The organism is Massilia frigida (assembly GCF_011682175.1).
GTDB classification, from domain to species: domain Bacteria; phylum Pseudomonadota; class Gammaproteobacteria; order Burkholderiales; family Burkholderiaceae_D; genus Telluria_A; species Telluria_A frigida.
Window position 1 is genome coordinate 1 of record NZ_WHJG01000049.1, and the last position, 47,941, is coordinate 47,941.

Annotated in this window: 37 protein-coding genes; 13 read left to right on the plus strand and 24 right to left on the minus strand. The window is 65.6% G+C overall.

Annotated features, from left to right (window positions below; genetic code table 11):
• Window positions 1-529: 529 nt before the first annotated feature.
• The 3 genes from F2P44_RS29610 (at window position 530) to nadC (ending at window position 4,247) form a co-directional block, all read left to right on the plus strand.
• Window positions 530-2,128 carry an ABC-F family ATPase gene (locus tag F2P44_RS29610; RefSeq protein WP_054264505.1) on the plus strand — a complete coding sequence of 533 codons (1,599 nt, stop codon included), beginning with the start codon at window positions 530-532 and terminating at the stop codon, window positions 2,126-2,128.
• Between the two features lie 122 nt (window positions 2,129-2,250).
• Window positions 2,251-3,384: a quinolinate synthase NadA gene (gene nadA, locus F2P44_RS29615; RefSeq protein ID WP_167092856.1), complete on the plus strand. Its 1,134-nt coding sequence runs from the start codon at window positions 2,251-2,253 to the stop codon at window positions 3,382-3,384.
• Window positions 3,381-4,247 carry a carboxylating nicotinate-nucleotide diphosphorylase gene (gene nadC, locus F2P44_RS29620; RefSeq protein ID WP_167092858.1) on the plus strand — a complete coding sequence of 289 codons (867 nt, stop codon included), beginning with the start codon at window positions 3,381-3,383 and terminating at the stop codon, window positions 4,245-4,247. The genes nadA and nadC overlap by 4 nt, the downstream gene beginning before the upstream one ends.
• On the opposite strand, the gene F2P44_RS29625 is transcribed toward nadC, so the two are convergent.
• From F2P44_RS29625 to nadB, 5 genes are all read right to left on the minus strand, one after another.
• Window positions 4,237-4,761 (minus strand): lipocalin family protein, encoded by a 525-nt coding sequence (locus tag F2P44_RS29625; protein WP_223165124.1) that lies wholly within the window; start codon window positions 4,759-4,761, stop codon window positions 4,237-4,239. The genes nadC and F2P44_RS29625 overlap by 11 nt on opposite strands.
• Window positions 4,762-4,843: 82 nt before the next feature.
• Window positions 4,844-5,668, minus strand: coding sequence for an NAD-dependent protein deacetylase (locus F2P44_RS29630; protein WP_167092860.1), 825 nt, complete (start codon window positions 5,666-5,668; stop codon window positions 4,844-4,846).
• The gene (locus tag F2P44_RS29635; RefSeq protein WP_167092862.1) at window positions 5,658-6,059 is read right to left on the minus strand and encodes a PPC domain-containing DNA-binding protein; all 402 of its coding nucleotides are present in this window, start codon (window positions 6,057-6,059) and stop codon (window positions 5,658-5,660) included. Before F2P44_RS29635 ends, F2P44_RS29630 begins: the two co-directional genes overlap by 11 nt.
• Window positions 6,060-6,069: 10 nt before the next feature.
• Window positions 6,070-6,975, minus strand: coding sequence for a DMT family transporter (locus tag F2P44_RS29640; RefSeq protein ID WP_167092864.1), 906 nt, complete (start codon window positions 6,973-6,975; stop codon window positions 6,070-6,072).
• Between the two features lie 37 nt (window positions 6,976-7,012).
• Window positions 7,013-8,629 (minus strand): L-aspartate oxidase, encoded by a 1,617-nt coding sequence (gene nadB, locus F2P44_RS29645; protein WP_167078652.1) that lies wholly within the window; start codon window positions 8,627-8,629, stop codon window positions 7,013-7,015.
• Between the two features lie 169 nt (window positions 8,630-8,798).
• Between nadB and F2P44_RS29650 the strand changes: the two genes are divergently transcribed.
• The gene (locus F2P44_RS29650; protein ID WP_167092866.1) at window positions 8,799-10,190 is read left to right on the plus strand and encodes a TIGR03013 family XrtA/PEP-CTERM system glycosyltransferase; all 1,392 of its coding nucleotides are present in this window, start codon (window positions 8,799-8,801) and stop codon (window positions 10,188-10,190) included.
• A gap of 28 nt (window positions 10,191-10,218) precedes the next feature.
• Window positions 10,219-11,574, plus strand: a complete 1,356-nt coding sequence (gene prsR / locus F2P44_RS29655) for a PEP-CTERM-box response regulator transcription factor (protein WP_167092868.1) — start codon at window positions 10,219-10,221, stop codon at window positions 11,572-11,574.
• Here prsR and F2P44_RS29660 read toward each other — a convergent pair.
• On the minus strand, window positions 11,566-12,366 hold the full coding sequence (locus tag F2P44_RS29660) for a hydrolase 1, exosortase A system-associated (RefSeq protein ID WP_167092871.1): 801 nt from the start codon (window positions 12,364-12,366) through the stop codon (window positions 11,566-11,568). The two genes, prsR and F2P44_RS29660, sit on opposite strands and share 9 nt — an antisense overlap.
• Window positions 12,366-13,214 (minus strand): hydrolase 2, exosortase A system-associated, encoded by an 849-nt coding sequence (locus tag F2P44_RS29665; RefSeq protein ID WP_167092874.1) that lies wholly within the window; start codon window positions 13,212-13,214, stop codon window positions 12,366-12,368. Before F2P44_RS29665 ends, F2P44_RS29660 begins: the two co-directional genes overlap by 1 nt.
• 257 nt (window positions 13,215-13,471) lie before the next feature.
• Between F2P44_RS29665 and F2P44_RS29670 the strand changes: the two genes are divergently transcribed.
• The gene (locus F2P44_RS29670) at window positions 13,472-15,040 is read left to right on the plus strand and encodes an acyl-CoA ligase (AMP-forming), exosortase A system-associated (RefSeq protein ID WP_167092877.1); all 1,569 of its coding nucleotides are present in this window, start codon (window positions 13,472-13,474) and stop codon (window positions 15,038-15,040) included.
• A 2-nt stretch (window positions 15,041-15,042) separates the two neighbouring features.
• On the opposite strand, the gene F2P44_RS29675 is transcribed toward F2P44_RS29670, so the two are convergent.
• Window positions 15,043-15,936, minus strand: coding sequence for a polysaccharide deacetylase family protein (locus tag F2P44_RS29675; protein ID WP_167092880.1), 894 nt, complete (start codon window positions 15,934-15,936; stop codon window positions 15,043-15,045).
• Window positions 15,937-16,118: 182 nt separating this feature from the next.
• On the opposite strand from F2P44_RS29675, the gene F2P44_RS29680 reads away from it, so the two are divergent.
• On the plus strand, window positions 16,119-17,174 hold the full coding sequence (locus tag F2P44_RS29680; protein ID WP_167092883.1) for a glycosyltransferase family 4 protein: 1,056 nt from the start codon (window positions 16,119-16,121) through the stop codon (window positions 17,172-17,174).
• 9 nt (window positions 17,175-17,183) lie between these two features.
• Here the strand turns inward: F2P44_RS29680 and F2P44_RS29685 are convergent, their stop codons facing one another.
• The 4 genes from F2P44_RS29685 to F2P44_RS29700 form a co-directional block, all read right to left on the minus strand.
• A complete protein-coding gene (locus F2P44_RS29685) occupies window positions 17,184-18,368 on the minus strand; it encodes a TIGR03088 family PEP-CTERM/XrtA system glycosyltransferase (protein WP_167092886.1) in 1,185 nt (394 codons plus the stop codon).
• 104 nt (window positions 18,369-18,472) lie between these two features.
• Window positions 18,473-19,249, minus strand: a complete 777-nt coding sequence (locus F2P44_RS29690) for an XrtA-associated tyrosine autokinase (RefSeq protein ID WP_370662759.1) — start codon at window positions 19,247-19,249, stop codon at window positions 18,473-18,475.
• Window positions 19,250-19,264: 15 nt separating this feature from the next.
• Window positions 19,265-20,794, minus strand: coding sequence for an XrtA system polysaccharide chain length determinant (locus F2P44_RS29695; protein ID WP_167092889.1), 1,530 nt, complete (start codon window positions 20,792-20,794; stop codon window positions 19,265-19,267).
• 360 nt (window positions 20,795-21,154) lie between these two features.
• Window positions 21,155-22,096 (minus strand): EDSAP-1 family PEP-CTERM protein, encoded by a 942-nt coding sequence (locus tag F2P44_RS29700; protein WP_167092892.1) that lies wholly within the window; start codon window positions 22,094-22,096, stop codon window positions 21,155-21,157.
• Between the two features lie 306 nt (window positions 22,097-22,402).
• On the opposite strand from F2P44_RS29700, the gene F2P44_RS29705 reads away from it, so the two are divergent.
• Entirely contained in the window at window positions 22,403-23,170 is a 768-nt protein-coding gene (locus tag F2P44_RS29705; protein WP_167092894.1) for an N-acyl amino acid synthase FeeM domain-containing protein, read from the plus strand.
• Window positions 23,157-24,848, plus strand: coding sequence for an FAD-binding oxidoreductase (locus F2P44_RS29710; RefSeq protein WP_167092897.1), 1,692 nt, complete (start codon window positions 23,157-23,159; stop codon window positions 24,846-24,848). The genes F2P44_RS29705 and F2P44_RS29710 overlap by 14 nt, the downstream gene beginning before the upstream one ends.
• A gap of 379 nt (window positions 24,849-25,227) precedes the next feature.
• Here the strand turns inward: F2P44_RS29710 and prsT are convergent, their stop codons facing one another.
• Window positions 25,228-28,011 (minus strand): XrtA/PEP-CTERM system TPR-repeat protein PrsT, encoded by a 2,784-nt coding sequence (prsT, locus tag F2P44_RS29715; RefSeq protein WP_167092900.1) that lies wholly within the window; start codon window positions 28,009-28,011, stop codon window positions 25,228-25,230.
• Window positions 28,012-28,377: 366 nt separating this feature from the next.
• On the opposite strand from prsT, the gene F2P44_RS29720 reads away from it, so the two are divergent.
• Complete coding sequence (locus F2P44_RS29720; RefSeq protein ID WP_167092902.1) at window positions 28,378-29,436, plus strand: SDR family oxidoreductase; 1,059 nt, start codon at window positions 28,378-28,380, stop codon at window positions 29,434-29,436.
• Window positions 29,437-29,973: 537 nt separating this feature from the next.
• Here F2P44_RS29720 and F2P44_RS29725 read toward each other — a convergent pair.
• Genes F2P44_RS29725 through F2P44_RS29735 form a run of 3 tightly spaced genes read right to left on the minus strand, consistent with a single transcriptional unit; the run spans window position 29,974 to window position 34,504 of the window.
• Window positions 29,974-31,353 (minus strand): SpoVR family protein, encoded by a 1,380-nt coding sequence (locus tag F2P44_RS29725; RefSeq protein ID WP_167092905.1) that lies wholly within the window; start codon window positions 31,351-31,353, stop codon window positions 29,974-29,976.
• A complete protein-coding gene (locus F2P44_RS29730) occupies window positions 31,350-32,519 on the minus strand; it encodes a DUF444 family protein (RefSeq protein ID WP_167092908.1) in 1,170 nt (389 codons plus the stop codon). Before F2P44_RS29730 ends, F2P44_RS29725 begins: the two co-directional genes overlap by 4 nt.
• A gap of 20 nt (window positions 32,520-32,539) precedes the next feature.
• Window positions 32,540-34,504: a serine protein kinase gene (locus F2P44_RS29735; RefSeq protein ID WP_370662760.1), complete on the minus strand. Its 1,965-nt coding sequence runs from the start codon at window positions 34,502-34,504 to the stop codon at window positions 32,540-32,542.
• Window positions 34,505-34,740: 236 nt separating this feature from the next.
• On the opposite strand from F2P44_RS29735, the gene F2P44_RS29740 reads away from it, so the two are divergent.
• The gene (locus F2P44_RS29740; RefSeq protein WP_167092911.1) at window positions 34,741-35,244 is read left to right on the plus strand and encodes a pyridoxamine 5'-phosphate oxidase family protein; all 504 of its coding nucleotides are present in this window, start codon (window positions 34,741-34,743) and stop codon (window positions 35,242-35,244) included.
• A gap of 14 nt (window positions 35,245-35,258) precedes the next feature.
• The gene (locus F2P44_RS29745) at window positions 35,259-36,494 is read left to right on the plus strand and encodes a DUF445 domain-containing protein (RefSeq protein ID WP_370662761.1); all 1,236 of its coding nucleotides are present in this window, start codon (window positions 35,259-35,261) and stop codon (window positions 36,492-36,494) included.
• A gap of 18 nt (window positions 36,495-36,512) precedes the next feature.
• Here F2P44_RS29745 and F2P44_RS29750 read toward each other — a convergent pair whose 3' ends face one another.
• From F2P44_RS29750 to F2P44_RS29770, 5 genes are all read right to left on the minus strand, one after another.
• Window positions 36,513-36,821 (minus strand): hypothetical protein, encoded by a 309-nt coding sequence (locus F2P44_RS29750; RefSeq protein ID WP_167092913.1) that lies wholly within the window; start codon window positions 36,819-36,821, stop codon window positions 36,513-36,515.
• 3 nt (window positions 36,822-36,824) lie between these two features.
• Complete coding sequence (locus tag F2P44_RS29755) at window positions 36,825-39,227, minus strand: hypothetical protein (RefSeq protein WP_167092916.1); 2,403 nt, start codon at window positions 39,225-39,227, stop codon at window positions 36,825-36,827.
• A gap of 145 nt (window positions 39,228-39,372) precedes the next feature.
• Window positions 39,373-40,794 (minus strand): DUF3999 family protein, encoded by a 1,422-nt coding sequence (locus tag F2P44_RS29760; protein ID WP_167092919.1) that lies wholly within the window; start codon window positions 40,792-40,794, stop codon window positions 39,373-39,375.
• A 17-nt stretch (window positions 40,795-40,811) separates the two neighbouring features.
• The gene (locus F2P44_RS29765; protein WP_167092922.1) at window positions 40,812-44,120 is read right to left on the minus strand and encodes a DUF2339 domain-containing protein; all 3,309 of its coding nucleotides are present in this window, start codon (window positions 44,118-44,120) and stop codon (window positions 40,812-40,814) included.
• 82 nt (window positions 44,121-44,202) lie between these two features.
• On the minus strand, window positions 44,203-44,703 hold the full coding sequence (locus tag F2P44_RS29770; protein ID WP_229423828.1) for an arsinothricin resistance N-acetyltransferase ArsN1 family B: 501 nt from the start codon (window positions 44,701-44,703) through the stop codon (window positions 44,203-44,205).
• 139 nt (window positions 44,704-44,842) lie between these two features.
• Between F2P44_RS29770 and F2P44_RS29775 the strand changes: the two genes are divergently transcribed.
• Window positions 44,843-45,616 (plus strand): glutaminyl-peptide cyclotransferase, encoded by a 774-nt coding sequence (locus tag F2P44_RS29775; protein WP_167092928.1) that lies wholly within the window; start codon window positions 44,843-44,845, stop codon window positions 45,614-45,616.
• A gap of 3 nt (window positions 45,617-45,619) precedes the next feature.
• Here the strand turns inward: F2P44_RS29775 and F2P44_RS29780 are convergent, their stop codons facing one another.
• The 3 genes from F2P44_RS29780 to F2P44_RS29790 all read right to left on the minus strand — a co-directional run bounded on the left by F2P44_RS29780 (window position 45,620) and on the right by F2P44_RS29790 (window position 47,833).
• Window positions 45,620-47,014, minus strand: coding sequence for an MbnB/TglH/ChrH family RiPP precursor modification enzyme (locus tag F2P44_RS29780; RefSeq protein ID WP_167092931.1), 1,395 nt, complete (start codon window positions 47,012-47,014; stop codon window positions 45,620-45,622).
• A gap of 31 nt (window positions 47,015-47,045) precedes the next feature.
• A complete protein-coding gene (locus F2P44_RS29785) occupies window positions 47,046-47,306 on the minus strand; it encodes a hypothetical protein (protein ID WP_167092934.1) in 261 nt (86 codons plus the stop codon).
• A gap of 233 nt (window positions 47,307-47,539) precedes the next feature.
• On the minus strand, window positions 47,540-47,833 hold the full coding sequence (locus F2P44_RS29790) for an ATP-grasp domain-containing protein (protein WP_267877638.1): 294 nt from the start codon (window positions 47,831-47,833) through the stop codon (window positions 47,540-47,542).
• Between the last annotated feature and the right edge of the window lie 108 nt (window positions 47,834-47,941).

Below are 47,941 nucleotides of genomic sequence, written 5' to 3' on the forward strand. Positions count from 1 at the left end.
AACTTCTGCACCATCCGCTCCTGCCTCGACACCCTACGCAAACAAGGGCACAGCATGCTGGAAGTGCTGCGCCGTGCATTTGCTGGCGATCCGATCAGGCCAACTGCGTAGCGGCTGAATAGTTACGCAGATCGTTAGGTTTACCTCGCCGAGTACGCATTTCCATCGAATGAAGATGGGATAAGTGGGAGCTGTTCTCGGACAAAAAAATCGTCGGAACTCCTGTTATGCACACGAGGTCGCGCGACGCTACAAATGCGAGGAAGGGAAGCATCGCTTGGACTGTGCGGATGTGCCGCCCAGGCACAAATGGAGGTGTGCGGGCTTGAGCGTCGGGACACGCAGTGCGAAGCAAACCCGGCCACGATCCCACGACCAACGGCCGGCTCAGGCCACGGCCGGGCAGCCCCCGCAGATTGCGCGCCAAGTCATTGTTTTCGATGCGATGTACTGCGGCGGGCGGTGCATATTGTATAATGGCCGATTAGCGCTCAGCGCCTGTTTCCATTCGCAAAAGACCCAATCCAGCATGCTATCCACAGCTAACATCACGATGCAGTTCGGCGCCAAGCCGCTGTTTGAGAACATCTCCGTCAAATTCGGTGACGGCAACCGTTACGGCCTGATCGGCGCGAACGGTTGCGGCAAGTCGACCTTCATGAAGATCCTCGGTGGCGACCTCGAGCCATCGGGCGGCACCGTCATGCTCGACACCAACGAGCGCCTGGGCAAGCTGCGCCAGGACCAGTTCGCGTTCGAAGACATGCGCGTGCTGGACGTGGTCATGATGGGCCACACTGAATTGTGGAACGCCATCTCCGAGCGCGACGCCATCTACGCCAATCCGGAAGCGACCGACGACGACTACATGCACGCGGCCGAACTCGAAAGCAAGGTTGCCGAATACGACGGTTACTCGGCCGAAGCGCGCGCCGGCGAACTGCTGCTCGGCGCCGGCGTCTCGATCGACCAGCATCAGGGCCCGATGAGCGCCGTGGCGCCGGGCTGGAAGCTGCGCGTGCTGCTGGCACAGGCCCTGTTCTCGAATCCGGACATCCTGCTGCTCGACGAGCCGACCAACAATCTGGACATCAACACGATTCGCTGGCTCGAAGACGTGCTCAACGACCGCAATTCGACCATGGTCATCATTTCGCACGATCGCCACTTCCTGAACCAGGTGTGCACGCACGTGGCCGACATGGATTACGGCACGCTCAAGGTCTATCCGGGCAACTACGACGAATACATGTTCGCCTCGACCCAGGCGCGCAACCAGCAACTGGCCAACAATGCCAAGGCGAAAGAAAAAGTCGCCGAGCTGCAAGACTTCGTGCGCCGCTTCGCCGCCAACAAGTCCAAGGCACGCCAGGCCACCTCGCGCGCCAAGCAGATCGACAAGATCAAGGTCGACGACATCAAGCCATCGTCGCGCGCCTATCCCTTCGTGCGCTTCGAAGCCGAGAAAAAACTGCACCGCCTCGCGGTGGAAGTCGAAGGCATTTCCAAAAAATACGACCGTCAGCTGTTCAAGAATTTCAGCATCATGGTCGAAGCCGGCGAGCGCATCGCGATCATCGGCGCCAACGGTGCCGGCAAGACGACCTTGCTGCGCTCGATCGGTTCCGAGCTGACCGGTTTGCAGCCGGATACCGGCCGCGTCAAGTGGGCCGAGAACGCCAACGTCGGCTACATGCCGCAAGATCCGACCGAGGAATTCGCCACCGATGCGGTCCTGACCGACTGGATCGGCCAGTGGACCAAGGAAGGCGACGACGACCAGGCCGTGCGCTCCATCCTCGGCCGCCTGCTGTTCGGCGGCGATGACGTCAAGAAATCGGTACGCGTACTGTCCGGCGGTGAAAAAGGCCGCATGATGTACGGCAAGCTGATGCTCGGCCGCCACAACGTCATGCTGCTCGACGAGCCAACCAATCACATGGACATGGAATCGATCGAGTCGCTCAACATTGCGCTCGAAAAATACACCGGCACCCTGATTTTCGTCTCCCACGACCGCGAGTTCGTGTCCTCGCTGGCTAACCGCATCCTTGAAATCAAGGAAAACGAAATCGTCGACTTCCGCGGCAACTACGAGGATTACCTGACGAGCCAGGGTATCGACTAAGGCTGGCAACGGGGCGCCTGGCGTCCCGTTTGGCCATGTGGGGCAGGGCGGGCACCGAGGTGCCCGCGCGCCATTTCACGGCCGCCCCTGCAACGATTTCTCTCTTGTGAGATAGTACCGACATGAATATTCTCCCTATCAAGACCATCGAATACGAGCATCCCCAGGCCGGGCTGAGCTGCACCGCGCAAGCCTGGGCACGCACGCCGGCCGCGCCGTCCGCCGCCGAAAAAACGGCGCTCAAGGAACGCATCAAGCGCTTGCTGAAAGAGCGCAAAGCGGTGCTGGTGGCCCACTATTACGTGGATGGCGACCTCCAGGACCTGGCCGAGGAAACCGGCGGCTGCGTCTCCGATTCGCTCGAAATGGCGCGCTTCGGCCGCGATCATCCGGCAAAAACGCTGGTCGTCGCCGGCGTGCGTTTCATGGGCGAAACCGCCAAGATCCTCAGCCCCGAAAAACGCATCCTGATGCCGGACCTGGACGCGACCTGTTCGCTCGACCTGGGTTGCCCGGCCGACGAATTCTCGGCCTTTTGCGACGCCCATCCCGACCGCACGGTCGTGGTCTACGCCAACACCAGCGCCGCCGTCAAGGCCCGCGCCGACTGGATGGTGACCTCGTCCATCGGACTCGACATCGTGGCCCACCTGCATGCGCAGGGCAAGAAAATCCTGTGGGCGCCGGACAAGCACCTCGGTTCCTACATCCAGAAGCAAACCGGCGCCGACATGCTGCTGTGGCAGGGTTCCTGTCTGGTGCACGACGAATTCAAGGGCATCGAACTCGACCTGCTCAAGGCCGAGCATCCGGAAGCGAAGGTACTGGTCCATCCCGAGTCGCCCGCCAACGTGGTGGACCTGGCCGATGTGGTCGGTTCCACGACCCAGCTGATCAACGCCGCCCAAACGATGGGTGCAACGACCTTCATCGTTGCCACCGACAACGGTATCCTGCACAAGATGCGCGCTGCCGCCCCGGGCAAGCACTTCATCGAGGCACCCACCGCCGGCAACAGCGCCACCTGCAAGAGCTGCGCGCACTGCCCGTGGATGGCCATGAACGGCCTGCAAAACCTGGCCGACGTGTTAGAGAGCGGCAGCAATGAAATCCATGTCGATCCGCAAGTCGGCAAGGAAGCCGTGCGCGCCATCGACCGCATGCTTGACTTCGCCGCCGCGAAAAAAGCCAAAGCCTTGCCGACCAGCGCGTTGGCCAACGAAGCAAACCTGTTTTCCGGAGTGGGCCCAGCATGAGCAATTTACGAAATCCTTACGCCGTTTTTGATGCGGCGCTGCAAACCGCCTTTGAATCGAACCTGCTGGCCGCCTTGCTCGAAGACGTCGGCAGCGGCGACCTGACCGGCAAGCTGGTGCCCGACGACACCCGCGTGCGCGCCCGCGTGATCGTGCGCGAAGAAGCCGTGCTTTGCGGCGGCCCGTGGTTTGAAGGCGTGATGCTGGCCCTCGATGCGAGCATCGACGTCGATTGGCAATATGCCGAAGGCGACCTGATGAACGCAGGCAGCGTGGTGTGCACCATCGAGGCGCCGCCGCGCGCCTTGTTGACGGCCGAGCGCGCCGCGCTCAATTTCATGCAGTTGCTGTCCGGCGTGGCTACCGTCACGCGCAGCTACGTCGAAGTGGTCGAAGGCACCAAGGCATCCATCCTCGACACCCGCAAGACGCTGCCGGGCCTGCGCCAGGCGCAAAAATACGCGGTACGGGTTGGCGGTGGCAAGAACCAGCGCATGGCCTTGTACGACGGCATCTTGATCAAGGAAAATCACATTGCGGCAGCGGGCGGCGTGGGCAAGGCGCTGGCGGCTGCGCAAGCGCTCGATGCCGGCGTATCGATCCAGATCGAAGTCGAAACCCTGGCCCAGCTGAGCGAAGCGCTCGAGGCCGGTGCTACCTCCGTCCTGCTCGATAACTTCGAGCTGGCCACGATGTGCCACGCAGTCACGCTCAATGCGGGCCGGGCGTTGCTGGAAGCATCGGGTGGGGTGACCATGGATAGCGTGCGCGCGATCGCTGAAACGGGCGTGGACCGCATTTCCATCGGCAGCCTGACCAAGGACATCAAGGCCACCGATTTTTCGCTGCGGATTATCGACTGAGCGGAGACTGATCGACGTAGATCAGTTTCGATGTATCGAAACCAAGTGCCTGGGCCTTGGCGACCAGGCGCTTTTTTGTTGCCTCATCCATTGTCGGCGTGCGTGACAGCAGCCAGAAATAGGATGTATCGGGTCCGCTGATCAGCGAATAACTGTCATTCTCGCGTTCCAGGTCGAAGACGATGTAGGAACCGTAAAAGGGACCGAAAAACGAGACCTTCAGATAGCCGACGTCCGGCTTTTCGACAAAATAGGCCTTGCCGACTGATTCCTTCCACTCCGCCTTCCCGGCATGGTAGGCACGGTTGACAACCTTGATGCCGCCATCGTCGCGCATGCTGTAATCGGCCGTTACCCGGCTCAATCCGCGCTCGAACGAATGATCCAGGCGCGCGATTTCATACCACTTGCCGAGATATTTTGACGCATCGAATTTGGCGACCGGTTCAATGCCCGCCGGCTTGGGAACACAGCCGGCGAGCAGGAACGCCATTACCACTAATAGTGTTTTCATCATGAACTCCGCACCCAAAATGTTGAGTTTGATTGTAGCCCTGGGGGTAGAACGCGCCGTGCGCGATTGCTGCGGCAAGCCCTCATGCGAACTGCCTGAGCAGCGCGGGGAGGGCACTTTCGGCGCTGGCTTCGACCTTCAACGAGATCAATTCATCGGCGCGGGTCTTGCCCAGGTTGATCGCGGCAATCGGCTTGCCGCTGTCGGCAGCCATGCGGCAAAAGCGAAAGCCCGAATACACCACCAGCGACGAGCCGATCACCAGCAGGGCGTCGGCCTCCATCATGCGTGCCAGCGCTTCGCGTGTGCAGCCGGCCGGCACGCCATCGCCAAAGAACACCACGTCCGGTTTCAGCGTACCGCCGCAGTGCACGCAGTACGGCAGGTGGAATTCGGCCAGCGCATCCGGTTCCAGATGGGCGTCGCCATCCGGCGCGGGCGTGGCCACGGCGCCGGCCAGCGCCGGATTGGCATCGACCAGCTGGTGCTGCACGAAGGTGCGCGGAAAGCGCGCGTGGCAGTCGAGGCACACCACCTTGTGGATATTCCCGTGCAGTTCGAGTACGTCGGCGCTGCCCGCGCACTGGTGCAGGCCATCGACGTTTTGCGTCATGAGGGCGCCGAGCCGCCCGGCCGCTTGCAGTCCGGCCAGCGCGGCGTGGCCAGCGTTCGGCGCGGCCGCCGACAAGGCCGGATAGCCGACCATGCTGCGCGCCCAGTAGCGCCGCCGCACCGCTTCCAGCTTGCGAAAATCCGGCCCCTGCACCGGCGTTTTACCGCGCCGCACGCCATCGCGGTCGCGATAGTCGGGAATGCCGGACGCGGTGCTCATGCCGGCCCCGGTGAGCACCAGGACGCGCCGGTGGCGCTCGACAAAACCGGCCAGGGCGTCGCTGTCAGCAGTCATGGGAATGGACCACCAGCTCGTCGAAGCCGGATGCCGCGTCAAGCTCGCGCGCGAAGCGGTGGCCGGGCAGCAGGGCGATCAGGATTTCGGCCGTGGTGCGGATGGTGCAGCCTGCCAGCACGTGGCCGCCCAGCACGCGGCCGGCGGCATCGGCCACGGACATGTGCAGATGCGGGCCGTCCGGCGAGAGCGAGCCGGCCAGGGTCAGTATTTCGATGTCGCCCCCGACTTGCGTGGCCTGGGCGGCGCCGGCCAGGCGCAAACGCGCGCCGCGCAGGCTGCCGATGCCCTGCAAAACGAAGCCGGCCGCCGTGCCATGCGCGGCCAGCACGTCGGCCAGGGCCGCGCGCAAGTCCTGTCCCGGAACCAGCCTGAGAGGAAGTGTCTTCATGCGCCTGATTTTACCCGGCCTTGCGGCGCGACGAGAACACGATCCCGCCGACGATCAGCGCAAAGGCCACGCCGTGGTACAGATGCGGCAATTCGCCCAGGAAGGCCGACGACATCATGGCCGCGAACAGCGGGGTCAGATTGGTGAAAAACGCGCCCACGCTGGGCCCCGCGCGCTGCACGCCGGCACCCCAGCAGCGGAAGGCGATGATGGCCGGGCCGATGGCGACGTACAGCAGTGCCGCCGCGACGGTCCAGCTCCAGTGCACCGCCACGGTGCCACCGGCCCATTCGACGCCGGCGAAAGCGCCCGACCACAGCACGCCGTAGATGACCTGGGCCAGCAGGAAGGCGGCCCAGTCGGCGCGCACCGCGGGCGGATCGTTTTGGCGGGTCAGCAGCCAGCTGTAGAACGACCAGGCGATGGTGGCCAGGATCATGTACAGGTCACCGGCGACCATGCGCATCGCGGCCAGCTGGCTCCACTCGCCACGGCACAACACCACCAGCACGCCGACGATCGACATGGCTGCGCCGATGACTTGCTGGCGCCCGACCTTCACGCCGAAAAACAGCGCGCCGACCAGCAGCATCCAGACCGGCATGCCGGCCGCCACCAGCGTGACGTTGATCGGCGTGGAGCTTTGCAGGGCCAGGTATTGAAGGGAGTTATACAGGCCGATGCCGAGCAGGCCGAGAAGTGCGAAGCGGCGCCAGTTGCTGCGCAGCGCGTCGCTGGCGAACAGGCGCCGTCCCAGCGGCAGCAGGATCAGCATGGCGATCGACCAGCGCAGCAGGTTGAGCGTCATCGGCGGCACCGCGTCGCGCACCAGGCGGCCGACGATGGCGTTGCCTGCCCACAGGAGCGGGGGCAGGGTCAGCAAGCCGATGGTTGATGGAGACAGTTTTTGGTTCATGAGCTACCGTCGGTTCCCGCCTGGCGGGAACGACGCGTTAGCGGCGCGGCGGGGTCAGCACGCTTGGCAAGGCTTTCGGAAGCGTGTTCGGATAGTCGCGGCTGAAATGCAGGCCGCGGCTTTCGCGCCGCGTCAGCGCGCTGTTGACAATCAGCGAGGCCACGTCGACCAGGTTGCGCAGCTCCAGCAAATCGTGCGTGATGCGGAAGTTGCGGTAGTACTCGTCGATTTCTTCCTTGAGCAACGCGATGCGGTGCTGCGCGCGTTCGAGGCGCTTGGTGGTGCGCACGATGCCGACGTAATTCCACATGAAGCGGCGCAGTTCGTCCCAGTTGTGGGCGATGACGACTTCCTCGTCGGCGTTGGTGACGCGGCTTTCATCCCAGGCCGGCAGGTCGCGCGTTTCGCCTTTCGGCATGGCGGCGATTTCGTGCGCGCAGGCGCGTCCCACCACCAGGCATTCGAGCAGCGAATTGCTGGCCAGGCGGTTGGCGCCGTGCAGGCCGGTGCAGGCGGTTTCGCCGACCGCATACAGGCCCGGCACGTCGGTGCGTCCGGCCAGGTCGGTGACGATGCCGCCGCAGGTGAAGTGCACCGCCGGCACCACCGGAATCGGTTCCTTGGTGATGTCGATGCCCAGTTCCAGGCAGCGCGCGTAAATGGTCGGGAAGTGCTCCTTGAGGAATTCCGGACTCTGGTGGCTGATGTCCAGGTTGACGTAATCGAGGCCGCGCTTTTTCATTTCGAAGTCGATGGCGCGCGCCACCACGTCGCGTGGGGCCAGTTCGCCGCGCTCGTCGTACATCGGCATGAAGCGCGTGCCGGCGGCGGCGCCGGCTTCCGGCGGCAGCTTGAGCAAGCCGCCTTCGCCGCGGATCGCTTCGGTGATCAGGAAGGACTTGGCGTACGGGTGGTACAGGCACGTCGGGTGGAACTGGATGAATTCCATGTTCGAGACGCGGCAGCCGGCGCGCCAGGCCATCGCAATGCCGTCGCCGGTGGCGGTGTCGGGGTTGGTGGTGTACAGATACACCTTGCCGGCGCCGCCGGTGGCCAGCACCGTGTGCTCCGCCTCGAAGGTCAGCACTTGGCCGGTTTTCTCATCCTGCACGTACAAGCCGTAGCAATGCGGCTGGCCGGCGCTGGCCGCCGCTGGCTTGGGTCCCAGCTTGTCGGAAGTGATGACGTCGATCGCGCAGTGCTGCTCGAACAGGGAGATATTCGGATGCGCGCGCACCTTCTGTTCCAGCGTGACCTGGACCGCGTGTCCGGTGGCGTCGGCCGCATGGATGATGCGGCGCTGGCTGTGGCCACCCTCGCGGGTCAGGTGGAAGCCCATTTCGGCGGTCGGGTCGCGCGTGAACGGCACGCCCTGGTCGATCAGCCATTCGATCGCTTCGCGCCCGTGTTCGACGATGAAGCGGGTGGCCGCCTCGTCGCACAGGCCGCCGCCGGCCACCAGGGTGTCGTCGATATGCTGGGCGTGGCTGTCGCCCGAGTCCAGCACGGCGGCAATGCCGCCCTGGGCCCAGTTGCTGGCTCCGTCGAGCAGGGCCCGCTTGGAGATGATGGCCACGGTGCGCGTTTGCGCAAGGTGCAGGGCAACCGACAGACCGGCCAGTCCGCTGCCGACAATAGCGACGTCAAATTTCATGTTGGGCGAATAATTAGTGCAGAAGCATCACTATAGTCTATTTGGCTGCCCCGTGTCTGGCCTTCGGGAAATGCCCGGAAATGCTTGTTTGTAGTCAATACCTCTTATGCGTCTGTAAGCGATTATTTACCACGCCGTGCCGTGGGCACGTCGCTGGCAGGGAGGAACCGTGATCCGGATTTTCAGTCACTACGTATCCAAGATGGCGTTCGTGCTGCTGCTGCTCGAACTGTTGATGCTGCTCACCTCGGCCAGCGTGGCCTCGGTGCTGTGGTTTTCGGACCAGCACGGCCAGTTTCGCGCCGATAACCTGTATCTGTCATCGCTGACCTTCGCGCTGGTGATCATTTTCAGCATGAGCGCGCTCGGGATGTACCAGCATAGTTCGCGCGAGGGCATCCGCACCACCCTGATCCGCATCATGCCCTCGTTCGCGCTCGGGTTCGCGCTGCTCAGCGCCCTGATCGCGGTGCGTCCCGAGATCTATTTCGGACGCGGGATCAGCAGCGTGATCTTCGCCATCGGCGCCACCGCCGTGGTGCTCACGCGGCTGGTGGTGTTCAAGTCGGCCGAATCGGCGCTGCTCGAAGCGCGCCTCATTTTCGTGGGCAGCGGCGCGCTGGCGCGCGAGTGCATGGATCTGGCGCACAGCAAGATCGGCCTGCATCGGTTCAGCGTGGTGGGCTGCGTGCCGATCGCCGGCGAAGATAGCTGCGTGCCCGCCGCCGCGCTGCTGCCGGTCGGCGAATCGCTGCTGGAAATGGCGCGCCGCTACGAGGCGCGCGAGCTGGTGGTGACGGTGACCAACCGGCGCAGCAAGGAGTTCCCGGTTGGCGATCTGCTCGACTGCGCGCTCGGAGGCGTGCGCGTGATCGATGCCGCCACCTTCTTCGAGCGCGAGGCGTGCCAGATCCGGCTCGACTCGCTGCAGCCTAGCTACCTGATTTTCGGCGGCGGCTTCGACCAGAGCTTCTGGCGCGCCAGCGTCAAGCGCTGCTTCGACCTGGTGGCCAGCGGCTGCATCACGCTGGTGTCGCTGCCGCTCATGCTGATGGCGGCGGCCGCCATCACCTTCGACGATGGCGGGCCGGTGTTCTACCAGCAGGAGCGGGTCGGCAAGGATGGCCGCATCTTCAATGTGCTCAAGTTCCGCAGCATGCGCATCAATGCCGAGGCGCCCGGCGTGCCCACCTGGGCCGCGGCCAACGATCCGCGCGTCACGCGTGTCGGGCGCTTCCTGCGCATGCTGCGCATCGACGAGCTGCCGCAGATGCTCAATGTGTTCAAGGGCGAGATGAGCTTCGTCGGGCCGCGCCCGGAGCGCGCCTTCTTTGTCGAGCAGCTGGCACGCGATATCCCTTACTACAACGTCCGCCACAGCATCAAGCCCGGCGTGACGGGCCTGGCCCAGGTGCGCTACCAGTACGGCGCCTCGGTCGACGACGCCGTCCAGAAACTGCAGTACGACCTGTACTACGTGAAGAACAACAGCCTGTTCCTCGATCTGCTGATCCTGATCGATACGGTGCAGGTGGTTTTGCTGGGCAAGGGAAGCCGCTGAAGGTGAACCTCATTCAAGGAGCTGCATCATGGGCAAAAAGAAGCTGTTGGTGGTCGAAGACGACAAGGGTTTGCAGAAGCAGCTGCGCTGGAGCTTCGACGGGTATGAGGTGATCGTCGCCGAGGACCGCGAGAGCGCGCTGGCGCAGCTGCACCGCCATCGCCCGGCGGTGGTGACGCTCGACCTGGGCTTGCCGCCCGACCCGGACGGCGCCACCGAGGGGCTGGCCACCTTGCGCCAGATCCTGGCCGAAGCGCCCGGCACCAAGGTGATCGTCTTGTCGGGCAACCAGGAACGCGCCCACGCGCTCAAGGCGATCGGCATGGGCGCCTACGACTTTCACCAGAAGCCCTTCGATGCCGATACCCTGGGCCTGGTGGTGGCGCGGGCCTTTTATCTGCACGCGATGCAGGAAGAGAACCAGCGCATGCTGCAGATCGGCGCCGACTCGCCGCTCTCGCGCATCGTCACGCGCGACCCGGCCATGCTGCGCCTGTGCCGCAGCGTCGAAAAACTGGCGCCGTCGTCGGCCACGGTCATGCTGCTGGGCGACTCGGGCAGCGGCAAGGAGCTGTTCGCGCGCGGCTTGCACGACCTGTCGGCGCGCCACGAGAAGCGCTTCGTGGCCATCAACTGCGCGGCCATTCCGGCCGACCTGCTCGAGAGCGAATTGTTCGGCCACGAAAAGGGCGCCTTTACCGGCGCCGGCCAGCAAACCCTGGGCAAGATCGAAATGGCGCAGGGCGGCACCTTCTTCCTCGATGAAATCGGCGACATGGCGATGGCCTTGCAGGCCAAGCTGCTGCGCTTCGTGCAGGAGAGGGTGATCGAGCGCATCGGCGGACGCAGCGAAATCGCCATCGATGCGCGCATCGTGTGCGCCACCCACCAGGATTTGCCGCAACTGGTGCGCGAAGGCCGCTTTCGCGAGGATCTGTATTACCGCCTGAGCGAAGTGGTGCTGGCCATTCCGCCGCTGCGCGAGCGGGTCGGCGACGCGGTGCTGCTGGCGCACCACTTCAAGCACCAGGCCAGCCTGATGGAGCGGCGCAGCGTGCCGGCCTTCACCGAGGATGCGGTGCTGGCGATCGAGCAGTATGGCTGGCCGGGGAATGTGCGCGAGCTGGAAAACTGCATCCGGCGCGCGGTGATCATGTCGGAAGGGCCGCAGATCAGCGCGCGCGACCTGGGCCTGGCCGGCGCGCCGCAGTCGGACGCCCCGGTCAATCTGCGCCAGGTGCGCGACGCCGCCGAATACAAGGTGATGGTGACGGCGCTGGCGCGCACCAACGGGTCGATCGTCAAGGCGGCCGAGCTGCTCGGCGTGAGCCGCCCGACCCTGTACGACCTGATGCACCATCACGGCATCAGGATTTCACCATGACGCAATCCAGTTCGCGCTGACCTCGGCCACCGCGTCGCGCCAGGCGCGGCTGGCGAAGGTGCGGTCGGCGCCGTCGATGGTGACGCATTTGCAGCGCAGCTCGTGGCGCTTGAGCAGGGCGTCGACGTGCCGGGCGCCCGGTTCGTCGCCGCCCAGGATCACCAGGGCCGCGCCGTCGAAGCCCGCCAGGCTGGCCAGCACGCGCTGCGGCAGCGGCAGGCTGGCGTCGGCGGCGGCGGCGCGCATGTGCTGGCGCAGGGCGGCCACGCTGTCCTCACCATTGTGGCTGTCGCTGGCCACGCGCTTCCAGAAATCGAGTTCGCCGAGGCGCGCCAGCAGTGGCGGCAAGCCATGCGCGCGCGCCGTGCCGGCCGGCGTCTGCATCCAGGGATTGAGCAGCACCACGCCCGAGACGCGGGTGTCGGCATGGGCGTACAGGACGGCGGCCGTGGCGGCGTCGCCCAGGCCCCACAGCACCACGTCCTGCATGGCGGGCATCTGGGCGAAGAAGGCGCGCATGGCGGCCTGGAGGTCGTCGCCCAGCGCGTCGATGGGGCGCGCCTCGCCTTCGCTGTCGCCCATGCCGCGGTGGTCGAAGCGCATCACCGGGATGCCGCGCGCGGCCAGCAGCCGCGCCAGCAGCGTGAAATGGCGGTGGTTGCCGATGCGGTATTGCGGCGCGCTGGTCACCACCAGCACGCCGCGTGCTAGCGGCCGTTCGGGCAGGTCCAGAATGCCGATCAGGGAATTGCCGCCGCAGGTAAATTGCATTGTGCGTTGGGTGGCGTCCATTATGCCTCCGCCGTGAAGACGGCACTGGTGGCGGCCAGCAGCGCCGGACACTCGGCGATGTCGTTGGCGCCCCAGAACGGCACCCCCTCGATCGCGTGAAAATGCAGGGTGGTCCCGCGCGCGCTCCAGCGCCGGGCGATGCGTTCGGCGCTGGCGGCCAGCCGGTGCGGCGCCGGCGAGCCGCTGGCGAACCAGTGTACCTGGCAGGGCGGCAGCGGCAGCGCCGCCGCGTCGCAGGCATCGATGGCGTGCACCAGCGGCGCGGCCAGTTCGTAGCCGCCCGCTTCGAGCATGCCGCGCGCCAGCAGGTCGGCGCGCAGCTGGCTGGTGGTGCCGAAGCGGGCCGGATCGCCCGCTTGCATGCGCGCGGCCAGGCCCTGGCGCAGGAACTGGTTGATGCAGGTGCGCCCGTTCAGGAAAGGCTGCCACAGGATCACGCCGTCGACCGGCGCACCACAGGCGAAATCGAGCGCCAGCAGGCCGCCCAGGCGCAGGCCCCACAGGTGCAGCGGCAGGCCGGCGGCGCGCTCGGCGAGCCAGGCGCGCGCGACCTCCAGATCGCACTTCCATGCCTCCCAGCGCGCCTGGCTGGAGTCGCCGCAACTGTCGCCGCAGCCGAACAGGTCGATCTGCAGCACCGCGTAGCCGGCGGCGGCGAAGCGGCGCGCCTGCAGGGTGGCCATGCGGCGCGATTTGTTCATTTCATCGGCGAAGGGATGGACGTACAGGATCGCGCCGCGCGCGCGCAACTGCGGCGCCGGCGCGTGATACAGGCTGAAACGCGTGCCGGTCTCGACATTGAAGAAAAAGGGTTCGACGCGCGGAAGCGTCAACAGGGGCGCATTCATGGTGTTCTTTTCTCCTGTACGCACCCCGGACCGGGCCGGGACGCAAGATTGCGGGCGCACTGGTTAAGGAATGGTCGGTTCCCTCGCCCCTGTCCTGTCAGCGGAACCGGTTTCATTAAACACCCCGCAAATTGCGGGCTTCTTGAGCGCGCACAAGAGGAAGAGTGCGGTCGCATTGCTTGATTCCGGTCAAGGAGGAGCACCCCGTTTTTATTAATCATGAATTCCCTTGGGAAATAATTTACGTAGAGGAATATATGACGCCACTCGTGCATGATTTGATCAACCAGGCCGCCTGGCGCACGCCGCACGCGCCGGCCTTGCGCTATCTCGACAAGAGCCTGAGCTATGACGAATTGGCGCGCTGCGTCGAGGTCGCCGCGCAAGGCTTGCTGGGCCTGGGTCTGGCGCGCGGCGAGCGGGTCGCGGTGTTCATCGACAAATGCGAGGAAGCCGTGCTGGCCCTGTTCGGCGCGGCCGCCGCCGGCCTAGTCTTCGTGCCGCTCAATCCCTTGCTCAAGCCGGCCCAGGTCGGGCATATCCTGCGCGATTGCGGCGCCCGCGTGCTGCTGACCTCGCCCGGTCGGCTGGCCACGCTCGCGCTGGAGCTGGGCCGCTGTCCGGACCTGTACTGCGTGCTGCAAACCGGAGCCGCGGATGGCATGCTGCCCGGCCTGGGCGTGCTGGCGTGGGACGGCTGGATGCGGCGGGCCGATGGCGCTCCGGCGCGCGACGCCCACCGCCGCATCGATACCGACATGGCGGCCCTGCTGTACACCTCGGGCGGCAGCGGGGCGCCAACCGGGGTGGTATTGTCGCACCGGAATCTGGTGGCGGCGGCGGGCAGCATCGCCGCTTATCTGGGATACAGCGCGCACGAGCGCATCCTGGCGCTGCTGCCGCTCAGCTTCGACTACGGCCTGAGCCAGCTGACCGGCGCCTTTGCCGCCGGCGCCGCCGTGGTGCTGATGAACCCGTTGCTGACGCGCGACATTCCGGCCATGGTCGCGCGCGAGCGCATCACGGTCCTGGCGGCGCTGGCGCCGCTGTGGATCCAGCTGGCCGAGCTGCACTGGGATGCGCCGCACAACTTGTGCACCATCACCAGTTCGGGCGGCGCCATCCCGCGCGCGGCCCTGGAGGCGCTGCGGCGGCGCTTGCCGGACACCCGGGTGTACCTGATGTACGGACAGACCGAAGCGTTCCACGCCACCTGCCTGGCGCCCGAGCAGCTCGACCAGCGCCCCGACTCGCTCGGGAAGGCCATTCCCAACGCCGACGTGCTGGTGCTGCGGCCCGACGGCCAGCCGTGCGGGCCGGGCGAGCCGGGCGAACTGGTGTACCGGGGACCGCTGGTGGCGCTCGGCTACTGGAACGATGCGGCGCGCACGGCCGAGCGCTTCCGGCCCCTGCCGGCGCAGCCCGGGTTGCCGTTCGCCGGCACCGGGGTGTGGTCGGGCGAGACCGTGCGTATGGATGAGGAAGGCTTTCTGTATTTCATCGGCCGCAGCGACGACATGATCACCACCGGCGGCTACCGGGTCAGTCCGACCGAGATCGAAGAGGTGCTGTACGCGACCGGGCTGGTGGCCGAGGCGGCGGCGCTCGGGCTGGAGCACCCGGTGCTGGGGCAGTCGATCGCGCTGGCCGTCACGCCGCGCCGTGGCTGCCTGCTGGAACCGGCCGTGCTGCTGGCCGCCTGCCGCGCCAAATTGCCTGGCTACATGCTGCCGCTGCTGGCGCAAGTGCGCGAGGCGCTGCCGCGCAGTCCCAACGGCAAATTCGACCGACGCTTGCTGGCGGCCCAGATGGCAGGCGGCGCTTGACGTCAGGGGCGCGTGAACAGATTGCCGGCCAGGCGCAGCAGGAAGGCGGCGCCGGCCTGCGCGCACGGGGCACAGCGCGGCAGCGCGAACAGGTCGCTGCCGCTGTGCGCCGCGCCGGGGGCCATGCCGACCGCCGCCTCGAAGCCTTGGGCGCGCAGCATGCGCCCGTGGCGCTGCTCGAAATCCTCGCCCGGCTTGCCGCTGGGATAGGCGAACAGGCGCACCGGGGCTTGCAGGATGTCTTCGATGCGGCTGCGGCCCGCGGCGATGTCGGCGCGGGCGGCGGCGTTCGACAGGCTGGCCAGCGCCGTATGGTGCAGCGGATGGGCGCCGACCTCCATGCCGGCCCGGTGCAGGGCCAGCAACTGGTCGGAACTGAGCATGGTCGGGGTGACCCGGCGCGCCATGGAACGCGCGCGCGCCAGCCGTTCCTGCGGCGGCAGCAGGCGCAGGGCGGCCAGCAGCATCTCGATCACGGCGCGGCGCCGCTGCGGGCAGCCGATGTCGTAGCTGGCAAAGCCGCTGCGCGCCAGGTTGAGGCGCTCGCCGGGCGCGTTGCGCACCACCTCGGTGACGATGTCGCACCAGGTGCAGCCGCCGTCGAGGTAGCTGGCGGCGATAAAAAACGTGGCCGGCACGCCGGCGCGCTGCAGCAGGGGCAGGGCCACGGCGGCGTGCTCGGCGTAGCCATGGTCGAAGGTGAGGCAGGCGGCGCGCGCGGGCAGGGTGCCGTCGGCCAGTTGCGCCACCGCGCGCGACAACGGGATCAGGCGGAACCAGCGGGTGAGCAGGCGCAGCTGTTGCTCGAAGCGGCGCGCGTGCAGGCGCTCGGGAAACAGCGGATCGGGCGCGGCCAGCACACGCTGGCAGCTCAGGATGGAAAGCGGGACGTGCATGTGATTTTCTTTGGTGAAACTAATTGACTTGCCTCAATGAAGCACCTGTGCCCATCGGTACACTGGAATTCTTATGTTGAGGCAATACTAAATCAGCGCGCGCGGCGGCTTGTTGAGCATTCTCATGCCGCCCGCCTTGCTGATGCCCTGGGGCTTGGCCCCTGTTGATAACGGAGGCGTGCATGCGTATTGGTATCTTGTCTTATCCCATGCTGTTCGAACGCGACGATGGCGTCCAGCAGCAGGTCCGCGAAACCATCCGCGCCCTGGTGCAACTGGGCTCGCAGGCGGAGTCGCCGGTCGCGGTGCAGGTGATCAATCCGCACGCCACGCGGCTCGACGAGTTCGACCTGATCCACGTGTTTTCGGCCACCCAGGGCAACCACCGGCTGGTGGACGCGGCCGCCGAACAGGGCGTGCCGGTGGTGCTCACGCCCCTGATTTCGCCCGGCTGGGACCGCGCCAGCGGCACCAGCGCGCGCGCCGGCGACCACCGGCTCGGCAACCTGACGGCCTGGAATGTGCAGAGCGGCTATGCCCGCACCCGGCGCGCGCTGCAGCAGGCCAGCCTGATCGTGGCGCTGGGCGAGGCCGAGAAACGGGCGATCGGCGCCGGTTTCCTGATCGATGGCGCCAAGGTGCGGGTGCTGCCGAACGGGGTCAATCCAGCCCTGCTGGCGGCCGATGGCGAGCTGTTTCGCAAGCGCACCGGGATGACCGGGCCGTACGCGCTGATGGCCGGCCCCATTTCGCCCTACCAGAACCAGCTGGCGATGGCGCGAGCGATGGGCGCGCTGTCGCTGCCGCTGGTCTTAGTGGGCGAGGCCGGCGAACGCGATCAGGATTACATGCGTGAACTGCGCGCCGTGCGCGGCGTGACTTGCCTCGGGGCGTTGCGCCAGGATGGGCCGATGCTGGCCAGTACCTACGCGGCGGCATCGGTATTCCTGCCGCCGGCCGAGGGGCAGGGGGCGCCGCTGGCGGTGCTCGACGCGCTGGCGGCCGGCACGCCGGTGCTGATGGCGCACGACACGCCCTCGAGCATGGCCGGCGCCGGCTTCGCGCTGGTGCGGGTGGACTGGAACGATACCGATGCCCAGCAGCGCGCGGTGCTGCGCCTGCTGGTATCGCCGCCGCTGCGCGAGCAGGTGCGCGGCTGCACCTGGGAGCGGGTGGCGCGCCAGCTGGCCGCCTGCTACGCCGAAGTGGCCACGCTGCGCCAGGCGGCGCTGGTCTAGGGCGGAGCGTCAGGAATGCGGCGCCGGCCCCGGGCATGGCCCGTGCGGGTGGGTCAAGCCATCGTAGACACGCAGGTAGCCGCGCGCCATTTCCGGCAGGCTGTGGTTGGCGATGACGTGGCTGCGCGCGCGCATGCCGTGGCGCGCACCCATGTCGGGGATGCGGCAATAGTCGGCGATGGCGGCCGCCATCAGCTCGGGTGCACGGGGTGGCACCAGGATGCCGGTAAAGCCCGGATGGACCAGTACCGGATTGCCGCCCACGGCGGTGGCCACCACCGGCAAGCCGCTGGCCATGGCTTCGAGGATGGTGTTGGAACTGCCTTCGGCCAGCGAGGGCAGCACGAACAGGTCCATGGCGCGCAGCAGCTGGGCGATGTCGGTGCGCTCGCCCGGCAGCCAGGCGCGGTGCGCGGCGCCGGCGCGGGTGAGCGTGTCGAGACAGGTGGCGCGCTGCGGGCCGTCGCCCACGATCAGCAGGCGCATGCGCTGGTGCGCCGGGTGCGGCGAGGCGATCAGGCGCAGGAAGGCTTCGACCAGGGTGCCGTAATCCTTGACTTCGTCCATGCGGCCGACGCTGCCGATGACGAAGGCGTTATCCTGCATGAAGCCGGCCGGGCCGACCGCGGCCGGCGGTCCCAGGCGCGGGTGGAACTGGATGCTGTCGACCCCGTTCGAGATGTGCGACACCTTGTCCGGCTCGGCGCCGACGCTATCGATCAGCCAGTGTTCGAGGTCGGCGCTGACGGCGATGAAATGGCCGATCAGCGGACGCAACAGGCGGCGCAGCAGCTTGTACTTGAGGCGCTTGCCGTACAGGTCGCTCATGTCGCGGCCATGCTCGCCGTGCACGCGCAGCTTGATCCCGGCCAGGGCCGCCACCAGCTGGCCTTCGATGCCGCACAGATTGCGCGTGTGGATCAGGTCCGGCTGCAGCGCGCGCAGGGCGCGGAACAGGCGCAGGTAATGGCCCCAATCCTTGCCTTCGCGCTTGTTCAGGCTGATGATCTCGACCCCGCGCGCCTTGATGTGGGCGTGGTAGTCCGAATAATCCTTGAGGCAGACGATGGCATGCCGGTAGCGGTCCGGCGGCATGTGCTTGATCAGGTTGATCAAGCCGTTTTCGAGGCCGCCGATGTCGAGCTGGTGGATCAGGTGCACCACCAGACGGGGTGGTTCGAGGGATGTTGTCATGGTCGACTCCGCAAACGTTAATCGGGCGAACGGGGAGAATCCGGGCGGGCTGCGCGGCACGGGGCGGCTCCGGGTGCCGGACCCGGGCGCCGCGCTCGCGGCCGCTAGTCGTAATAACCGTGGTAGTGCTCGCCGGGGAAGGCGCGCGCCTTGTTGCAGATCAGGTCGACGCGGGCGCAGTTGTCGAGCCGCGCCAGCGCTTCCTTGACCTGGCGCTGGGTGGTGGTCTCGGACTCGACCACCATCACCACCTGGCCCATCTGCGACGCCAGTACCCCCGCCTCGGTGGTCAGCAGCAGCGGCGGCGAATCGAAGATGACGATCCGGTCGGGGTAGCGGCTGGCGATTTCCGATAGCAGCTGGCTCATCGCGTGGCTGGCCAGCAATTCGGTGGCGTGCTTGTTGTTGCGCCCCGCCGGCAGCAGGCTCAGGGTCGGGATGTTGGTCTTGAGGATCACTTCCGCCAGGTTCAGTTCATTTCCCAGCAAGATATCCATCAAGCCCAGTCCGGGCGCCAGGCCCAGCACCCGCAGCACCGAGGGACGCGCCACGTCGGCGTCGATCAGCAGCACCGTGTGGTCTTTTTCCATGGCGATGCTCATCGCCAGGTTGATCGCGCAGTAAGTCTTGCCTTCGCCGGGCAGGGCGCTGGTGACGACGATCAGGTTGCCGTGCCGCACGCCGCCCGACACCGCCGCGCGCGCATTGCGCAGCAAGGGCCGCTTGATGATGCGGAAATCCTCGGCCACGCTGGTGCGCCCGCCATCGTGGGTGACCATGCCCATCTGGTGCAGGCGCGCCAGGTTGATGTCGACCTCGCGCGCCGGCTCGGCCGGGTAGCCATCGGCGGGCGCGGCGCCCGCGGTGAGGGAAGTGTCCACGTTGTACTCCCTGGCTTACGCCGTGAAAAATCCGGACGCCATGACCGCGCCGTACACGCCCAGCAAGGCGGTGAAGGCCAGGCCGAGCAGGTACTGGCCGCGCCGCAGCTTGCGCCGTTCGGCATCGGTCCAGCTCATCGAGACCGTGCCGATCACGTTCAGCCCGGTGATTTCGCGCAGCGCGCTGGGGCTGACGAAGGTCGGACGGACTTGGCTGATCAGGAGCGCCACGCCCAGCCCGGCGGCGAGCGCCATGGCCAGCACGCCGCTGTAAAACAGGCGGCGGTTGGGGCCGCTTGGGGCGACCGGCATGGTGGGCGGATCGATGATGCGGAAGGTCATCATTTCGGTCGAGGAACTCAGGTCGCCCGACAGCTTGGCCGACTCGCGCCGCGCGATCAGTTTTTCGTAGTTATCCTTGTTGATGTCGTAGTCGCGGTTGAGCTGGGCCAGCTGCGATTCGACTTCGGGCACCGCATTGCTCTGTTCCTGCAGGCGGTCGTGGCGCACGCTGTATTCGTGCACGCGCACGCGCATGGCGGCCACCTTGGCGTCCGCTTCGGTCAGGGCCACCTTGAGCTGCTGCAGCATGGGGCTGTAGAAGCGGCCCGGGTCGCCGTCGCGCTCGGCCTGCTTGCTTTCCTCGATCTTGCGCGCTTCGAGCTGGGCCAGCAGGCGGCGCGCGCCGATCACGTCGGGGTGCAGGTCGGTGAATTGCAGGCGCAGGGTGTCGAGATTCTTGTTGATGGCGGCCATGCGCGCATCGATGTCGGGATTGACGATGCTGCGCGCGCGCGCGGACGTGCCGGCCGGCTGCGGATCGCCGTTGATGCGCGCCTGGATCGCCAAGCGTGCCTGTTCGGCTTCCAGCAGGTCGATGCGGGCGGTGCTCAGGGCATCGCTGGAGATGGCCAGCTGGGCGCTGTAATCGACGCCCTGGCGCGGCAGCAGGGCGCTGTTGCGCAGCTTGAATTCCTTGACCGTGTTTTCGGCCGCCACCAGGCGCTGCTCGTAATTCTTGATCTGCGCGTCGATGAAACGGATGGCTTGCTGCGAATCGCCCTTCTTGCCCTTGAAGCTGCCTTCGAGGAAGATGGTCAGCAGCGATTGCACCACGTCGTGCACCTGCCTGGGATTGTCGCCCGCGTAGCTGATCGAATAGATATCGTTGGTGCTGGTGCCGGTGATTTTCAGGCGCGCGGCCAGCTCCTCGACCTGGCTTTCGCGCTGGCGCGGGGTGGTGGCATCGACGTCGAGGTCGACCATGCGCAGCACGCGCTCCAGGTTCGGGCGGCTGAGCAGGGTGCGGCTCATGATCGACACTTGCTGCTGCACATTGGGGATGCTGGTCATGCCCGCCATCAGCGGCTTGAGGATGCTTTGGGTGTCGACGAACACGCGCGCCGAACTCTGGTAATTGTTCGGCAGGCGCAGCACCACCACCCAGCCGACGCTCGCCACCACCCACATGAGGCCGACGGCGAGCCAGCGATATTTCCAGATGCCCCTTGCATGCAGCAGCAGCTGGCTGATGAAGTCCTCCATATCGTGTGGGTCTCCGTAAGTCGGGCAGCGATGGGAAGGGCGACTGCCAGCTTCACTACGCCTTCGATTATATGTCTGAGGAAACAGTAGGATTCCGCTGATCACGGACGCGTTGATTCGCGTCAAGCGCAGCAAAAGCGGGGGCGCGCGCCACGCTCGTGCCAAAAAAACAGCCCGGTCAGGCGCGCTCCTGACCGGAAAAATGCAGGCTGCCAACGAGCCGTGCATCAGGGTCCCCGCCGGGCGTCCGGCGCCCGCATCCCCGGCCGGCGCGGACGGCGCAGCAGCGGTTGCAGACCCTGCAATGGCTTCGGACCACCAAGCCATCTTCTTCTAGTTTGCATCTTGCCCAGCCCCGGCCTACTTGCGGCGGCGTGCCAGCAGCGACATGCCGAGCAGGCCCAAGCCGAAGATCGCCAGGCTGCCCGGTTCCGGCACCGCCACGGTATTTTGCAGGGCATTGGCGAGGGTGGTCTGGTTGATGGTCAACTGGTAGGTATCGAACCTGTTGAGCCAGGGCGTGACCGCCGAGAAGCTCATCGTGCCCGGGTTATAGGTCGACATGCCGGGGAAACTGTCGGTGCGGCTGACATTGCCCATGCTGTTCAGTTCGCCAGGCTGATAGGCGAACACCAGCTGCCCGGTGGTGATGTTCATGATGTTCATGCTCCACGACAGGCGCGCGATGGCATTGGTGTCCATGCCGGCGCCGCTGCTGGCATACGCCTGGGTAAAGGGCGTGCCGTCGAAGGCGATGGTCATGGTCTCGCCCACGCCGAGGGTAAAGTTGAAGGCGGTCGAGGTGCCGACATCGGAATCGCCGGCGGCCTCGCCATCGGTGCCCAGCGAGGCATCGGCACGCGTTTCGGCGCGCACCCCGGCCTGCTTGGTACCGATGGTCATGGCGTTGCCGGTCATGTTCTGGTCGGCGTAGCCGAAGGTGCCTGGCACCGGTGGCGGACCGGAAAAGGCGGTGAAGTTGTTTTCGAGGCGCGGCGGATTGGGCAAGCCGACGAACTGGTGCGCCACGTCCGGCGTGGTGCCGCTGAGGAGGGCGCGGTTTTGCGGCCTGGCGGCCGACACCATGTCGTTGAGGGAGGCGGTGGCGTGGGCCGAGTTGGTGCCGTCGAGCATGGTGAAATCCGTCGACTTGAAGGCGGCACCGCTGGAATGAAGCAGACGGAAATTGTCGACCACGAGGACGGCCTGGGCAAATGCATCGGCGCGCGCACCGTTCATGGCGGCCAGGCAAAGGCCGGCAATCGCCGCGTTTTTCAACAGTGATGTCGGGACTAGTTTCATAGTGAACTCTCCGGTGGGGATGAAGTGGGGTAGCGTCGACAGCTTGCGGCGCCGCCGTGTCTACGCTGTATGCAGCAAGCGTGCCAGGGCGTTTTTCATCATGAAATCAATGGCTTGCGACTTCCAGCTGGGCAGTTGCGCGGATGCGTGGCGGGCATGCCAAAAATCCCGACGAGGCGAGTTTGTCCCAGAACAATGGTGCGCGGGACAGCGTGAACTTCTGTATGGATGGCCCTGTCTGACCTGTACAACTTTGCGCGCGGGCCGGCAGGCGGGCTGCGCGATCACGCGGAAGGAAAGAGAGCCATGTTTCAAGACGAGCTACCGATTGCAACGTTCGAGATGCCGGCGGGCTTACGCGAGCAGGACGGAGGCGTCGCCACGGCGACCGAGCCCGAGCCGGGCCAGGCGATGCAGGCATTTCATATCCGCCTGGCCAATTCAGCGGGAAGGCGCGAAGCGGCCAGCCTGCTGATCCGCAAGATGTACGGCTGGCGCGGCTATGCCGTCGAGCCCAGCCTGCACCACGACCCCAACAAGGTAACGCTGTACGCCGAGACGGGCGGGATGCTGGTCGGGACCATGAGCTTGTGCCTGGACAGCGAATTCGGCCTGCCGGCCGATGACAATTTTCGCGACAAGCTCGACTTGCTGCGCAGCCAGGGACGGCGCCTGTGCGAGCCGTCGCGCCTGGCGATCGACAAGGGCGTGACCAAGCGCGTGTTCGCCTCGCTGATCCACATCTCGTATCTGTACTCGCACAGGCTGCAAGGTTTCAGCGATTACGTGATCGAGGTCAATCCGCGCCACGTCATGTTTTACAAGCGCATGCTGGGCTTCAGCGACTTTGGCGGCGAGCGTCCATGCCACCGGGTCGGCGCGCCGGCCGTGCTGCTGCGCCTGCCCTTGACGGAGATGGGCGAACAGATCCGCAAATGGGGCGGCCTGATGGAGCAGCATGGCGAGGAACGCTCTTTCTATCCGTATTTTTTCCCCGAGCATGACGAGGCGGGCATCACGGCGCGCCTGAACGGCGGGTACCAGGCCGGCGGAGGGTGCGATGCGTATTATTGAGGAGCAAAAATTCCGACACGAAGCGCCCGACCCGGCGTGGCGGCGCGGCGTGCTGGCGGCGCTGCGCGCCATTGTCGGCGCCAGCTATGCCAGCGACGATCCTGCCGCGCTGCGGCGTTACACGTGCAGCACGGCCGCGCGCGCCACCACGCCGCTGGCGGTGGTGCACCCGGGTTCGCAGGCCGAGGTGGTGGCGCTGGTGCGGCTGGCCGGGGAGCGCGGCTTGCCGCTGTATCCGCTCAGCACCGGGCGCAACTGGGGCTATGGCGACGCCTGCGCGGTCGGCGACGCCCAGCTCATCGTCGACCTGGGCAGGATGAACCGCATCATCGAGGTTGATGCCGAGCTTGGCTACGCCGTCATCGAGCCGGGCGTGACCCAGCAGCAGTTGTCGGATTATTTAAGCAGTGAACAACTGGACTGGTGGATCGATTGCACTGGCGCCGGACCCGACACCAGCTTCATGGGCAATATTTTGGAACGCGGCTTCGGACACTCGCCTTACGGCGACCGGCTGCAGCACGTGTCCGGCATGCAAGTCGTGCTGGCCAGCGGTGAGGTGCTGGCGACCGGCTTCGGCCACTATCCACAGGCGCGCGCGACCCATTTGTTTCCCTACGGCGTGGGACCGTTCCTGGACGGGATGTTCACGCAGTCGAATTTCGGCATCGTCACGCGCATCGGTATCTGGCTGCAGCCCGCCGCCGATTGCGTGAACCATTTTCTGTGCACGGTGTCTGAACATGAAGAGATCGGCCCCGTGGTCGACGCACTGCGTGCCCTGCGTATGAACGGTACCTTGCGCAGCATTGTTCATATCGGCAACGACATGCGCGTCATTTCCGGCGGCCGGGTGTTTCCCCGGACGGAGGCGCCGGACCAGTCATGCCTGCCGCCGGGGCTACGGAGCACCTTGCGCGAGGCGGCGGCGATTAGTGCGTGGACGGTGTCGGGGGCACTGCATGGGAGCGTCGCGCAGGTAGCGGCTGCGCGCGCGGCCATCCGGGCGGCGTTGCGCGGCACGCGCGCACGGACGGCGTTCTTGAGCGAACGCACGCTGCGCTGGGGCGGCGTGCTGGCCCGCTTGCTGGGCGCCTCGCGGGCCGGTTTGCGTCAGCGCGCGCAGGTCTGCCTCGGCGAGGCGTTGTTCGCCATGAACCGCGGCAAGCCGAACGGGCGCTTCCTCGCGGGCGCGTACTGGCGCCGGCGAGGGGCGCTGCCGGCCGGCTTTCCGCACAAGGCCGATCCGGCGCAGGATAACTGCGGCATGTTCTGGATCTCACCGGTGCTGCCGATGCGCGGGCAGGATGTGCTGGACTTGCATGCGCTGGTCGAGCCGCTGTTTGCCGCGCACGGGTTTGATTTGTTCGTCACGTTCAGCATGATCAATGAACGGGCCCTCGGCGCCGTGCTGACGATTGCCTACGACAAGGAGGATGCGGCCGAAGTGGTGCGCGCCAGGGAGTGTTACCAGGCGGTGTTCGACAGCGTGATGGAGGCTGGCTACATTCCTTATCGGGTCGGCAACCAGTCGATGGCAGCGCTTGATCCGGCTGGCGATGTGTACTGGACAACGGTGGCACGGATCAAGGCGGCGCTTGATCCGGCAGGGATGATTGCGCCCGGACGCTACGAGCCCGGCCGTGCGAAGGGGCTGGTGGCGGCTGGCGCGGGCTGAACGGCGTGCGTGCCCTCGCAAACAGGGAATGATTCAAGCTGCCGACGGCGACGCGCATTCGAACGATGAGTAGCGGCGGCAAATTGCGGTTTTGCGGCGCGGAATTGGCGAATCGGCTGTGTCAGCACATGACGCCAGGGGGAAACGCGTAACAGAAAACGGCAACCATCTGGCTGGCTGGCGGGCGGGCTGGCGAGCTGGAAAGGAGTTGATTGCTGCGCGCTGGCGTTGCGCGGTGCACAGACAAGCCGGGCAGGAACAGTTGCCGGCTCCGGGCGTCATCGATCGCCACGGCATGTGGCGCAACGTAGGGCGCCCGGCTGGGGGCCGTCCTGATGCAATCGAACGCTTGCCAGGCGTGGCCGCGCACGGCCCGCGCTTACAGCGTGCGTAGCAAGGCAGCCGCCTGTTCGTGATGCGCCGATCGCTGCGGTTGCGCCAGCAAGCGTTCCAGCTCGCGCCGCGCAGCCCGTTTGTCGCCCGAGCGCGCGAGGGCGGTGCCGAGGTGGAAGTGGATATTGCCGGCTGCGGGCGCGAGGCCGCTGGCTTTTCGCAGCAGGGGTAGCGCGCTGGCGAGATTGCCGCGCTCGGCGTGGATCCAGCCCAGCGTATCGAGCACGGCGGGATTGCCCGGCGCCAGCGCGTGGGCCCGTTCGGCGTAGGCTTGTGCGCGGCTGTCGCCGCTCTGCTGGCAGGCCCAGGCAAGATCGTTGAGCGCGATGATGTTGTCCGGCTCGACCTTGAGCACGGCTTCCAGATGGCCGATGGCCGCCTTGTAGTCGCTTGCGACCAGCTTGCTGCTGGCATAGTACAGGCGCGCCGGGACATCGGCTGGCTGGTCGCGGAACCAGCGGGCCATGCGGGCGTCGGCGTCGGCGGGGCGGCCGAGTTTGTTCAGGGCGCCGTGAATCTGGATCAGCAGCGCGCCATCGGCCTTGCGCTCGAAGGCGCGTTCCCAGGCTGCGAGCGCGGCGGCGTGCTGGCCCTGGGCGGCGAGCAGGTCGCCTTCGAGCTTGTATCCGTTGGCGGAGTCCGGTTTGCGCTGCTGGACATCGCGCGCCAGCGTGCGGGCTTCGGTAAATTTCCGTTGCCTGATGAGGATGTTGAGCATGGTCATCTGTGCATCGAGTAGCGTCGGCTCGATGGCGAGCGATTGGCGCAGGGAGGCGAGGGCGGCGGCGTCGTCGCCCAGTTCCAGTTGCAGGCTTGCCATCCGGACCAGCGGCATGGGCGAGGCCGGGGCCAGTGCCGCAAGGCGTGCATAGGCGTCGAGGGCCGCGCCCAGGTCCTGGTTGAGCACGTAAATCTGCGCCAGCATGGCGGTCGTCTCCAGACTGGCGGGATTGGCCGTTTCCAGCGTGCGCGCCAGTTGCAGCGCTTTGGCTTTGTCGCCCGCCCGCGCATACAGATCAGCCAGACGCAGCGCCAGTGGCAGGGCGTCGGGTTCGGACTGTCGGGCGCGTTCGAGCCAGGTGACGGCCTCGGTAATCCTGCCCTCGCGTTGCGCCAGTGCGGCCAGCGCTTCGAGCAGCGTGCGGTTGCGCGGTGCCTTGGCCAGCGCCGCTTCATAGCGTTTGCGGGCGTCGGCCGGTTTGCGCTCGGCCAGGTCGAGCTGGGCGAGGTTGGCCAGCGCGGGCAGGTACAGCGGTTCGAGCGCCAGGGCGCGGTTAAAGCTGGCGCGCGCCTGGCTGGCGTCGCGGCGCGCCAGATAGATGCCGCCTTTCAGGTTCTGGACCAGCGGATTGTCGTCGCGCCGCTCCATTTCCTGCACTACGGCAAGGGCCTTGTCCGTGTCCTTTGCCCGCAGATGGGTCATGACCAGCAAGAAGCCGACGCGGGGAGCACTGGCGTCGAGTGTGGCGGCACGTTCCAGTTCGGCGACGGCGCGGCTGGTATCGCCGTTGCCCAGGCGGCTGAGCGCGAGCGAGGTACGCAAGCCGGCGGCCTGGGGTTGCAGGGCGCTGGCCTGCTCGAAGAATGTAGTGGCGGCGCCGTACTGGCGCGCGCGCAGCTTGGCTTCGCCGGCCAAGGTCAGCAGTTCGACATCGTCCGGATGCGCGCCAATCAGCGGGGTGAGCAAGTCGAGCGCGGCCTGGGGCGCATTCGCACGTACCTGCAGCGAACTCATCAGCTTGGTGGCGTATACATGGCCCGGATACGCCGCAAGAAACTTTTGCAGATGCTCTTCGGCCTGGCCGGTCGCGCCCAGCGCCGACTGGACCGCAGCGGCCAGCAGAATGGCCGGGTAGTGGTCGGGCGCAACACGCAGTACCTGCTGCACGGCTTCGCGCGATGCCGCCAGTTTTTGCTCGCGGAAGTCGACCACGGCTTCCGCGTAGATGAGCGCCAGCGACGCGCCGGCCAGCTTGCGCGCCCCGGCAATGGCCTCGCGCGCCGCACTGAAGCGGCCGGCATCGAGGTGCAGATTGGCCACGTCGAGCCGGGCTTGTACGTTGGATGGACGCTTCGCGAGGATACGCTCGTGCGCGGCCAACGCCTGATCGGGCTTACCGGTGGCGCGCAGCAAGTCGGCGTTCAACCGAAGGCAATCGGGATTGTCAGGATCGACGGCCAGAGCGCGCTGCATCAGCCGGGCCGCGTCGGCGTGCTGGTTGGCGGCCACGGCCATGCGGGCCATGCCGAGCAGGGCGTCGGGCAAGTCGGGACGTAGTGACAGCGCTTGTGCAAACAGCGCCGTGGCCTGGGCGATATCGCCGGACCCCAACAGGGCGTGGGCACGCAAGGCCAGGATAGCCGGTCGCTGGGCTGGCGCTGCCGCCGGACCGATGTCCGCCAGCAAGCGTTCATACTGCCCCTGCATTAATAGCGCCTGGCCGATGAGAAGGGGCAGTTCGGGCAGCGTCGCGCCCAGGTCGCGCGCGCGCCGCAACTCTTTTTCGGCCGAGGGAGCGTCGCCTTGCTCCAGGTAGACTTCTCCCAGCAGCAGGCGCGCCTGGCGGTCGGTGCTATTTTCTTGCAGCACATTCTTGAGCACAATCACCGCTGCCCGTGCATTCCCCTTGGCGCGAAGCGCCTTTGCCTGCTTCAGCATGGCGGCAGGGTCGGTCTCTTTGCAGCCACCGAGCACGGTGGCGAACAGCAAGGCAACGGCGATGGCAATGGCGGCCACCGGGCGCGGCCAGCGGGATAAAGAGCGGGACATGGCATTCTCCTGACGGGCCAGGGCACTGGCATCCCTCTCAGGGTAAGGAGTCGGTACGGCAAGTCCTTGTGCGGGATCAATCTTTTTCGTTTGTGCAAATGCCAGTCTGATCAGCATGAAATTGCTGTAAATCAAAATTTGACAGACGGCGCTCCGTAGAATTTCCTTGGACGCCGTTGTGTGGCGGCGGGCGTGGCATTGCTCGACCCGTTGATGCCAGTGTCGCTGTTGACGCTGTTACCGCTGTGGCCGGTGAAGTTGGCCGGTATTCCGATCATTGGCGCGATGTCGGCCCGGGCCGATGCGATGCCACAGTACGCTTCAGGGGCGCCATGATGGCGTGACCTGCCCAGTCTGGAGACGTTGATGCTTAGCACCCCCGTAAATAGCCGATATCAACAGGTCCTGACCAGCTTGCGCGAAACGCAGCATCACTGGCTGATCACCGGCGTAGCCGGCTTCGTCGGGTCGAATCTGCTGGAAACACTGCTGCAGCTGGGGCAGCGCGTCACCGGACTGGACAACCTGATGACCGGCTATCGCGCCAACCTCGCCCAGGTGCGCGCCATGGTGCCGGCGGCGGCGTGGGCCGGGTTCGATTTCATCGAAGGCGATATCCGCTGCCTCGACAGTTGCCGGCGCGCCTGCAAGGGTGTCGATGTCGTGCTGCATCAGGCCGCGCTCGGTTCGGTCGGGCGCTCGATCGCCGATCCGATTCTCACCAGCGACGTCAACCTGATCGGTTTCCTGAACATGCTGGTGGCTGCCCGCGACACCGGCGTGCGGCGCGTCGTGTACGCGGCGTCGAGTGCGACCTATGGCGATCATCCGGGCTTGCCCAAGGTGGAAGACCATATCGGCCGGCCGCTGTCGCCGTATGCGCTGACCAAGCACGTCAATGAAGTGTATGCCGAGATGTTCGCGCGCTGCTACGCAACCGATGCGATCGGGCTGCGTTACTTCAATGTGTTCGGCCCACGCCAGGACCCACGGGGCGAGTACGCGGCCGTCATTCCCCAGTGGTTCGATGCGATGATCCATAACCGCCCGCTGCGCATCAACGGCGATGGCGACAGCAGCCGGGATTTTTGCTTCGTCGACAATGCGGTGCAGGCGAACCTGCTGGCCGGCATGGTGGACGATCCAGCGGCCGCGAACCAGGTCTATAACGTGGCGGTCAACGCGCGCACCAGCCTGAATGAACTGTTCGCGATGATGCGCGCGCTGTTGGCCGAACGCTTCCCGCACATGCAGGACTACCGGCCGGCATATGGCGCTTTCAGGGAGGGCGACGTGCGCCATTCGCAAGCCGATATCTCGAAGGCTGCGCGCCTGCTCGGCTACCAGCCGACGCACCGGCTGGAAGACGGCTTGCACGAAGCGCTGGAATGGTATGTGGCGCATACGGGTGCGCCGCAAACGTAACTGGACTGTCTCGCCAGCCGGCCAGCCGCCGGCATCGATCACTTAGGGTGCGTCTGACTAATCGGCGCGAACAGATTCCATTTCGATACCGTTAATTCGTCGTTCCCGCGCAGGAACGACGGAACAAAGTGTGGTTTTCCCTTGGATTCAATCAGACACACCCTAGCTGCAAGCCTGGTGGCGGACATATGGAGCCGCGCTGGCCCTGGCGTCCGGACACACGGTCGGGCATTGGCCTTGGCGTTCGGACACACAGTCGGGCATTGGCCTTGCGTTCGGACATACGGACCGGCGCTAGCCGTGGCGTTCGGCACGCAGGCCGATGCTGGCCTTGATGCGGACACACGGAACCGCGCTGGCCTTAGCGTTCGGACACACGGACTGGCGCGGCCCTCGGCGTTCGTACACACTCGCCAATACTAGCCGTGGCGTTCGGAACGCCAGCCGATGCTGGCCTTGGTGCGGACACGCGGATCGGCACTGGCCCCAGTGTTTGTCCAAGCACCCGGGGCGTCCGCCGCGACCTGTTCACCGTCGTCAAAGTTTGCGCGCCGGCAGCACACGTACCACGCCGCGGAAGTCGACGGTGTGTAATGTTACCGGCCGGCGCCATACCCTCCCTACGTACGCCATCACTTTCTCTGCCTGCGGCAGTTCGAGGCCACGCCCATCGCGCAGGTAATCGTGGTGCAGCGCCAGGGCGCCGTCGGCCCTGACCTGGCTGACCGCGACGCATGGCGCACCGTAGTTGAATTTCGGAGCGAGGATCGCTTCGCGGATCTGGTGGATGTCGCGGCTGGCTATCCTGGTATCGCCATCCTGGCGCGTTTCATAGACGAACAGGTCGAGCTTGTCGGCCAGTTCCTTGTCCAGGTAGTTGCGCACGAAGCCGAAGTCATCTTCCTCGCGGCAAATCCGGCGCGCCTGTTCCAATCCGTGCTTGTCGATGATGTGTTCCCACAGTGAAAAACCGAGGTGGTAGGGATTGAGCGACAGGGCGAGCTGCTGGCCGCTGGCGAACGGACGCACCACATCTGAGTGCGATTTGATCGCCGACACGTACAGATCGTGTGGCAGGAAGGTCGCTTCGCGCAGCAGCCGGGCGTGCCAGTATGAAGCCCAGCCTTCATTCATGATCTGGCAGGCATGGATCGGATGGAAATAGTAGGCTTCTTCGCGCACTGCGAGAAAAATGTCGCGTTCCCAGTCCTCCAGGTCGGGGGCATACTGGGCGATGAACCACAGCAGGTCAACCTCGGGCTGCGGCGGCAGCGCCGTGCGTTGCGGCGGATCGTTGCGCGGCGGTTCGGCATGCTCGCCGGGCAGGCGCGCGAAGCGGTCGTGGAAGTGGTTGGCCGGAGGACCGGCGCGCGGCGCGACAAATTCGGGATAGCGGGGCCGGTGCAGCGCTTGATTGACGTCGATATGGGTTTCGAGCGCGAGCGCGGCATCGAGCACGGCTTCGACCCGGTCTTGTCCATGCGCGCTGAGCGCACGTTCGAGGCGGCGCGCCCGGGCCGCGCTTTGTTCGAGGATCTGGCCGCCGGCCATGGCCATGAAACGCGAAAACAGCTGATTGTTCTTGGCAAAATCCGCGTGTCCCAGCACATGCGCGGTCACCAGCGTGTTTTCGGCCAGGGAATTTTGTTCAAGCATGAACGCATGGCACGGGTCGCCTGGGAACATGACTTCGAAAATCTTCGAATGGCCCATGTGCTGGCGCACCAGCTGGTGAATGTAGCGCACGCCAAAGAACCAGTGCCGCATGCGGACAGGCAAGCCATACACAGCGATCTCAACCATGAAATTGGCGGGCACCAAGTCGAAGTTCACGGGATGGAAATCCAGGCCGAGTTCGATGGCGAGCGCTTCCAGGCGCGCGCTGTAGTCCGCAAGGACGGCGCTGGCCTGGCTCATGGCACTGCCTCCTTGGCCGCGTGCTCGCCTTCGCTGGTAAAGAACTTGCGCAGGGCACTCCACACATCGTCGGGATTGCTCAGTACGGTGCTGCCGATGGCAACGCCGCCCCGTTCCAGCTCCTTGCACAGCCGCCGCATATCGGTTTCCAGCGCGCGCACCGCGCCGGGCAAAATTTCGATATAGCCGGTGTAGTTCAACACCTTGCCCAGTTCGGTCAGGGCGGTGCTGGCCGCCGCGCGGTCTTCGGCAAAATTTTCGCCATCGGAGGCGTAGAACATATAGAGGTTGTTCTGGGAAGGGTCGAGCTCGGTACGAATCAGGTCGAGGACCAGCCGAAACGCACTCGATGCGATCGTGCCGCCCATGCCGGAGACCTGGAAGAATTCGCTTTCGGTAAATTCCCACGCATGGGTGGTATGGGCGATGAAACGCGTCTCGACTCGCGCGTACTGGCGGCGGATGCCTTGCAGCGCGAAGAAAAAGAAGGATTTGGCGAGCTTGCGTTCGTGTTCGCTCATGCTGGCCGATACATCAAGGACGAACAGGATGGTCGCGCTGGTGCTCGGGCGCAAGCGCGCCACCAGTTGCCGGAAGCGCAGGTCATCGTTGGTGAAGGGCACCGGATCGGCCTGCACGGCGCGTCGCTTGATCGCTTCCTTGACGGTGCGGCGCCGGTCCAGGCGCGAGCGGGCGCCACGTTTGTCCCAGCCCTCGCGCACCAATTCCACATCATCGATGCGCGTGCTGTTCCTGGGCTTGAGGTCGGGCAGTTTCAATTCTTCCCACACCCAGTCCATGACCTCGTCGACCGATAATTCGAGCAACAGCTTCACTTCGCCATCCTGATTGCCGCCTTCTCCCGGCGCGCTGCCATCCCCGGTTTGTGCCGGCGAACCCGGCTGCAGCACATCGCCCGCCTTGCCCACGCCCTGGCCGGCGCCGGTCTGGTTGCGGCCGTCGGCGAGGCGGAAACGGGCATGTTCGAGCAGGCGCACCGGCACCTGGACGGTGCGTTCTTGCGGGCCGGTGATCAGATCGGGGCCGGCGATGAGCTCGGGCAGGTGATTTTGCACAGCCTCGCGCACCTTGTCGTTGTGGCGCAGCCAATCGCGCGCCCCGCGCGAGAACAGGTCATACCATGCCGTGTTGATTGTCGCCGTCACGCGATTTCTCCCGGGTCCGGTTATTCTTGCGCCAGCAAGGTGGTGACGTAGTTCAGCGCTTCGCGCGCGCTGTGGCTATCGTAGCCGTACTCATCGACCAGCCGTTTTTCGACGGCGGAAATTTTGGTACGGATGTCGTCGTCGGGACGCTTGGCCGAGCTGACCAGCCGCAATACGTCGCGCCGTTGTTCGAACAGGTATTGTTGGACTGCGTCGTTCAGCTGCAGATGGCTTTCCAGGCTGAACTTGGTGCCACGCTTGTAGGCGCCCATGGCCTTGCGCACCACTTCCTGCCGGAACGATTGCTTGCCGGACTCCGAAATATGGATCTTTTCCTCCACCGCGCGCAAGAAGCGCTCGTCCGGCCGCCGTTCTTCATTGGTGATGGGGTCCTTGATCTGGCGGTTGTCGAGCATGGCTTCGACCTCATCGAGATATTTGTTGAGCAAATCCTGGGCTTCCTGCTCGAACGACACAAACAGCGCCTTGTGCACGTCTTCCTTGACCCAGCGGTTGTAAAAGTCTTTGCGCGTCAGCACCAGATAATCGACCCATTTGCGCTTTTTCTTGGGATCGATGCGGGCATCGCTCTCGATGCCATCTTTTAAGGCCAGCAGCAGGTCCATGGTCGACAGGCTCTTGCGGTTGGACTGGATGATGGCGTTCGACAAGGCATTGATCACGAAGCGGGGCGACACCCCGGCCAGGCCCTCGTCCGGCGCCTTGTCCTTTTCCTTGATACGCCGGACGTCGGCGCGGTTCACCCCGTCGACTTCCTCGTTGGCATGAATGCGCACCTTCCTGACCAGCTCCACCTCCTTCTCGTCGCCATCCTGGATGCGGCTCAGGATGGCGAACACGGCGGCCGCGTGCAGCACGTGCGGGTCGAGGTGCACGTCGCGAAATGCCGGCGCCGCCGAAGAAATGAGTTTTTTGTAGATGCGCGCTTCCTCCTTGTAGTTGAGCGTGTAGGGCACCTGGATGATCACCATGCGGTCGAGCAGCGCTTCGTTTTCGCTCTCTTGCAGGAATTTGCGGAACTCCGCCAGGTTGGTGTGCGCCAGGATGGTCTCGTCGAGGTAGATGAGCGGAAAGCGCGACACCTTGACGTTCTTTTCCTGCGTGAGGGTGAGCAGCAGGTACAGGAACTCGCGCTTGACCTTGAGGATTTCGATCATTTCCAGCACGCCACGGCTGGCCGCGTACACGGCGCCCGACCACGACCAGGCGCGCGGATCGCCTTCGTCGCCGTACTGCGCCACCTTGGACAGGTCGACCGAGCCGACCAGGTCGGCCAGATCGGCCGTGGTGGGGTCGTGCGGGGCGTAGGTGCCGATGCCGCTGCGCCCCGCTTCGGACACGAAGAAGCGCTCGACCGGCATCTGCATGAAGTCGCCGCCGTACTGGTCTTCCAGGCGCGCGCGGCAGTGCGGACAGACTTCGCCGCTGATGTCGATGCCGTACGTGTTGCGGCAACTGGCGCGCATGGTGTGCGGCACCAGGTGCAGGGGCGATTCGTGCACCGGGCAGCCGGCGATGCCGTACAGCGCACCGTCGTCGGTGTGGCTGTACTCTTCCAGAGCGCGCTTGAGCAGGATGACCAGGGTCGACTTGCCGCCCGAGGGCGGCCCCAGCAGCAGTAGCAGGCGCCGCCCGACCTCGGAACCGGCGGCGGCCGCCTTGAAGTAATCCACCACCCGGTCGATGGCGTCGTCGATGCCGAACAGGTCGTCGCCGAACAGGCGGCAGCGGAAATGGCCCTCGCCATCGTCGGTGCAAGTGGCGCGGATCATATCCCAGATGTACTGGTGCGAGCTACGCGCGACTTGCTGCGGCATGCGTGGCAACACCTGTTCCATGAACTGGGCAAACGTGCCCGACCAGTGACCGGCACGGTGCTGGCGCGTGAAGTCGCCCAAGCTCTCGATGAACGAGGCATGCGGATTCTGCGCGGTCGTCACTGGGTCGTCGCCGGAAATACTCACGATGGCTCCTTGTTGGTCTTTTTTCAGTATCAGCGCGCGCTCAATGCGCAAACTGATACACGTCAATGTGCGTAATTGAACCTATGGGGAGTTTTACGAGCTGATGTGCTGGCGCGGTGCACGGTCCGCTTGCCGCGCCATGCTACCCAATAAGTTCGCTTGCGCACAGAAGCACTCGGCCGTTGCGATTACGATATAGTTTCTTAATAACCCAGAACAGCGTGAAGGAAGAGCCCATGTCAGCATATAACCATTCCGATCAAGTGGCTGAACTCCGGTCCAAGATCAAGTCGATTCGCTTCGCCATGTTCACGACCGTCAACGAGCAGGGCCGCCTCGTCAGCCGTCCGATGACCAACCAGGAAACCGACAATGACGGCAACCTGTGGTTCTACACCTCCACCGACACCGAATTGTGGGAAGACATCGTGTCGCGCCCGGAAGTGAACATCAGCTTCGCCGAGCCGGACGACCATGTATATGTATCGGTCAGCGGCCGCGCCGAGCGCATTGTCGACCGCGCCAAGATCAAGGCCATGTGGAACCCGGCAGTCCAGGCCTGGTACCCGCACGGCCCGGACGATCCGCATGTCGTGCTGGTGCGGGTGGTGTCGGGCAGCGCCGAATATTGGGATTCCAGCGCCGGCAAGGTAGTCAGCCTGTTCGAGATGGCCAAGGCGGTGCTGACCGGCACCACGCCCGAGGTCGATCCGGGCGAACACGGCAGGATTAATCTCTGAGCCAGCCGCGCTCCGTGCACGAAAGCGAGCAGCAGGTCCGGCTGACGCGCATGCGCCGCATCGCCACCGGCTTGCTGGTGGCGATGGCGGTGCTGTTCGTGATCGCGCGCCTGCTCGAGCCGCGCCACGCGCTCTTCGCCTTCGTGGGCGCGTTCGCGGAAGCGGCCATGGTCGGCGCCATTGCCGACTGGTTCGCCGTCACCGCCTTGTTCCGCCATCCGCTGGGCTTGCCCATCCCGCATACCGCCATCATTCCCACGAATAAGGAAAAGATCGGCGAGAATCTGGGCAATTTTCTCGAGACGAATTTCATGAGCTACGATGTGGTGCACGCCGAACTGGTGCGCATCGACTTCGCCGGCTCGGCCGCGCACTGGCTGGCGCAGCCCGCCAACAGCCGCGCCGTGGCCGACCAGGCTGTCAGCGCGGTGCCGGTGCTGCTGCGCATGATCGATGACAAGGATGCCGCCGGCTTCCTGCGCGAAGCCCTGTCCGGCGCGCTCGAAGACGTCAAGCTCGCGCCCATCCTGTCCCAGGTCTTGTCGGTGCTGGCGGCCGGGCGTCAGCATCACGTGCTGCTGGAACGCCTGCTCGGGATCGTCGCGGGCGCGCTCGACTCGCACCGCCCTTATATCCGCCAGAAAGTGCACGAGCACAGCCCCCGCTGGCTGCCGCGCGCCATCGACGAGAAATTCTACGAGCGCCTGATGGAAGCGGTGCAAAATACCTTGGAAGAAATCCAGGGCGAAGACAGCGAATGGCGCGTGCGTTTCCAGGCCGCCACCGAAGAACTGGTCGATAATCTGGCCCATTCGCCCGAGTACGAAGCCAAGTTGCGCGGCTTGCTGGACAGTAGCCTGAGCCATCCGCTGTTCCGTACCTATGTCGGACAAGTCTGGGAAGATGTGCGCGACCGGCTGCTGGCCGATGCCGGATCGGATAATTCGCAACTATCGGCGCACCTGCAAGCGGCCTTGCAAGCCTTCAGCCGCGCGCTGGAGCGCAATCCGGCGATCCAGCAGCGCATCAACGACTGGCTGCGCACCTTCGCCGCCGAGACCATCGTGGCCAAACGTGAGCTGATCATCGCCCTGGTGCGGCGCGTGATCCGCAGCTGGGATGCGGAAACCATCGCGCGCAAGTTCGAGCTGCATGTCGGGCGCGACCTGCAATATATCCGCATCAACGGTACCATCGTCGGCGGCCTGGTGGGCCTTGCGCTGCATGGCGTGTCGCTGCTGTTTACTTAGCTGGCGCGGGAGCGTGCCTCACTCCGCAACCACGCTGAAGAACACTTCCCCCTCGTAGTTGTCATCCCAGTCGCCGGACCAGTCGCGCAGGCCGAAAATGCCGTGCACGATGACCCGGCGCGGCGCCAGCGGATCGATTTCCGTTTCCAGCCGCACTTCCAGATTGCCCAGATGGTGATCGTTGCGCGGTGAGAACGCCGCGTCGAAGCCAGTCAGCAAGGCCGTGGCCTGGGTGACCCCGGCCGGGAAAATGACCTCCGTACTTTCAAGATGCGGGCCTTCGCCACGTTGGCGGTTGAAGGGGATCGTGCCGTTGAGGATTTGCATGGCTTACTCCTTTGCGTCGTGAGGGGAAGACTGGCCGGTATGCAGCAGATATTGCCCGCCGCGCCGCACTTCGATGCGCCAGTCCTGGCTGCCCGATCCCTGGCCGGCATCGAGCACCACCGTGCTGATCGTGTGAAAACCCGGACTGAGCGCATGCAGGTCGAGCGTGCTGCCGCGTCCGATTTCGGTGCCACGGTTGTCGTACCAAAATACCTGCGAGGCGGGCAGGGCTGCCCCGCGCCCGTTGCGCACTTGTGCGCGCAGCAAGGCGGGCAGCGCGACCGTGCCGCTGGCGGTCGAGGCAATCTCGGCCAGTCCGATCGCCAGGCGCGCGCCGGGCACGATGGGCGCCTGCGCCAATTGGCCTTCCCAGCGCACTTCGGCGGTGGCAATTCCGCTGCTGGCCAGCACGCGGATGCCGAGCGCCTGCTGGCGGCCGAACAGCTGCTTCGGCACCGTCAGCGCGCTCGCCGTGATACGCGGCGCCAGCCCGCGCCAGGTGCCGGCGGCGTCGCGCCATTGCACCAGGAACCACAGCGCATCGCCGGCGGCGCTGTTCCAGCGCAGGTTCAGCGATGGCGCCAGCGTGTCCGCAGCGCCATCGACGACCAGTTCCAGCGGCGCCGTCCGGCCGATCGTTTGCTCGAAGATCGCTTTGCCGCAGTCGTAGATCACCAGCCGCGTGGCCGCCGGATCGAAGCCGATCGCTTGCCGTATGCGTAGCGGAAACGCATCGCGCGCGCAGGCGCAGGCGTCTTCCTGCCCCGAGGCGAACAGGCAGGCGTGCTTGAGCATGTTGCCTTTGTCGTCCTGCAATTCCACCTCGAAGCTGGTCGGCATCGTCCCCAGCGGCTGCGGATAGGCGGGGAAATGAAAGGCCGGCCGCAGGGTCACCGCGCGCTGGCGCGTGATGGTCATGACCAGGAACAGGTGCGGAGTCTTGATCTTGATCCAGTCGCCCCGTTCCTGTTCGGTCCGGCCGGCGGCGCCCGGCGCCAGGCTGGCGACGGCCGGAATGCGGCTCAGCAGCGCCTTGTAGGTGTACGGGCTGATCCACTTGTTGCCCGAATAACCCATGATGTCGTGCGCATTGGCCGGGTCCTTGACGCTGCCGTCGTTGGTGTCGATGCCGAACTCGCCGATGCTGTCGGAATCGTATCCGCTGTAGCGCGGATAGGCAGCGTCGGTATTGAGCGGGTTGGCACAGCGGGTCACGTTGTCGCAGGGCGCGTGCGGGCGGCCCAGCGCGTGGCCGAGTTCGTGGGCGACGCTGGCCCCGCGTCCGGTGCGCGCCACGGCGGCGGCGCCACCGCCGCAGCCGCCCACCGAGCCGGTGCGCACGCCGGTGTTGTACAGGCCCAGCACGATGTCTTCCGAATCGCCGCGCATATCGGCCACGGCGTCGAGCAGGTCGTCGAACTTGTCGCAGCCTTCGTTGATGTCGGACTCGATGTCGTCATCGTAGTCCATGCTCACGAAGCTGGTGATGGTCACTTGCGGAATCGGGAACAGCTTCTCGGTCGTCATCACGGTGTTGACGAAGTCCGCCAGGACCGGCGCGGCAAGGGAGGCCGGGGTCGCGCCATCGTTGATGTCCGGTCCCGTGTAATTGATGCCGACCGCCATCACCGGCAGCGCCGGAATGGCTTCGAAGTTCAGGGTGCGCTCGAACGTGGACGAGAACTGGGTGGGGTCGAACGCGGACGCGACGCGCGCGCGCAGGGTCACCGTGCCGACCGCGCGTTCCTGCGGGATGAAGAAGGTGAGCGTGTGGCCGGCCTGGCCGCGCGCGATCTGGGCGTCGCGGCGCGGCACGATCGGGGCCAGCGGCGTGAGCGTGAGCGTGCCGCCCGGGCCGCTCACGTCAAGCGTGCCGGTCAGGCTGGGGATGGGCGCCAGGCCGGAATTGGCGTCGTAGTCGACGTACAGGCGCACGGCGGTCGGCTTGTCCGCCACCAGCCGGATCGAGTTGTCCGGAAACACGTTCGCGCTATCCAGATGGGCGCTGCTGCGAAAGTGCTGGATGACCTGGCTGATTTCGGCGTCGACAATGATCAGGTCGCCGCGCGGGTTGCCCGGCGTGGGCGGCGTGATCCGTTCCAGCTCGGCCAGCACCACGAACTGCAGGTTGCCGCTGTAACTGTCATCCCATTCGTTGGACCAGTCGCGCAGGCCAAAGGTTCCGCCGACCAGCACGCGGGTGGCGTCGGCGAGGTCGATAGTGCTGCTCAGTTCGACGGTCAGGCGGCCAAGGTGATGGTCGTTGTCGTCGAACGTCGCCGAGTAGCCGGCCATGCCGACGGTGGCGCGCAGGACCCGGCGCGGAAACGCCACGGCCGTCTCTGCCGTTTGCGGTCCCTCGCCGGATGTGGACGGAAAGTTAAATGAACCAGGCCGGATCTCCATGCCGATTTCCTCCAAATGAATGACAGTCGTTGAACTCCCTGTCAGTCAGCGTAGGCGGCAAAGACGAGCACGGCACTGTCGCGGCGCAAGCGCGAGGCGCAAGCGCGCGGCGGCGTGCTCTGCGGCACGCAATGCTTTTCGGTTCTTATTTCATTTGTTTAATGAGGCGCCACGCCATGAAGGAAAGCACGCCGACGCCCGCGAGCAGGGCGCCCCACAGGGCGAACAAGCGGGTGCGGGCGGCGGCTGCCGCCTTGTCCGCGGCGCCGGGCCCCTCGCCGGCGGCGGCCCTTGCCACTTGCATCGGCCCGGCCACGGCGCCTTCGAGCGCGACGATTTCGGCCGGCGTGAAGCCGGGCGCCACTTGCGCCAGCGCACTGGCGCCTGGCTTGGCGTCGGTCCGGCCGAAGGCGAGACGGTACGGCGGCTTGCCGTTGGCCAGGAACACCAGCGTGGCCGGCGACCAGGCCAGGCGCAGCGCCGGCGCGGCCGCGCCCGCAGTCTCCGTGCGTACCACCCATTCGGCCTGGTGCGCGGGCGTGATGCTGATATCGCCCGAGGCGCGTCGCTTGCCGCCTTGCATCAGCTGATAAAAGGTGGCAGCCGCCACCGGCTCGAAATGCCAAGTCGTCGTCTGGCCGCCCTGGCGGTCGGGCAATTCCACGTAATGGCCAAGCTGGGCCGGGATCACCACGTTCTGCTCGCCCAGGTCGAGCCCGATGCGCTGCACGGGAATCGCCAGCGCGGCGGGGTAAACATGGTCGTTGGGAAAGCGGCCCGGCCTGGGCTGGATCACCAGGCGCTCCACGGCCGGCGCCACCGCCGTCGTCAGGGGCGACTCGGCGGTAATGGTGGCAAACTGCAGCGGCTTGCCCTGGCGCCAGCTCAGGCGTGCGTAGCGGAATGAGCGTGCCTCGAACTCCATGCGCGCGCTGGCCAGCTTCTCGCCGCGCTCGTTGACCAGCCAGGAAAGATCGGTGTCGCCGAGCGTATCCCAACGCTTGAGATCGTCGCTCGCTTCCAGCACCACGCGCGCGCTGTAGCTGTCCACTCCGGCTGGCAGGGCGAAGCGCAAGGCATCGATGGCAACCAAGCTTGCCGGCGCGCCAAGGTCGAGCACCAGGGTATCGATGCCGGGCGCCGCCGCTGCGGCCGGGCGCGAGCGCGTGCTGACCGACAGCACCGTGCCGTCGGCGGAGCGCTGCACGTCGATATCGGTGTCGGTGGTGGAACCGGCCGGGCGCGCCGTCTGCACGGCGAACAGGCGCACCGGCAGGTCGCGCCGCGAGCGTTCGGCCCGTGCCGCCGGTTCCTGCAGGCTGAACGGCAGCTTGTTGCCCTGCGCATCGAACAGGCGCAGGTCGCGCAGGTCCGCCGTGCGCGCGTGCAGGTAGACATCTTTTGGCAGGCGCAGCTGCACCACCGATTCCTTGCCGCTGACGGTCAACGGCATGGCGTGGCGGTAATCGTCCGGCTTGTCGCTGGCCGGCGCATCGGCCGCCGCCAGCGGCGAGGCAGCCGCCGCCAGTGCGGCCAGGCACAGGCCGGCCAATGGTTTCTTCAACATGGGTTCAACTCCCTGGTTCATGCCGCGCTCGCTTCCGGCGGCGTATCGTGTTGCGTTGGAAACGGTGCAATATAGCCGATCACGACCATCAGCAAGCCGACGCCGACAAAACTGACAATGCGCGCCACCCCGCCGACATCCGACAGGTCGACCAGGAATAGCTTGCCGACCACCAGGCCGAGCAGCACCGCGCCAACCACCCACAGCTTGCGCGATGCCTGCTTCGCCGCGCGCCACATCAGCAGCAGCGCCGACACGCTCCACACCAGCGACAGCATGGCCTGGATGAACTGCGAGGCGAACAAGGTGTCGACGTTGTACGGGATGGCCAGATAATGCGCCGCCGTGCGCAGCAGCATCAGGTTGAACCAGGCGTAGCCGGCCCAGGCCAGCGCCGTGGGCACGCGCGCCAGCAGCAACTGTTCGTTCTCGCCGGGCTGGTCGGCCAGGCGCATGCGGTAGCACACCACCGCCAGCAGCATGGCGAAGCCGCTGGTCAGGTCGAGCGGGTTGAGCACCGGCAAATAGGGCAGGGGCGACATGGCGCCGTCCTGGGTCAGGTTCCAGACGGCGGCCAGCAGCAGCGACCAGCCGCTCGCCAGCGGAACCAGCACGCCCCGGTGCCAGCTGGCAATAGGCGCGGCTGGCCACTTGCCGGCGCGCGCGCGGCCGCTGACCCAGACGATGGCCAGCATCATCAGCCAGGCCGGGATGAAGTTCGCCCAGCTGCCGCTGGTATGCCAGCCCGCCTGGCTCAGCAGGACCGCGTCGGCGTTATCGACGCCGTACAGCCAGCGCGACACCGCGATCGCGGCGGCCGGCCAGATCATCAGCCACGGGCCGCCGGTGCGCAGGGTGTGCAGGGCCTGGAGCCACGGCGTGGCGATGGCCCAGCCATTGAGCGGCCAGCGCTTGAGCAGGTATTCCGACGTCAGCCACAGGCTGGCCAGGGCAATCCCGGCGTCGAGCGCGATGGCGTTGCCGTCGTACAGTTCGGTCAGGATGGCGACGGTCGCCCCCAGCAGCCCGATCCAGGCGGCAACGCTGAGCCAGCGCAGCGTTTGCCACGCCAGTCGGCGCGCGGCGGCGGCAAACGCCAGCGCCGACATGGCCACGGCCATGCCATACGCCGACAGCAGCGACATGCCGTCCGAACGAGCGCCGCCGAACAGCTGGTAATGGCTGTTGAACCAAATGCAGAAAAACCCCAGCACGGGAGCGAACCACCAGCCAGCCGACCACATCAGCATGGCCCTGGACAGCTTGGGATACGGCTGTTGCATGGCCCAGCTGCTGAACAGCGCGCCGCCGAACACGATCAGCGCGCCCAGGAATGGCGTGCGCAACAGCGGTGCCTCCAGCGAGTACGAGGTGAACAGGAGGGCCAAGGTGAGCAGCAGCAAGACAGCGCCACTCGTCAGTTGCACGCCCAGCGCCAGGGTGCGCGCCAGCGTCCATTGCATGCGCGTGGCGATGAACGCCAGGATGAGCGATGCCGCCAGCGCGCTCGCGGCCATGAGTGCGGCCTGCGTGCCGCCGCTGGTGCGCAGCATGACTTCGGTCCAGGCACCGGCGACCATCCACAGCGCGGCCACCGTCAGGAACGCGCCGCCCAGCCCGGCTGGCAGCGGCGATGGCAGGTCGCCCTTGCGCGAGCGGAAATTGGTGGCCATCAGGAAGGCGGTGCCAGTCAGCAGCAGGAAGCCCAGCCACAGATTGGCCTTGGCCGCCTCGGCCTGGCCATCGATGCCGCTGATGGCGGCGATAAACGAGATCCACGCACCGGCTTGCACCAGCAGGCCGAAGGCGACGGTGAGCGCCTGGCGCTGGCGCAGGCCGACCCAGACCACGCCGGCGCCTTCCAGCGCCCACGCGGCCGAGGTCCAGCGGCCATCGAGCGCGAACGGCAGGGCCAGGGTGCCGAACACCAGCCCGAGGGCCAGGAAGGATTCCACCAGCAGCCTGAAGTTCTGCGCGGCGCGCCGCCACATGGCCAGCGCCGCCGTGGTGTAGAACAGGCCCAGGCCGAGGGCCGAGAATGCCACGCCGAAACGTGTATCCTTGACCAATCCGTACTGCAAGCCGAAGGCGACCAGCGGCACGCCGAACACCAGGGTGGCGTCGACATAGTTCTTCAGCGCCGGCGCCTGGCGCGCGGCGTAGGCGATGGCGATGGCCACGTAGAACAGCACGAAGACGATCAGGAACAGCTGGGTGGACAGGTAGTTTTCCGGTGCGTAGCGCAGCACGCCCCAGGCCGTGCCGATCACGAAGGTGAAGGCGAAGCCGATCAGGTTCAGCGTGCGCCACGAGCGCTTGAGCGCGATGCCCAGGATGCCGGCATTTAACAGTGCGTAATACGAAAACAGCGCGATGTGGCTGCCCTGGCCGGTGGACGTCATGATCGGCGCCAGGAAGCCGCCGGAAATGCCGAACACGGCCAGCCAGAAGGCATTTTGCAGCACCGCCAGCAGGCAGGTGAAGAAGGTCAGTGCGAACAGCAGGCCGAACGCCAGGCCGGACGGAATCAGCTGGTACATGCGGAACGCGCCGAAGGTGACCAGCATCAGGATGCCCAGCGCCGCGCCTTGCACGGGCAGGCTGATGCCGCGCCGGCTGTCGCGGATGCGCCAGCCCCAGACCAGCAGGGCGATATCGGCCATGACGATGCCGGCCAGGCGCAGTTCGATCGGCACGGTGGTGCGCTCGGCCGCATATTTGAGCAGGAAACTGACGCCGATAAACAGAATCAGCAGGCCAAGCTTGGCGACCAGATTGCCGGTAAACAGCCATTTTTTGGCCGCCAGCATCCAGGCAGGGGTCGACGCGGCAGGCAGTTCGGCGGGCTCCGGGCGACGCATCGCTTGCGCGGGCTCGGCCGGCGCGGGCCGGGGAGCGGCAGGCGCGTACGGCACCGGCCGAACAGGTGGCGGCACGGGTGCGCTGACCGGCGGCGCCACCGGCATATAGGCAACCTTGGCTTCGTCGGGAACGGTCCGCGCGGGGATGGGCGGCGCTGCGGGGCGAGGCGCAGCCGGCGGGGCGGCAGCCGGTGCAGCCGCGGGAACGGTAGCCGACGCGGTAGCCGACGCGGTAGCCGACGCGGTAGCCGGCGCGGTAGCCGACGCGGTAGCCGACGCGCCAGCCGACGCGCCAGCCTGCGCGACAGATGCGGCGCGCTTCAAGTCTTCCTTGAGCGTGATCACCTCGGCGGCCAGTGCCGCCACGGTTTTCTCCAGTTCATCGGTCCGCCGCCGGGCCCCCTTGCGAAAGCGCAGGAAGTGAAAATAGAAGGCGAACGGTAGCAAGAACAGAATTACGTCCATCAATTTTCCTTGGGTTACAAACTAGGCAATTTTGCATGTTAGCATTCCAAGGGGAAATGACTACTGTAAAATTGTTAGTTGCTTATTCTGCGCCCGACAGTTTCAGTTCCCAGTACGCGACATCGATCCAGTTCCCGAACTTGAAGCCGACTTCGCTGAAATGCGCGACTTTCTTGAATCCGAGTTTTTCGTGCAGTGCCACGCTGGCCTCGTTTGGCAGCGCCACGCCGCCAATGACCATGTGGATGCCATCGCGCGCCACGCGTGCCAGCAGCGCCTTGTACAGGGCGCTGCCACGGCCCTTGCCGCCCAGTCCCGGCACCAGGTAGATCGAAGATTCGACCGCGAAGCGGTAGGCATGGCGCACCCGCCACTTGCTGGCGTAGGCATAGCCGACCACGGCATCGCCCTCGGTCATGGCGAGGAAGGGCAGGCCGGCTTGCTGCAGATCGGTGATGCGGGCGGCCATTGCCGCCTCGCTGACGCTCTGTTCCTCGAACGACACGCAGGTAGTCAAAATATAGTGGTTATAAATGGCGACGATTGCGGCGGCATCGGCGGCGCCGGCATCACGGATGTTCAATACGGACTCCCTTGGTGGTTGATCATTCTTATGGCGGCGGCGGCCGCGCTGGCGGTGCCGTCCCGCTACAATTGTATTAGTATTCATGCGATGAGGAAGGATATGCCTTCCGTTTCAGCGATTCGACCTGAGGTGTTACTTGAAGAGATTTCCAATTGCGGCCCTGAGTTTGCTGCTGGCCTGTGCCGGCGCGGCGCAGGCTGCCATCCCCGTGTACGGCTTCGTGGTGAAGAATACGTATCCGCATGACCCGGACGCCTTTACCCAGGGCTTGTTCTACACCGATGGCATTTTGTACGAAAGCACTGGCCTGAACGGAAAGTCGTCGGTCCGTAAAACCGATCTGAAAACCGGCAAGGTGCTGATGAAAACCGACATCGCGTCGGATTATTTCGGCGAAGGCATTACCGACGTCGGCAATACCATCGTGGGCCTGACCTGGACCTCGCACGTCGGTTTCGTGTTCGACAAGGCGACCCTGAAAATGAAGCAGACCTTTTCCTATCCCGGCGAAGGCTGGGGACTGGCGAACAATGGCAGCGACATTTTCATGAGCGACGGCACGGCCGCGATCCGCGTGCTCAATCCGAAAACACTGGCGGAAGTGCGGCGCATCCAGGTCACGGCCGAGGGCAAGCCGATCGACCGCCTCAACGAAATGGAATGGGTCGACGGCGAGCTGTACGCCAACGTGTGGGGTTCCGACGTGATCGCGCGGATCGACCCGGCCAGCGGCAAGGTGGTTGGATGGATCGACCTGGCCGGGCTGCTGGACGAGAAAAGCCGGGCAAGCGGCACGGCCGATGTTCTCAACGGCATCGCTTACGACAGCAAAAAGCGGCGCCTGTTCGTCACCGGCAAGCTGTGGCCGAAACTGTTCGAGATCGAACTGGTGCGGCGCCAGGGACGCTGAGGGTCACGGGGCGATGGTCAATGCAAATTCGCCGCGGTCGGTAAAATCGGGCATGCGCGCGCTACGCAATGCCATTAGCAGCGGCAACGGTGAACAGGTAAAGCGCACGGTTTTCGGTTGTCCGTACATGCGCACCTGGTGCGAGGCCAGTTCAAACGCCAGTACCTCGTCCAGATGCGGAATACGGAGCGCCTGGGTGCGCAGGAATTCGGCGAAATTGAGGGCTTCTTCGGTGGCAAACGGTTCCGGCGGCCGGGTTTTCCAGAACGCGTGCAATAACGCGAGAAACGCCGATTCCCCGACCGTGAGCGATATCAGGCGGTAACTGAGCGCCATCGAATCGACGATGGTGCCGCTGCGTACCGCCGCCACCAGCTGGCGCAGCACGCGAATACCTTCATCGGTATCGAGCGGCACTGTGCAAGGCTCGTCCGTGGCGATTCCCAGCACTTGACCGGCCAGCGCGCGTTCCCATTGCGGCGGTGACGGCAAGGCGTCATCGAGCGCACCCGCGTGGCGGAGCGTGCCGCGCGGCGTCGCGCATGCCACTTGCGGCGTGGTCTTGCGCTCGTCCCACAGCCGGTGCAATTCGTGCAGTTGCGCGGTCAGGTGGCGATGCGCGATCGCGCGCATATACGCCGGGACAATTTCAAACACCAGCGCCTTGAGATTGGGCAGCCGCGGCAGCACCGCGTGCGCCAGCTGCATCAACTCCGCCGGCACCAGCCCCGAATGCGCATCGAGATAATACCCGTCGAGATAATCGCCGCCCGCCAGATGGACTTCGCACACGCGTTCGAGCGGCATATCGTCGAGCGCCGCCAGCACGCTCTGGCGGCCATTGCGTTCGTTGCACCAGAGGTTATGCAGGTCGAGCAGGATGGCGCAGTCGGCTTCCTCGGCAATGGCGCCGAAAAACGCGCCATCGGACATTTCGCCCGGCACCGGCTGCAGGTAATTGACACCGGTCTCGAACGCAAACGGTACCGGCAAGCTGACGCTCAGCGTCCGGATATTGGCAGCGGCCAGCGCCACGGTTTGCGCGCTTTGCAGCGGCGGCAGCAAAAAGCCCGTACTGAATACGCCATCCGGTCCGCTGGCGCGCGAAAAACTCAGGTGCTCGCTGGCCCACGATGCGTCGAGCGCTTTCACGACATCGGCGAACAGCGCTACCTGCCCGGGTTCCGGCGGCACGCTGCCGCCAATCGGAAAACCGAGGCCATGCACCAGCTTGGGATGGGGATCGGCGCGCAATTGCGCCAATACGTCGGTATTGATGGCATACGGCACAGCGGCCGCCGCCGATTTGAACCACAGCGGCTGGGGCTCGATTTCGATGACGTCGATCAAGTCCTTATTGGCCTCGATAAACGCTTCAAGGCCGGGAAGGCAGATCATGCCGACGCCTGATTCCGGTAAATCGCGCATATCAGGGACTCGGCTGGTCTTGCGGCTGCCCGATCGCCTGTACCGCCAGAGTGGCGTTGACGATCAATCGGCACCAGATATCGTCACGAATATCGCATCCGGAGCTCCAGGCCGGGCAGCCGGGTTGCCCCACCGTCGCTTTCCGGACGCGCTGGACCTGGTTCGGGTAAACACACACCTGGGTCGGCATGGGAACGTTGACGGTGCGCGTGGCGGCGCGTGCGCCCAGGGGGGATCGCAGATCGGCGGTAGTGGTATCCATAGCGTGGCGCTTCGTGTGATGTCGGCGGTAACTTTTTCTCGCGGGATATGCGGCGCATGTCCCGGCAGCACCGCCGCCACCATTAATGATGAGGCTGGCTGCGGAGTAAAGTATAGGCATCACCCATCCTGCATTTGGCACCAAGTGCACCGACTTTGCGCAGCATCAAAGGGGGACGTGGAGCGCCCTTGAGTTGCGACACTTCGTGCACCTGATTTTCGGCGTAACCCTTGTCAACGCTTGACCGAGGCCCGTTCCAGCACCGCCAGGACGCGCTCGGCGTCGCAGCCGTAGATGCCCGCACCCCAGGCCGCGTTCTGCTCCACGCAGGCCCAGCCGAGTCCCTCGATGATGCCCGCATCGACCACGGTGGCGGCCGGCAGATCGATGGCCGGGTCGGCCAGCAGGCGGGCCATGAATGCCTCCAGTTGTGCATCTTCTTCAGCGGTGCTGTGAAAATCAGCGTCGCGCTGCAATTCGCCCCGGCGCGAATAGATCGAATAGGTGGCTAGGAGTCTGCGCGGCAGACGGAATTTGACCTCGCGAAACCGAGGCGGACGCGGCGAGCCGCGAGGCCGTCTCCGATTTCAGGCTCAAACGTGAGCCGATTTGCCGTGCTTGACAGCGAATTCGGA

What these genes read in the sequence shown, in the direction of transcription:
- F2P44_RS29610 (WP_054264505.1), top strand. Translation starts at nt 530, where the DNA reads ATGCTATCCACAGCTAACATCACGATGCAGTTCGGCGCCAAGCCGCTG.
- nadA (WP_167092856.1), top strand. Translation starts at nt 2,251, where the DNA reads ATGAATATTCTCCCTATCAAGACCATCGAATACGAGCATCCCCAGGCC.
- nadC (WP_167092858.1), top strand. Translation starts at nt 3,381, where the DNA reads ATGAGCAATTTACGAAATCCTTACGCCGTTTTTGATGCGGCGCTGCAA.
- F2P44_RS29625 (WP_223165124.1), bottom strand. Translation starts at nt 4,761, where the DNA reads ATGAAAACACTATTAGTGGTAATGGCGTTCCTGCTCGCCGGCTGTGTT.
- F2P44_RS29630 (WP_167092860.1), bottom strand. Translation starts at nt 5,668, where the DNA reads ATGACTGCTGACAGCGACGCCCTGGCCGGTTTTGTCGAGCGCCACCGG.
- F2P44_RS29635 (WP_167092862.1), bottom strand. Translation starts at nt 6,059, where the DNA reads ATGAAGACACTTCCTCTCAGGCTGGTTCCGGGACAGGACTTGCGCGCG.
- F2P44_RS29640 (WP_167092864.1), bottom strand. Translation starts at nt 6,975, where the DNA reads ATGAACCAAAAACTGTCTCCATCAACCATCGGCTTGCTGACCCTGCCC.
- nadB (WP_167078652.1), bottom strand. Translation starts at nt 8,629, where the DNA reads ATGAAATTTGACGTCGCTATTGTCGGCAGCGGACTGGCCGGTCTGTCG.
- prsR (WP_167092868.1), top strand. Translation starts at nt 10,219, where the DNA reads ATGGGCAAAAAGAAGCTGTTGGTGGTCGAAGACGACAAGGGTTTGCAG.
- F2P44_RS29660 (WP_167092871.1), bottom strand. Translation starts at nt 12,366, where the DNA reads ATGGACGCCACCCAACGCACAATGCAATTTACCTGCGGCGGCAATTCC.
- F2P44_RS29665 (WP_167092874.1), bottom strand. Translation starts at nt 13,214, where the DNA reads ATGAATGCGCCCCTGTTGACGCTTCCGCGCGTCGAACCCTTTTTCTTC.
- F2P44_RS29670 (WP_167092877.1), top strand. Translation starts at nt 13,472, where the DNA reads ATGACGCCACTCGTGCATGATTTGATCAACCAGGCCGCCTGGCGCACG.
- F2P44_RS29675 (WP_167092880.1), bottom strand. Translation starts at nt 15,936, where the DNA reads ATGCACGTCCCGCTTTCCATCCTGAGCTGCCAGCGTGTGCTGGCCGCG.
- F2P44_RS29680 (WP_167092883.1), top strand. Translation starts at nt 16,119, where the DNA reads ATGCGTATTGGTATCTTGTCTTATCCCATGCTGTTCGAACGCGACGAT.
- F2P44_RS29685 (WP_167092886.1), bottom strand. Translation starts at nt 18,368, where the DNA reads ATGACAACATCCCTCGAACCACCCCGTCTGGTGGTGCACCTGATCCAC.
- F2P44_RS29695 (WP_167092889.1), bottom strand. Translation starts at nt 20,794, where the DNA reads ATGGAGGACTTCATCAGCCAGCTGCTGCTGCATGCAAGGGGCATCTGG.
- F2P44_RS29700 (WP_167092892.1), bottom strand. Translation starts at nt 22,096, where the DNA reads ATGAAACTAGTCCCGACATCACTGTTGAAAAACGCGGCGATTGCCGGC.
- F2P44_RS29705 (WP_167092894.1), top strand. Translation starts at nt 22,403, where the DNA reads ATGTTTCAAGACGAGCTACCGATTGCAACGTTCGAGATGCCGGCGGGC.
- F2P44_RS29710 (WP_167092897.1), top strand. Translation starts at nt 23,157, where the DNA reads ATGCGTATTATTGAGGAGCAAAAATTCCGACACGAAGCGCCCGACCCG.
- prsT (WP_167092900.1), bottom strand. Translation starts at nt 28,011, where the DNA reads ATGTCCCGCTCTTTATCCCGCTGGCCGCGCCCGGTGGCCGCCATTGCC.
- F2P44_RS29720 (WP_167092902.1), top strand. Translation starts at nt 28,378, where the DNA reads ATGCTTAGCACCCCCGTAAATAGCCGATATCAACAGGTCCTGACCAGC.
- F2P44_RS29725 (WP_167092905.1), bottom strand. Translation starts at nt 31,353, where the DNA reads ATGAGCCAGGCCAGCGCCGTCCTTGCGGACTACAGCGCGCGCCTGGAA.
- F2P44_RS29740 (WP_167092911.1), top strand. Translation starts at nt 34,741, where the DNA reads ATGTCAGCATATAACCATTCCGATCAAGTGGCTGAACTCCGGTCCAAG.
- F2P44_RS29750 (WP_167092913.1), bottom strand. Translation starts at nt 36,821, where the DNA reads ATGCAAATCCTCAACGGCACGATCCCCTTCAACCGCCAACGTGGCGAA.
- F2P44_RS29755 (WP_167092916.1), bottom strand. Translation starts at nt 39,227, where the DNA reads ATGGAGATCCGGCCTGGTTCATTTAACTTTCCGTCCACATCCGGCGAG.
- F2P44_RS29760 (WP_167092919.1), bottom strand. Translation starts at nt 40,794, where the DNA reads ATGTTGAAGAAACCATTGGCCGGCCTGTGCCTGGCCGCACTGGCGGCG.
- F2P44_RS29765 (WP_167092922.1), bottom strand. Translation starts at nt 44,120, where the DNA reads ATGGACGTAATTCTGTTCTTGCTACCGTTCGCCTTCTATTTTCACTTC.
- F2P44_RS29780 (WP_167092931.1), bottom strand. Translation starts at nt 47,014, where the DNA reads ATGATCTGCCTTCCCGGCCTTGAAGCGTTTATCGAGGCCAATAAGGAC.
- F2P44_RS29785 (WP_167092934.1), bottom strand. Translation starts at nt 47,306, where the DNA reads ATGGATACCACTACCGCCGATCTGCGATCCCCCCTGGGCGCACGCGCC.